This window comes from Brevibacterium sanguinis (assembly GCF_039528855.1).
In the GTDB taxonomy this organism is placed as follows: domain Bacteria; phylum Actinomycetota; class Actinomycetes; order Actinomycetales; family Brevibacteriaceae; genus Brevibacterium; species Brevibacterium sanguinis.
In genome coordinates, this window is the sequence record NZ_BAAAMB010000006.1 from 1 (window position 1) to 55,535 (window position 55,535).

General features: G+C 68.8%; 54 protein-coding genes and 1 pseudogene (1 of these 55 running past the window's edge). 30 read left to right on the forward strand and 25 right to left on the reverse strand.

The features are described from left to right. Positions 1–790: 790 nt before the first annotated feature. The 3 genes and pseudogenes from ABD154_RS06815 to ABD154_RS06825 form a co-directional block, all read right to left on the reverse strand. The gene (locus ABD154_RS06815; RefSeq protein WP_344250750.1) at positions 791–1,300 is read right to left on the reverse strand and encodes a helicase associated domain-containing protein; all 510 of its coding nucleotides are present in this window, start codon (positions 1,298–1,300) and stop codon (positions 791–793) included. A gap of 193 nt (positions 1,301–1,493) precedes the next feature. Then, positions 1,494–2,039 (reverse strand): annotated as a pseudogene (locus tag ABD154_RS06820) (transposase); the annotation flags it as partial. 290 nt (positions 2,040–2,329) lie between these two features. Then, positions 2,330–3,370 carry a DUF2891 family protein gene (locus tag ABD154_RS06825; protein ID WP_344250753.1) on the reverse strand — a complete coding sequence of 347 codons (1,041 nt, stop codon included), beginning with the start codon at positions 3,368–3,370 and terminating at the stop codon, positions 2,330–2,332. 224 nt (positions 3,371–3,594) lie between these two features. Between ABD154_RS06825 and ABD154_RS06830 the strand changes: the two genes are divergently transcribed. Genes ABD154_RS06830 through ABD154_RS06840 form a run of 3 tightly spaced genes read left to right on the forward strand, consistent with a single transcriptional unit; the run spans position 3,595 to position 5,496 of the window. Beyond that, complete coding sequence (locus ABD154_RS06830; protein ID WP_344250755.1) at positions 3,595–4,578, forward strand: cation diffusion facilitator family transporter; 984 nt, start codon at positions 3,595–3,597, stop codon at positions 4,576–4,578. Between the two features lie 55 nt (positions 4,579–4,633). Next, positions 4,634–5,104, forward strand: a complete 471-nt coding sequence (locus ABD154_RS06835) for a helix-turn-helix domain-containing protein (protein ID WP_344250757.1) — start codon at positions 4,634–4,636, stop codon at positions 5,102–5,104. Then, the gene (locus ABD154_RS06840) at positions 5,101–5,496 is read left to right on the forward strand and encodes a ribonuclease HepT family protein (RefSeq protein WP_344250759.1); all 396 of its coding nucleotides are present in this window, start codon (positions 5,101–5,103) and stop codon (positions 5,494–5,496) included. Before ABD154_RS06835 ends, ABD154_RS06840 begins: the two co-directional genes overlap by 4 nt. A gap of 27 nt (positions 5,497–5,523) precedes the next feature. On the opposite strand, the gene ABD154_RS06845 is transcribed toward ABD154_RS06840, so the two are convergent. From ABD154_RS06845 to ABD154_RS06855, 3 genes are read right to left on the reverse strand one after another with little or no spacing between them, the layout of a single operon-like run. Beyond that, positions 5,524–8,631, reverse strand: coding sequence for a DEAD/DEAH box helicase (locus ABD154_RS06845; protein ID WP_344250761.1), 3,108 nt, complete (start codon positions 8,629–8,631; stop codon positions 5,524–5,526). A gap of 42 nt (positions 8,632–8,673) precedes the next feature. Beyond that, the gene (locus ABD154_RS06850) at positions 8,674–8,958 is read right to left on the reverse strand and encodes a hypothetical protein (protein WP_344250763.1); all 285 of its coding nucleotides are present in this window, start codon (positions 8,956–8,958) and stop codon (positions 8,674–8,676) included. A gap of 19 nt (positions 8,959–8,977) precedes the next feature. Then, positions 8,978–9,787: a LuxR C-terminal-related transcriptional regulator gene (locus ABD154_RS06855; RefSeq protein ID WP_344250765.1), complete on the reverse strand. Its 810-nt coding sequence runs from the start codon at positions 9,785–9,787 to the stop codon at positions 8,978–8,980. A gap of 170 nt (positions 9,788–9,957) precedes the next feature. Here ABD154_RS06855 and ABD154_RS06860 point away from each other — a divergent pair, with 170 nt between their 5' ends. From ABD154_RS06860 to ABD154_RS06875, 4 genes are all read left to right on the forward strand, one after another. Continuing rightward, a complete protein-coding gene (locus ABD154_RS06860; protein ID WP_344250767.1) occupies positions 9,958–11,556 on the forward strand; it encodes an AMP-binding protein in 1,599 nt (532 codons plus the stop codon). 22 nt (positions 11,557–11,578) lie between these two features. Then, positions 11,579–12,247 carry a homing endonuclease associated repeat-containing protein gene (locus ABD154_RS06865; protein WP_344250769.1) on the forward strand — a complete coding sequence of 223 codons (669 nt, stop codon included), beginning with the start codon at positions 11,579–11,581 and terminating at the stop codon, positions 12,245–12,247. 291 nt (positions 12,248–12,538) lie between these two features. Next, positions 12,539–12,823 (forward strand): GlsB/YeaQ/YmgE family stress response membrane protein, encoded by a 285-nt coding sequence (locus ABD154_RS06870; RefSeq protein ID WP_198500289.1) that lies wholly within the window; start codon positions 12,539–12,541, stop codon positions 12,821–12,823. A gap of 53 nt (positions 12,824–12,876) precedes the next feature. Next, entirely contained in the window at positions 12,877–13,065 is a 189-nt protein-coding gene (locus tag ABD154_RS06875; RefSeq protein WP_137826597.1) for a CsbD family protein, read from the forward strand. A 181-nt stretch (positions 13,066–13,246) separates the two neighbouring features. On the opposite strand, the gene ABD154_RS06880 is transcribed toward ABD154_RS06875, so the two are convergent. Then, the gene (locus ABD154_RS06880) at positions 13,247–14,416 is read right to left on the reverse strand and encodes a pyridoxal phosphate-dependent aminotransferase (RefSeq protein ID WP_344250772.1); all 1,170 of its coding nucleotides are present in this window, start codon (positions 14,414–14,416) and stop codon (positions 13,247–13,249) included. A gap of 226 nt (positions 14,417–14,642) precedes the next feature. Continuing rightward, positions 14,643–16,094, reverse strand: coding sequence for an NAD(P)/FAD-dependent oxidoreductase (locus ABD154_RS06885; protein WP_344250774.1), 1,452 nt, complete (start codon positions 16,092–16,094; stop codon positions 14,643–14,645). A gap of 171 nt (positions 16,095–16,265) precedes the next feature. Here ABD154_RS06885 and ABD154_RS06890 point away from each other — a divergent pair, with 171 nt between their 5' ends. Beyond that, positions 16,266–16,658 carry a cupin domain-containing protein gene (locus tag ABD154_RS06890; RefSeq protein ID WP_344250776.1) on the forward strand — a complete coding sequence of 131 codons (393 nt, stop codon included), beginning with the start codon at positions 16,266–16,268 and terminating at the stop codon, positions 16,656–16,658. Positions 16,659–16,720: 62 nt separating this feature from the next. Here ABD154_RS06890 and ABD154_RS06895 read toward each other — a convergent pair whose 3' ends face one another. The 4 genes from ABD154_RS06895 to ABD154_RS06910 form a co-directional block, all read right to left on the reverse strand. Further along, positions 16,721–17,341 carry a TetR/AcrR family transcriptional regulator C-terminal domain-containing protein gene (locus tag ABD154_RS06895; protein WP_344250778.1) on the reverse strand — a complete coding sequence of 207 codons (621 nt, stop codon included), beginning with the start codon at positions 17,339–17,341 and terminating at the stop codon, positions 16,721–16,723. Between the two features lie 48 nt (positions 17,342–17,389). Beyond that, on the reverse strand, positions 17,390–18,484 hold the full coding sequence (locus ABD154_RS06900) for an alcohol dehydrogenase catalytic domain-containing protein (protein WP_344250780.1): 1,095 nt from the start codon (positions 18,482–18,484) through the stop codon (positions 17,390–17,392). Between the two features lie 62 nt (positions 18,485–18,546). After that, on the reverse strand, positions 18,547–20,001 hold the full coding sequence (locus ABD154_RS06905; protein ID WP_344250782.1) for a purine-cytosine permease family protein: 1,455 nt from the start codon (positions 19,999–20,001) through the stop codon (positions 18,547–18,549). Beyond that, complete coding sequence (locus tag ABD154_RS06910; RefSeq protein ID WP_198500296.1) at positions 19,998–20,207, reverse strand: hypothetical protein; 210 nt, start codon at positions 20,205–20,207, stop codon at positions 19,998–20,000. Before ABD154_RS06910 ends, ABD154_RS06905 begins: the two co-directional genes overlap by 4 nt. Positions 20,208–20,379: 172 nt before the next feature. On the opposite strand from ABD154_RS06910, the gene ABD154_RS06915 reads away from it, so the two are divergent. Continuing rightward, positions 20,380–21,240, forward strand: a complete 861-nt coding sequence (locus tag ABD154_RS06915; protein WP_344250785.1) for a carbon-nitrogen hydrolase family protein — start codon at positions 20,380–20,382, stop codon at positions 21,238–21,240. A 147-nt stretch (positions 21,241–21,387) separates the two neighbouring features. Continuing rightward, on the forward strand, positions 21,388–22,584 hold the full coding sequence (locus ABD154_RS06920) for a pyridoxal phosphate-dependent aminotransferase (RefSeq protein WP_198500298.1): 1,197 nt from the start codon (positions 21,388–21,390) through the stop codon (positions 22,582–22,584). Positions 22,585–22,600: 16 nt separating this feature from the next. Here ABD154_RS06920 and ABD154_RS06925 read toward each other — a convergent pair whose 3' ends face one another. Next, positions 22,601–23,143, reverse strand: a complete 543-nt coding sequence (locus ABD154_RS06925) for an AAA family ATPase (RefSeq protein ID WP_198500299.1) — start codon at positions 23,141–23,143, stop codon at positions 22,601–22,603. Positions 23,144–23,243: 100 nt separating this feature from the next. Continuing rightward, positions 23,244–24,275, reverse strand: coding sequence for an NAD-dependent epimerase/dehydratase family protein (locus ABD154_RS06930; RefSeq protein WP_344250788.1), 1,032 nt, complete (start codon positions 24,273–24,275; stop codon positions 23,244–23,246). Positions 24,276–24,356: 81 nt separating this feature from the next. Between ABD154_RS06930 and ABD154_RS06935 the strand changes: the two genes are divergently transcribed. Together ABD154_RS06935 and ABD154_RS06940 are read left to right on the forward strand one after the other, a co-directional pair. Continuing rightward, positions 24,357–24,959, forward strand: a complete 603-nt coding sequence (locus ABD154_RS06935; protein WP_198500301.1) for a TetR/AcrR family transcriptional regulator — start codon at positions 24,357–24,359, stop codon at positions 24,957–24,959. Positions 24,960–25,130: 171 nt separating this feature from the next. Continuing rightward, the gene (locus ABD154_RS06940; RefSeq protein ID WP_232623806.1) at positions 25,131–25,814 is read left to right on the forward strand and encodes a DUF1345 domain-containing protein; all 684 of its coding nucleotides are present in this window, start codon (positions 25,131–25,133) and stop codon (positions 25,812–25,814) included. Positions 25,815–25,857: 43 nt separating this feature from the next. Here the strand turns inward: ABD154_RS06940 and ABD154_RS06945 are convergent, their stop codons facing one another. Next, on the reverse strand, positions 25,858–27,279 hold the full coding sequence (locus ABD154_RS06945) for a lipase family protein (RefSeq protein WP_344250791.1): 1,422 nt from the start codon (positions 27,277–27,279) through the stop codon (positions 25,858–25,860). 413 nt (positions 27,280–27,692) lie between these two features. Between ABD154_RS06945 and ABD154_RS06950 the strand changes: the two genes are divergently transcribed. Beyond that, a complete protein-coding gene (locus tag ABD154_RS06950; RefSeq protein ID WP_198500303.1) occupies positions 27,693–28,787 on the forward strand; it encodes a zinc-binding dehydrogenase in 1,095 nt (364 codons plus the stop codon). Between the two features lie 70 nt (positions 28,788–28,857). Here ABD154_RS06950 and catA read toward each other — a convergent pair whose 3' ends face one another. The 4 genes from catA to ABD154_RS06970 all read right to left on the reverse strand — a co-directional run bounded on the left by catA (position 28,858) and on the right by ABD154_RS06970 (position 32,152). Beyond that, positions 28,858–29,727, reverse strand: coding sequence for a catechol 1,2-dioxygenase (gene catA / locus ABD154_RS06955; protein WP_198500304.1), 870 nt, complete (start codon positions 29,725–29,727; stop codon positions 28,858–28,860). Positions 29,728–29,760: 33 nt separating this feature from the next. Then, entirely contained in the window at positions 29,761–30,036 is a 276-nt protein-coding gene (catC, locus tag ABD154_RS06960) for a muconolactone Delta-isomerase (protein WP_198500305.1), read from the reverse strand. 83 nt (positions 30,037–30,119) lie between these two features. Then, on the reverse strand, positions 30,120–31,220 hold the full coding sequence (locus ABD154_RS06965) for a mandelate racemase/muconate lactonizing enzyme family protein (RefSeq protein ID WP_198500306.1): 1,101 nt from the start codon (positions 31,218–31,220) through the stop codon (positions 30,120–30,122). After that, positions 31,217–32,152, reverse strand: coding sequence for a LysR family transcriptional regulator (locus ABD154_RS06970; protein ID WP_198500307.1), 936 nt, complete (start codon positions 32,150–32,152; stop codon positions 31,217–31,219). The genes ABD154_RS06965 and ABD154_RS06970 overlap by 4 nt, the downstream gene beginning before the upstream one ends. Before the next feature lie 297 nt (positions 32,153–32,449). Here ABD154_RS06970 and ABD154_RS06975 point away from each other — a divergent pair, with 297 nt between their 5' ends. From ABD154_RS06975 to ABD154_RS07030, 12 genes are all read left to right on the forward strand, one after another. Continuing rightward, positions 32,450–32,872, forward strand: a complete 423-nt coding sequence (locus ABD154_RS06975) for a hypothetical protein (RefSeq protein ID WP_198500308.1) — start codon at positions 32,450–32,452, stop codon at positions 32,870–32,872. Then, a complete protein-coding gene (locus tag ABD154_RS06980) occupies positions 32,869–33,189 on the forward strand; it encodes a winged helix-turn-helix domain-containing protein (protein ID WP_198500309.1) in 321 nt (106 codons plus the stop codon). Before ABD154_RS06975 ends, ABD154_RS06980 begins: the two co-directional genes overlap by 4 nt. A gap of 65 nt (positions 33,190–33,254) precedes the next feature. Continuing rightward, positions 33,255–33,980, forward strand: a complete 726-nt coding sequence (locus tag ABD154_RS06985) for a type II CAAX endopeptidase family protein (protein ID WP_198500310.1) — start codon at positions 33,255–33,257, stop codon at positions 33,978–33,980. Positions 33,981–34,036: 56 nt separating this feature from the next. Beyond that, positions 34,037–34,534: a hypothetical protein gene (locus ABD154_RS06990; protein ID WP_198500311.1), complete on the forward strand. Its 498-nt coding sequence runs from the start codon at positions 34,037–34,039 to the stop codon at positions 34,532–34,534. Positions 34,535–34,730: 196 nt separating this feature from the next. Then, positions 34,731–36,488, forward strand: coding sequence for a urocanate hydratase (gene hutU, locus ABD154_RS06995; RefSeq protein ID WP_198500312.1), 1,758 nt, complete (start codon positions 34,731–34,733; stop codon positions 36,486–36,488). Beyond that, complete coding sequence (gene hutI / locus ABD154_RS07000) at positions 36,488–37,738, forward strand: imidazolonepropionase (protein WP_198500313.1); 1,251 nt, start codon at positions 36,488–36,490, stop codon at positions 37,736–37,738. Before hutU ends, hutI begins: the two co-directional genes overlap by 1 nt. A gap of 17 nt (positions 37,739–37,755) precedes the next feature. After that, positions 37,756–39,072: a YjiH family protein gene (locus ABD154_RS07005; RefSeq protein WP_198500314.1), complete on the forward strand. Its 1,317-nt coding sequence runs from the start codon at positions 37,756–37,758 to the stop codon at positions 39,070–39,072. Between the two features lie 78 nt (positions 39,073–39,150). Next, a complete protein-coding gene (gene hutH / locus ABD154_RS07010; RefSeq protein ID WP_344250799.1) occupies positions 39,151–40,836 on the forward strand; it encodes a histidine ammonia-lyase in 1,686 nt (561 codons plus the stop codon). 1 nt (position 40,837) lies between these two features. After that, positions 40,838–42,064, forward strand: coding sequence for an allantoate amidohydrolase (locus ABD154_RS07015; protein WP_198500316.1), 1,227 nt, complete (start codon positions 40,838–40,840; stop codon positions 42,062–42,064). Then, on the forward strand, positions 42,061–43,479 hold the full coding sequence (locus ABD154_RS07020) for a formimidoylglutamate deiminase (RefSeq protein ID WP_198500317.1): 1,419 nt from the start codon (positions 42,061–42,063) through the stop codon (positions 43,477–43,479). Before ABD154_RS07015 ends, ABD154_RS07020 begins: the two co-directional genes overlap by 4 nt. A 3-nt stretch (positions 43,480–43,482) precedes the next feature. Continuing rightward, a complete protein-coding gene (locus ABD154_RS07025; protein ID WP_198500318.1) occupies positions 43,483–44,259 on the forward strand; it encodes an IclR family transcriptional regulator in 777 nt (258 codons plus the stop codon). 203 nt (positions 44,260–44,462) lie between these two features. Then, on the forward strand, positions 44,463–46,163 hold the full coding sequence (locus tag ABD154_RS07030; RefSeq protein ID WP_198500319.1) for an ABC1 kinase family protein: 1,701 nt from the start codon (positions 44,463–44,465) through the stop codon (positions 46,161–46,163). Between the two features lie 30 nt (positions 46,164–46,193). On the opposite strand, the gene ABD154_RS07035 is transcribed toward ABD154_RS07030, so the two are convergent. Both ABD154_RS07035 and ABD154_RS07040 read right to left on the reverse strand, forming a co-directional pair. After that, positions 46,194–46,574 carry a VOC family protein gene (locus tag ABD154_RS07035; RefSeq protein WP_198500320.1) on the reverse strand — a complete coding sequence of 127 codons (381 nt, stop codon included), beginning with the start codon at positions 46,572–46,574 and terminating at the stop codon, positions 46,194–46,196. Positions 46,575–46,634: 60 nt separating this feature from the next. After that, positions 46,635–46,985 (reverse strand): hypothetical protein, encoded by a 351-nt coding sequence (locus ABD154_RS07040; RefSeq protein ID WP_198500321.1) that lies wholly within the window; start codon positions 46,983–46,985, stop codon positions 46,635–46,637. Positions 46,986–47,128: 143 nt separating this feature from the next. Here ABD154_RS07040 and ABD154_RS07045 point away from each other — a divergent pair, with 143 nt between their 5' ends. Together ABD154_RS07045 and ABD154_RS07050 are read left to right on the forward strand one after the other, a co-directional pair. Continuing rightward, complete coding sequence (locus tag ABD154_RS07045; RefSeq protein ID WP_198500322.1) at positions 47,129–47,434, forward strand: nucleotidyltransferase family protein; 306 nt, start codon at positions 47,129–47,131, stop codon at positions 47,432–47,434. Continuing rightward, positions 47,424–47,780, forward strand: coding sequence for a HepT-like ribonuclease domain-containing protein (locus tag ABD154_RS07050; protein ID WP_198500323.1), 357 nt, complete (start codon positions 47,424–47,426; stop codon positions 47,778–47,780). The genes ABD154_RS07045 and ABD154_RS07050 overlap by 11 nt, the downstream gene beginning before the upstream one ends. Here ABD154_RS07050 and ABD154_RS07055 read toward each other — a convergent pair. Both ABD154_RS07055 and ABD154_RS07060 read right to left on the reverse strand, forming a co-directional pair. Beyond that, on the reverse strand, positions 47,777–48,988 hold the full coding sequence (locus ABD154_RS07055) for a methyltransferase domain-containing protein (protein WP_232623807.1): 1,212 nt from the start codon (positions 48,986–48,988) through the stop codon (positions 47,777–47,779). The genes ABD154_RS07050 and ABD154_RS07055 overlap by 4 nt on opposite strands. A 48-nt stretch (positions 48,989–49,036) precedes the next feature. Continuing rightward, complete coding sequence (locus ABD154_RS07060; protein WP_198500325.1) at positions 49,037–50,485, reverse strand: cryptochrome/photolyase family protein; 1,449 nt, start codon at positions 50,483–50,485, stop codon at positions 49,037–49,039. A 159-nt stretch (positions 50,486–50,644) separates the two neighbouring features. Between ABD154_RS07060 and ABD154_RS07065 the strand changes: the two genes are divergently transcribed. The 3 genes from ABD154_RS07065 (at position 50,645) to ABD154_RS07075 (ending at position 53,932) form a co-directional block, all read left to right on the forward strand. Further along, the gene (locus tag ABD154_RS07065; protein ID WP_198500326.1) at positions 50,645–52,096 is read left to right on the forward strand and encodes an amidohydrolase family protein; all 1,452 of its coding nucleotides are present in this window, start codon (positions 50,645–50,647) and stop codon (positions 52,094–52,096) included. Continuing rightward, the gene (locus tag ABD154_RS07070) at positions 52,093–52,803 is read left to right on the forward strand and encodes a sulfite exporter TauE/SafE family protein (RefSeq protein ID WP_198500327.1); all 711 of its coding nucleotides are present in this window, start codon (positions 52,093–52,095) and stop codon (positions 52,801–52,803) included. Before ABD154_RS07065 ends, ABD154_RS07070 begins: the two co-directional genes overlap by 4 nt. A 67-nt stretch (positions 52,804–52,870) precedes the next feature. Then, the gene (locus tag ABD154_RS07075) at positions 52,871–53,932 is read left to right on the forward strand and encodes a LacI family DNA-binding transcriptional regulator (protein ID WP_198500328.1); all 1,062 of its coding nucleotides are present in this window, start codon (positions 52,871–52,873) and stop codon (positions 53,930–53,932) included. Between the two features lie 28 nt (positions 53,933–53,960). Here the strand turns inward: ABD154_RS07075 and ABD154_RS07080 are convergent, their stop codons facing one another. Together ABD154_RS07080 and ABD154_RS07085 are read right to left on the reverse strand one after the other, a co-directional pair. Next, the gene (locus ABD154_RS07080; RefSeq protein ID WP_198500329.1) at positions 53,961–55,346 is read right to left on the reverse strand and encodes a uracil-xanthine permease family protein; all 1,386 of its coding nucleotides are present in this window, start codon (positions 55,344–55,346) and stop codon (positions 53,961–53,963) included. A 169-nt stretch (positions 55,347–55,515) separates the two neighbouring features. Next, a protein-coding gene (locus tag ABD154_RS07085) for a hypothetical protein (protein ID WP_198500330.1) crosses the window boundary here: on the reverse strand, positions 55,516–55,535 show its end. It continues 490 nt past the right edge of the window; the window shows 20 of its 510 coding nt (coding positions 491–510); its start codon lies off the right edge, out of view; its stop codon occupies positions 55,516–55,518.

Consider the following 55,535-nt stretch of genomic DNA (forward strand, 5'->3'; position numbering starts at 1 on the left):
AACTTCGTAATGCTCGTATATCTAGTAGAACTAATAGAAATGAATCAGATGTGGCCACGCTCTGATCGCTGAGCGCGGTCGTACTCGCTTGAGCTAGTCCACTACGACGACCAGTACTCTAAGACCGACCAAGAGCGGCGCGATATTGACCAGCGCGACCGACCTCGAGACCCGGACGGACACCTCGGACAGATATGGGAGTTTGATCCTTTTGCGTGCCAGCAGCGCGGGCGCGGCCGTCGATTGCGGTTTACAAGACGGCCGTGTTGTAAAGCCGATGGAACCGCTTCCCAGGTTTGGTGTAGATCGAATGGAGGTACGCGAACAGCACGACGGTGAGCTTCCCTGGCCCCGTAACGTGGCCTAGACGCCTCATCTGCGGCCCAGTCGTCTCGTTTCTTGCAATGAAGATTCGGGACCGCTGAAGGTTTGGCTCGTCGCCGGCTCAACGTACTCTTCGCGATGGTCAAGACCGGGACTCTCTACGAGGTGAAGATTCCGACTGCTGCTTGACAATGAATGTAACGGGAGATCTCATCCACGGAGGCGGCGACCGTGTCAGTCCGTGGTTGGTGCTGGAGAGCTGCGACGGGGATTCGAACAACTGCGTTCTACGCACCTATGGGCCTGGTCGCTTCGGCGCTGCTGGTTGGCTTCAGGAACCGGGTCGTGATCGACCGGCCGTCGCTGCACACCGTGCGGCTCCACCATCCCAGTGACGGAGCTTCTGAGGCGGAGCCAGAGTTCCCAGCGCATCTGAGCATTCAGAATTCTGCGCACCGATTCGGGCTTACCCTTGATCAGCACGGGAAGGGATTCCAATGCCTTTACCGTGCAGGTTCCACCTGATGTTCATCTCATCCGCGACGCGGATCACTCGGTCTGAAAGTTCGCCGCGTCGGTAATGTCCTCGCAGGCGCGCGACCCATCGTCCCGCGCCGGGCCACCCATCGATCCCGTCGTGCTGCGGGATGTTGATGTGGCCGCGCTGAGCGTGGAAGGCTCTGAGCTGAGCTAGGCGTTGCAAGATTCTAGCCTCGCGGCGCTCGGCTCTCGTCGGGGCCTTCGGTCCCGGGTCGCGATACGGCCGTTCGAACTTAATTCCGATCGCTTCGGCCTCAGAGATCTGGTCGTCGCTCAGCTTGCCGGCGCGATATTTGGCCCTGAGCGCGTAGATCCACAGGTCGACGCGCCAGCCCAACCATTCCTCGCCCTTCTTGGGGTTGACGTGGCCATGGATCCGGGCATAGGTCGACAGGCGCGCGATCCCTCTGTCGAAGTCGACTCTGCCCCTCCCCATGTGTCGGAAGCATACCCACCGCGTCCAGGGAGCGGCTATACTCAGGACGCCTCGCGCGATGAACTGGTCTCGCTCCATCGAAGCTCATGGACTACAGAGGCCCACTATTATTCGCCGTAGTCGCGTCGGTCGGGCGCGCAGACCCCGCATCAGGTTGCCCTCTACGCGAGTCATGTCTTGGTCAAAATCCGGCTCATCGTAATTGAGAGTGTAGAACTTGTCTGAATCCTCCGGACTCGAGTACACATCTGGCGATGTAGTGGGTGAGGTTGCGGAACCACAGAGCAGATCCTCGCAGATGCACGAGCCTGACATTGATGGCCTCGGTCGGACCGTTCGATGTTCCCAGTTGGGTCAAGAACGCGAGCACATCAGTGGCGCGACGCTTCAGAGTCCGTCCCAAACGCTAGAGCTCGACGAGCTCGGACGGCAGATTCGTTGTCAGAGCGTCGATGACCACTTGCAGGAGCTTCTTGCCCTCTCCACGATCTATGGTTCGGTGGGCGGTCACGATGTCTTAATAGACAGCCCAGGTGACTTCGACTTCGGTGAAACTCGCGTCGGCGAAGAGGCTGGCGATCCTCTCCTGCTGTTTGGTCGTGAGTAGATCAACGCCGGGGTGCAGAGTCCTCCGCGCCCGATACAGTGGGTCCTTCGCCCGGCCACGATGCCCGGTGGTCTCCTGCTGAACACGGCGACGAACATCATCGAGGATATCACCGGCGAGCTTGACGACGTGGATGTCAACGACGCGTGAATAACGGTTCCTAGAGGTACTGCCCAGGGTGGTTAGTAAACCGACTGGTACCGGTCCGGTCAACGGTTATAGCCCGCGGCGCCATCATCATTGCCGGACTAATCAGCCTCGCCTTCTTCCCAAGCCACTTCGAATAATGCATCGGCCTGGCCCGCATAGCTATCGGTACCGGCGCGCCGGAGCATTCACCAAGGCGAGATTCCGGGAAGACGATGTGCTACGCCTGCATCCGCGTCGGCGCGAGCGGGTCCGACCCACTCGGTCGCTGAGCGTCATCGCCCTTGCAACACCAGGCTCTCCCATGCGAACGTCGCGACCCAGTGCGACGACATGTACTCATCGGACACGGCAGCCACAAGCCCCGGTGTCATAAGCGCATCGACACGGGTCAGCATGCCTTTGGCCAAAGAATCGAGGTCGGCCCTGTCGTGGCGCTGGGCGATCTCCTCGAGCTGAGGGACGAGCCGCATGACCGATGCCGCGACCGACAACCCCAAGCCATAGAGGTGGCTCTGCTGGCCGTCGGTGGGGTCGAGCACCTCGACCGGTGAGAGCGCAGGCGACTCGGGGGACAGCTCCGAGAGGAACGCCGGCAGCCACACGGCGAGCTCATCCTCGGTGAGGATCTCCGACATCAGGTCGGCCTCGCACAGTCCTGCCGAGAGGAAGTCCTGACCGCTGCGCTCCTGACTGAAGTTCCAGGCCTTGTCCTCGGCATAGAACCGGCGCGCCGCGCCCGCGATGACCTCGACGACGTCCCGACGACCCTGTGCGCGAGCGCCGAGGAGGATCCGCCGCAGACCGAACGCAGTGTTGGAATGCACCCCGTGCCGAACAGGCTCCGGAACCTTCGGCAGCCACGCGACTACGAGATCGAACACCGTGTTCGCGAGAAATTGCGCGCCGTCGGCCAAATCCCTCAGCTGCGGGTCCGAGCTGGTCCGCAGCGCCTCGACGAGTTCGACCGCCCACGCCCATCCGTACGGCCGTTCCCACCCCGGATGGTCACGCAGGAACGCGGCCTCCGCAGTGAGTTTCACGGCACTGAGGTGCAGCTGCAACAGCTCGATCGCCTCGTCGCGCCACGGCGCGTCCTGCGCCGCCTCGGTATCGAGGAGTGTGACGAGCAGATAGTGCATGTGAACGCTCGAGTGCCAGTCGAACGAGTTCGCGAACGCCGGGTGCTTCTCACTCGCTGGCACGATGTCGACGAGGCTGTTCGCCACGTGATGCGCCGCGTAGGGATAGTCCTGCGTGATGTTCGTCAGCGCGACCTGCGCGAACGGATGAACGAAATCGGCGGGTGCAGTCATGCGTGAGTCCTCTTCGGCTGGGGTAATCCAACAGTAGTCGAGTGAAGTCGGATGATCCGACCAGACTGGCAAGCGTCGTTGACGTGAAACAGCCCCTCCGCCGAGGCGGTCGGACGTAAGCTGGTCCCCAACGGTTCGACCGCCCACCGAGAGGACGCTGCCATGACGAGTTCGCCCGCAGGGAGCCCTGCTGTCCAGGCTGTGTCCCTCCTCGAGGTTCGGGCATGACCGCGAGCACGGGCGGCGTCGACACGGAGGCCCACAAGGCCGCCGGCGGCAGCTGGCTCACCGTCATCATCGCCTTCGCGGCGAACCTCGCCGTCGCGATCGCGAAGACGATCGCCGCCGGCATGACCGGGTCGGCAGCCCTCGTCGCCGAGGCGGCCCACTCGTGGGCCGATGCCGGCAACGAAGTGTTCCTCCTCATCGCCGAACGCAAATCCTCCCGCCCCGCCGATGCCAAACATCCCCTCGGCTTCGGGCGCGAGGCTTACGTGTGGTCGATGTTCGCGGCATTCGGCATCTTCACGGTCGGCTCCGCCGTCTCGATCTGGCACGGGTTCCAGTCGCTGTTCTCCCACGAGTCCAATGACAGCAACTACCTCGTCGGGTACATCGTGCTCGCGATCTCGTTCGTCCTCGAAGGATTCTCGTTCCTGCAGTCGGTGCGCCAGGCCAGAGGCCGGGCGGCGGAGCTGCGGCAGCCGGTCCTCCGCTATGTGCTCAAGGGCTCGAACCCGACGCTGCGGGCGGTCTTCGCCGAGGATGCCGCGGCCCTCATCGGACTCGTCATCGCGTTCCTCGCCATGTTCCTCCACCAGATCACCGGCATCGCCGCCTTCGACGCGATCGGTTCGATCCTCGTCGGCATCCTCCTCGGCATCGTCGCGATCGTCCTCATCGACCGCAACCGCCGCTACCTCGTCGGCGAGAACGTTACCCCGCGCATCCGCGACATGATCCTCCGCGCCCTCCTCGAGGACAAGGACATCGTCGAGGTCACCTACCTCCACGTCGAATTCGTCGGCTCGGGCAAGGTCTACGTCGTCGCCGCCGTCGACCTCGTCGGCGATGCGAAGGAGAGCCAGCTCGCGGTGCGCCTGCGCACCGTCGAACGCCACCTCGAGGAGAACCCCATGGTCCAGGAAGTCGTCCTCACTCCGTCGGCTCCCGGGGAGAAGCCGCTCGTGCCGCTGACGGCTGACTGAGCGCATCTCCCAGAACGGCTGGAATTGCCATATAGCATGTAGCTATATTTGATTCATGGGACGGTTTGACTCCGACGATGCACGCGATCTCGTCCGGACCGCACGGCTCGATGCTGGGTTGACGCAGACCGAGCTCGCCGAGCGCGCCGGTATGCGTCAGCCGACGATTGCCCAGATCGAATCGGGCAGTCGGAAGATCTCTTCGGAGATGCTGGAACGGATCCTGCAGGCAGCCGACTATCGACCGGCGCTCGCCCTCGAACGAGTCGTCAGTCAGGTGCGGGACATCGCATCGGAACTCGGTCTGCGCAACGTCAGGGTGTTCGGGTCGGTGGCACGCAACGAAGACGGCTATGACAGCGATATCGACCTCGTCGTCTCCGCCCACGATGGGGTGGACCTGTTCGATCTGGCGTATTTCGGTGAGCGGGTCCGCCAGATCACCGGATTCCCCGTCGATGTCGTCGTCGACAACGGGCCGGTGCCACCGGGCTGGGACGTGCTGCGTGAGGCGGTTCCGGTATGACCGGCTCCGACTCGTCCAGGGACGATTACTCGGCCGGGCGGCGCCGCAGTCGACGGAACAGCCCGAACTTCGACCGCGAGAACATTCGGGAGGAGCTGACTCGAATTCTCCAACGCGCACAGGCCGTCGCGTCGACCCCGCGCGATGACTTCGTCGCTGGCGCGCCGTCCTACGATGTCGCGAGTATGGTGATCATTCGTTTGGCCTCGTTGACTGAACGTGCAGAATTCGCTCCGTGGCTTGACGAGTTGACCCCGATGGAGGTGACCGCGATCAGGGCGACCCGGAACATTGCCGCCCACGCCGGGTATGCGGCAATGAACAACGAGGTCTTCTGGAACGCTGTGACAGTTCGTGTTCCGGAGATCATCGGCCGTCTGCTCAAGCGCTGAAGTTCGACCGATGTTCCCGCCTGACCCTCACCCGTCGAAGAGATCCCGGATGTCGTCTGCGGTGATCTCCCTGCTGAACGCCTGACCGTCGCCGCCCGACGGCCCGCCTAGCAACGCCGTCGGCCCACCTGACGCCCCCGACCCCGTCGCCGGCCCAGGCGCCACCTCGTCGCCTTCACTCATCAGCGAGTCGAAGAGCTCCGCCTTCTTCCGCTGCAGCCCGAGCACCTTCTCCTCGATCGTGCCCTCGGTGACATAGCGGTAGACGATGACGTGCTTCGTCTGCCCGATCCGATACGCACGGTCGATCGCCTGATTCTCCGCCGCCGGATTCCACCACGGATCCATGAGGAAGACGTAGTCCGCCTCGGTGAGGGTGAGACCGAACCCGCCGGCCTTGAGACTGATGAGGAACACCGGCGCCGTCCCCGCCCGGAACGACTCGACGACCTCGGCGCGATTGCGGGTCGACCCATCGAGCATGACGGAGGTGACACCGCGACGATCGAGCTCCTCGGCGACATGATCGAGGAACGACGTGAACTGACTGAACACGATCGACCGATGCCCTTCGGCAATGACCTCGTCGAGGTGCTCGAGGAGCGCAGTGAGCTTGCTCGAGGGAACCTCGGCGTGCTCGGCATCGACGATGCGCGGATCGAGCGCGAGCATCCGCAGCAGGGTCAGCGACCGGAAGACGATGAACCGCTGCCGGTCGTAGTCGGATTCGATGAAGCCGAGGATCTTCTTCCGCTCCTTCTGCAGGATCCGATCGTAGAGCTTCCGGTGCGCGGCCGAGAGCTCGACGGTGATGACCTGCTCCTGCTTCTCCGGCAGATCGGCGGCGACGAGGTCCTTCGTCCGGCGCATCATGAACGGCCGGATCCGTCGCTGCAGACGCTGCATCCGCCCCGGATTCTCCCCGCCTTCGATCGGCCGCACGTACTCCTCCTCGAACCGGTGCGGCGAGGGGAAGAGACCAGGTGCGGTGATCGCGAGCAGCGACCAGACGTCGCGCAGCGAATTCTCCAACGGCGTGCCCGTGAGCGCGAGGCGGAACGGCGCCCGCACCGCCTTCGCCGCCTGGTGGACCTGCGAGGACGCGTTCTTGACGAACTGCGCCTCATCGAGGACGAGGCCCGCCCACTCCAGGCCGGCGATCTCGTCCTCATCGAGGCGGAGGATCGCGTACGAGACGACGATGACATCGGCACCGGCGGCCACCTCGGCGACGGACGTGCCCCGCTTCTTCGTCGACTCCCGGACGACGCGCACATCGAGGTCAGGGGTGCGCATCCCGGCCTCCTGGGCCCAGACCGGGACCACCGAGGTGGGGGCGACGACGAGGAACGGCGGCTCGGTGCCGGCGGCCTGACGTCGCGCATGGGCGATGAGCGCGAGCGTCTGCAGGGTCTTGCCGAGCCCCATGTCGTCGGCGAGGATCCCGCCGAGGCGGCACCGGTGCAGCAGCGCGAGCCAGCGGAACCCCTGCACCTGGTATGTCCGGAGGGTGACCCCGTTCAGGTGCGGCACCGGGGTGGCGGGAAGCCGGTCGAGCTCGGTCAGGGCCTGCGCGGACTCCCGCCAGGTCGCGGCGGGTTCGGCCTCGTCGGCGAGGTCCTCGAACTCCGACCACAGACCGACGTGGAGGCGACTGATCTTCGGGGCGCCCGGTTCCCATTCGGGGATGAGCTCCGCCTCGGCGAGGAGGGCCTTGATCCGGTCGAAGACGGGCCGGTCGAGGGTGAGGAAGGTGTCGTCGACGACCTTGATCTTCTTCGCCCCCTTCGCGAGTGCGGTGAAGAGCGTGGCGAAGGGGATCGGCTTGCCGCCCACGGTGATCTGGAAGCCGAGGTCGAACCAGTCGTTCTTCTCCGACTCGACCGACGTGATCCTCACGCTCGGATCGCCCCCGAGCTCACGGTACGGCTGCCGCCTGCCGCGGGTGATGACCGTGACATGGTCGATCTCCTCGAGGCAGGGGAGGATGTTCGCGACGAAATCCGCGGTGTCGGCGTCGTCGAGGTCGATATCGGTCGGGGTCGTGGGGAACTCGGCCCCAGGGTCGGTCAGCGCGAAACGGGCGAGGTGGGTGCTCACCTCGGCAAGGACCGCGGCTTCGTGCTCGTGGTCCCGACGCCCGTCGCCGAGGCGGTTGTCGCCGAGGCGGTCGACCGGCCGGACCGGGAGCCTGCGACGCGGCCCCGAGTACTCCCAGTACCAGCGCACGCTCAGTCGGTCCGCGGTCCCGAAGGTGAGGAAGAGAACGAGACGGGGGTCCCTGAAGTGCGGAAACGTCACGGAATCATCGGAGCTCACGACCTGCGCGGAGGTGCGCAGCAGCGGGTAGTACTCCGCGAAGAACTCCTCGGACTCGGCGGCGGGAATCGTGATCGGGCCGGGGGAGGAGAAGACCGGCAGCGCCGAGGCGGTCGTCGGCGCCGTGGACGGCGCGAGGGTGACGGTGAAGCCGGTGCGGGTGTCGACGCCGAAGAATCCGTGCGTCCAGATCGGCTTGGCCAACCCCGTGGCGAATTCGCGTTCATCGATCGTCACCTGCGGTTGGACGCGAAGGCGACCGGGCACCCGGGCGACGTCGATGAGGGCGTTGGCGCTCCGCCCGATGCGGACGTCCATGCCCTGGTTGACGCCGACGAATGCGATCCCGAGTTCGGCCCCGTGGTCGAAGATGTCCCAGATCAACGGGGTGTGGAAATCGCCGAGGTGGTACGGCGCACCGTCGGGCGTGAAGTCGGTCTTGTCGCGGGTGCGCAGGCCCGCGAGCTGGGAGAACCACTCCTGGTGGCGCGGGTCGACCCCGAACTGCGTGGTCATCCGGTCGATCGTGCGCCACGTCAGCGACTTCTTCACCCAGTTCCCGGACTCGCTGAGGACGAGCGGACGGATCGCCAAGGTCGGGTTCGTCCGCGGACTCACGGCAGTCCGCGTCAGCAGCACCGAGCGCTGCGGTTCGTACCACGTGCGGGGCACGACCTCGATGAGCTCGAAGCCGAGGGCCACGGGGGTGTGATCCTGCGGCGTCACCTCGGCGAAGGAGGCGAACGTTGTGCGCCAATCGGTGTGGACGCTCTCAGACCGCCGAGGCTGCGGCGAGGTCGGACGATCGGTAGGCACGAGCCCATCCTCTCACCCCGGCCTGACACGGGGCAGGCTCGCCTACGTGCGCAGCTGGCCCCACCCGAAGGAGGACTCGGCGATGAAGTCCTGGAGTTCTCCGGCGACCAGCTCAGCCTGCTGGTCGACGGTGACCTCGGCCCCGGGGGTGCGGAGATAGATCCCGATCTCGTCCTCGCCGGCACGAACGTGGACGAGAACGTGACCGTCCGGCCGCTCTTCGAGCTCCACGCTGTCGAGCTCGCCGTCGCGGAACAGCCGGTCGATCGCCGGTCGGACGACGACGTCCATGAGCTCGTCGTTCGTCAGGTCGCTCACCATGGTCATGGGGCGACTCTAGCCGCATCTACGGCAGCAGGCCCGTCTCCTGCGCCTCGATGACCGCGGCGTACCGGGTGCGGGCATTGAGCTTCGCCATGAGCGCCTTCATATACGCCTTGACGGTGAGCACGGTGAGACCGAGCGCCTCGGCGACCTCCCGGTTCGTCATGCCCGTCGCCACGAGCGCGAGGACATCGGTCTCCCGCTCGGTCAGCGACACCGGCACCGTCGGCTCACGCTTCTCCGGCAGCGCGAGGCCCTCGGCGATCTCGCGCAGCTCCCGGCGCAGGCGACCGTCGGTGACCGCGGCACTGAGTGCCCGCAGCTCCCCATGGACGGCGCGGATCCGGGTGAGCAGAGCGCGGGCCGCCTCGGCGTCGCTCTCGAGCCGCTGCGCACGGGCGACGATGAGCGCGTGCTCGAGTTCGCGGGCTTCGTCGGTCAGGGTCGAGAGGATGCGGTCGGCGATGACGGCGTCGCTGCGGAACGCGGCATAGAGAACGACGGTGGTCTTACGGTCGACGACGACCGGGGCCGCAGCGATCGCCCGCAGGCGCTCAGCCCGGATCACCCCGTCGTAGTGGTGGGAGATCGCCTCCGAGGCGACATAGTCGGCCACGGCCAGAGGCCGCCGCAGGGCGACCGTGCGACCGCCGAGCCCCGCATCGTAGGACAGCGTGACACCCGGAAGCGCACCGACGGTGGGCCCGAAGAAATGGGAGAGGAGCAGACCGCGGGAGTCGTCGACCACCCCACCGAAGGCGAGGTCGACACCGGTGCCGGTGCGCACGCGATCGAGGGACCGTCGAATGCGCTCGTCGTGCTCCGTGCCCATCGCCGCCCCGTCCTCGCCTCATCGCCTCGGCAGCAGCCACTGCCCACTTCGGAGGGTAGTCAACGATGCGCGCCTTGCCTAGTCTCGCTTCAAACGTCTCGCTTCACCGGCGCACGGGACCACGGTGCCGTCGAGACAGGACGATGACGACCGAGACTGAGGAGAGCGCAATGAACGAGGCAATGACGACCAGGCAGGTGGACGAGGACGTCGCGGTGGCGCCCGCCCCGTGGCAGGACCATCCTGACATCGTGGCCGAGGTCGAGGAGCTGCGCCGCCGATTCTCGGTGGCCGATCTCTGCCTCGCCGAGGTGCTCTGTGACAGTCGCCCGGCAGCCGACACCGCGTTCGTCTGCGTCGACGAGCGGCTCGACCCCTACCGCCTCACGTTCGGGGAACTCGCCGATCGCTCCCAGCGCCTTGCCGCACTGCTCCGCGAACTCGGCGTCGGACGCGGATCGCGAGTCGGCGTCCTCATGGAGAAGACGCGGCAGCTGCCGATCGTCCTCATGGCACTCTGGCGCCTCGGCGCGGTCGAAGTCCCCCTGTTCACCGCCTTCGCCGGACCGGCGATCGCAACCCGAGTGACCGGGGCCGATGCCGTGCTCATCGTCGCCGACGCCGCCCAGCAGCCCAAACTCGAGGGCATCGATGTTCCCGTCCTCGGGACGGGTGCCGACCTCGACCGGGCGATCACTGCACGTCAACCGCTCGAGTCCGCCGAGGCGATCGGCGGGGACGGTCTGTTCCTCCAGCTCTACACCTCCGGCACCACGGGCACCCCCAAGGCCGTGGGGGTCCCGGGCTCCGCGCTCGCCGCGTTCGTCGCCTACATGCGCTACGGTCTCGGCGTCGCCGAGGACGATGTGTTCTGGAACGCGGCCGACCCCGGCTGGGCCTACGGCCTCTACTACGGCATCGTCGGACCGCTCGCGATCGGTGTGCCCAACATCCTCTTCGCCGGCGGCTTCGATCCCGCGACGACCGGGCGTCTCCTCGACGAGCTGCAGGTGTCCAACCTCGCGGCCGCGCCCACCATCTACCGGGCACTGAAGAAGACGGGCGTCACCGCTGCCGCACCCCTGCGCGCAGCCTCCTCGGCGGGAGAGCCGCTGACCGCGGACGTCGTCGACTGGGCACCGGGTGCGCTCGGGGTGACGGTGCGCGACCACTGGGGACAGACCGAGCAGGGCATGGCCATCGGCAACGCGTGGGACGAACGTCTGCGCTCCACGGTCGCCGACCGGTCGATGGGGCAGGCGCTGCCCGGGTTCGTCGCCGGCACGACCGGCGGGTCGATCACCCTCTCGGTCGAGGACAGCCCGCTGATGTGGTTCACCGGCTACGTCGACGCCCCGCGCCAGACGGCGGAGCGCTTCACGCCCGACCGCCGGTGGTACTTCACCGGGGATATTGGCCGCGCGGAGGGACCGGACTTCTTCTTCGCCTCCCGTGACGACGACATCATCCTGGCCGCCGGCTACCGAATCGCCCCGTTCGACATCGAGAGCATCCTCATCACCGACGACGCCGTCGTCGAGGCGGCCGTCGTCGGGCGCCCGGACGAGGTCCGCGGCGAGGTCATCGAGGCATTCGTCGTCCTCGGGGAGTCCGCGGGCACCGACGATCTCGTCACGCGGCTGCAGAACGCCGTGCGCACCACGTACGGCGCACACGCGTATCCGCGCCGGGTCCACATCGTCGACGAGCTGCCGAAGACGCCGAGCGGGAAGATCCAGCGATTCGTCCTCCGAGATCTCGAAGTCTGAGCCGCCCCGTAGGATGGTAGGGATGACGGATGCAGCGCGCGACAGATCCCACACCCCCACTCCTGCGGTGCTCGGGGCCCTGCTGCTCGCGACCGCGCGCACGACCGACACGCCACCGGCCGACACCGGACCGGCGGGCGCGGCGCTGCCCAACGCAACCGGAGGGCTCGAGGCGCCGGATGAGACGATCCTCGCCGAGGTGGAGGCGACGCTGTCCGCCCAGTTCCCCGACGACGCGGCACTCGTCACTCGCACCGTCACCGAGGTGGCCGAGGCGATCGGCTCCATCCGCCGTCGTGACGCGAAGCCCGGCCTGACCGCGGCACGCTACGACGCCGAGCGCACCGCCCTGCTGCGCCACCTCGGGATCGGCTCGGGCAAGGGCGCGAGCCTCTGGCCGCCGACGAGTCAGACCGCCGTGCAGCGGTTCGGATCGTGGAACGATGCGCTCACGGCGGCGGGACTGGCGACGAGCAGCACGGGCCGGGCGAAGGGGCAGCTGCGCTTCGACGCCGCTGCCTACGATCGGGCGATCGCCGCGTTCGTCGCCGACTGCGAATCCCGCGGCGTCGGCGCCACGTACAAGGCGTACGGGGAGTACGCGACGGCGCACAAGGGCGAGGTGCCCTCGGCCGCCGCGGTGCGGAAGTTCTACGGAAGCTGGAACGCAGCGCTCGCCTCGGCGACCTGACCCGATCGCGGAACCGCCGCCGCAGCGGGATCGACAACATCGATTTCTGCCCGATCTGACGGCGTCGACGGCCTGACCTCGACGGCCGCCTGCCCCGTGATCGCGGGGCACGCGCCGGGAAACGCCCGACCGCGTGATCCGACACGGCAAGTTCACCTGGGTGAAACTCCGGGAAAAATCCTTGAAAAATGTGCGTGAGGTTTGTAGTGTCACTGCGTCTGTACAGGTGGAATGGAACCAAGCAGGCCTGCCGGTCTGCAGGCTCCGTTCCCTAGAGAGAAGGATGGAAACATGGTTGTCATCGGCTGGATCATCGTCGGACTGCTCGCGGGAGCGCTCGCGAAGCTCATTCTGCCCGGCAAGCAGGGTGGTGGCTGGATCAGCACCATCATCCTCGGTGTCATCGGCGCCTTCGTCGGTGGACTTCTCTTCGGCCTCTTCGGCGGCAAGGGAATCGGCGCAGTCTTCTCGGATCCCTGGTCGTGGGGTTCGTTCTTCATCGCCGTCATCGGCGCGATCGTGTTCTCGTTCATCTGGGGACTGATCATCAAGAACCGCAGCAAGAACGCTGCCTGACCACGATCCGGTCTCTTCCGGATCACCTGTTGGAACAACGAAAGGAAATCGCCATGAGTGCGAAGGACAAGTTCGACAACAAGGCCCAGGAGCTCAAGGGCAAGGCCAAGGACGCCACCGGCAAGCTCATCAACAACGAGCAGATGCAGGCCGAGGGCAAGGCCGACCAGGCCGCCGCCGGCACCAAGCAGGCCGGTGAGAAGCTCAAGGACACCGCGAAGGACGTCACCGACCGTCGCTGAATGACGGGCGCTGATCTCTGATCAGCGCGTCCTGGCTCCGGTGATCGCACACCGGGCACCGACACGGTCGCGCCGCGTCATCCGCGGCGGTCCGGGCAGCGCAGGGGCGAGTGCACTTAAGTGCACTCGCCCCTGTCGCGTTCTCAGCCGGTTGAAGTCACAGTGCCACTGCGCCACCACGTCACCGCGTCGCGGCGAAGTCCGCGAGGCGTCGGCACGCCTCCCTGATCGTCTCCGGGGACACGGCGAACGTCAGCCGCAGATAGCCCTCACCGGCGGGGCCGAACGCCGACCCGGGAATCGTGGCGAGCCCGTGGTGCCTCAGCAGCTCGAGCGCGACGTCCCACGAGCTCAGACTCCAGTCCTTGATGTTGGCGAACGCGTAGAACGTCGCCTCGGGGCGCAGCACGCTCATTCCGTCGATGGCGTTGACCTGATCGACGATGAGGTCTCGGCGCTGCGCATACGACTCGACCATCTCTCCCACCACCGACTGAGGGCCGGTGAGCGCAGCGATCGCCGCTTCCTGGACGAAGCCCGGCAGACTCGAGGTCAGCCCCTCCTGGAGCAGCGGCATCGGGGCGATGAGATCGGCAGGGGCGATGACGAACCCGCACCGCCACCCCGTCATCGCGTAGGTCTTCGAGAAGCTGCCGATGACGAGGTGCCGATCGAACTCGGGCCGCACCTCGGCGATCGAGGTGAACGTCGCATCGTCGAAGACGATCTCGTCGTAGACCTCATCGGAGATGATCGTGAACCCGAACTCCTCGGCGAGGTCGACGATCCCCTCGAGATCGGCCCGATCGATGACCGAGCCGAGCGGATTCGACGGGGAGTTGAGGATGATCGCCGCGGTCCGCTCGGTGACGGCGGCCCGGACATCCTCGGCGCGGACCTTGAAGCCGCTGTCCTCACGCACGGGCACGGGCACGGCAACCGCGCCGAGGCGGTGGATCTGACCGCGGTAGTTCGGGAAGCTCGGATCGGCGATGATGACCTCCTGCCCGGGCGAGACCGTGGCATCGAGGGAGAGGGTGAGCGCCTCCATCGCCCCGAAGGTGACCATGACGTTCTCGACGCCGACCGGCCGACCCCAGCGGGCCGCGTACTTCTCCGCGATCGCCTCGCGCAGCCCCGGGATCCCGGCATTGGCGACGTAGCGGGTCTCATTGTTCTCGATCGCCCGGATGCCGGCGGCCTTGATGTGCTCCGGCGTGGGGAAGTCCGGTTCGCCGACGGTGAGCTTGACGGCGTCGGGGTGATCGAGCGCGAGGTTGAACATCCTGCGGATGTCCGAGGCCGGATACGTCTGCGCCATCGGCGAGATGCGCTGGTCCGGGGTCGTCATGGTCGCACTCCTTCATCGTCGCTGCCCTCACGCTGAGTCTGGCAGATCTCACCCCGGCGGTGTGACAGCCGTACGGCCCGCGCCGCCGTTTCCCGGACGCAGAGTGTCGATGATCGAGTCCGAAATCGACACTCTGCGTCCGCGACTTCGGCAGAGGTGCACCGCAGACCTCAATCCGCCGCCGGATTCTCTGCCTGGAATGACCTGAAGTCGGGGAGAGCCCGCCCTATTCCGCGAGTCCGGCGAGCCGCGCGCCGAAGCGGGCGAGGAGACTCGTCTTCTGCGCGTCGGTGATGCGCTCCCACTCATCGGCGAGGTTGAAGATCTTGTACATCGACCGGATGCCGAGCCACCGGATCGGCTCGGGCTCCCACTGCCCCGAGACGTGATCGTTCCACGGCAGGGCGGTCAGCGGCGTCGGCGTGCCGGCCGCCCGGTCGAGGAGCGTCTTCGCCGCCAGATGCGTCGCCGTCACCCCGTGACCGGCATACCCGCGCGCCACGCCGATGCGCTGTGCGGGGTCGAAGAAGATCCCGGCGCACCAGTCGCGCGTCACCCCGAGCGCACCCCGCCACGCGTGGGCGACCTCGACGTCGAGCGTAGGGAAGAGCGAGGACAGGCGCGTGCGGAGCAGGTCGACCACCTCGGCGGGAACCCGTCCGTCACCGGGCAGGCCCGAGCCGAAGGCATACGGCGCACCCCGGCCGCCGAGGGCGATCCGATTATCGGCGGTGCGCTGGGCGTAGATGAAGGTGTGCGCGGCATCGCCGAGGCACTCCCGGCCCGCCCAGCCGATCTGCTCCCACGCCTCGGCCGGCAGCGGCTCGGTGGCGATCATCGAGGAGAACACGGGAATGACCTGGCGGCCCTCGAGGCCGGGCAGGTCACCGGCGACAGTGTCCGAATACCCTTCGAGGCAGACGAAGATCGTCTCCCCGCTGACCGGGCCGCGCTCGGTCGACACGAGGCCGGTGCCGATGTGCCGGGCCCGCGTGCCCTCGCAGATCGTCACGCCGCGCTCGCGGAGGACGCGGGCGAGTCCTTCGGTGAGGAGCGCCGGGTCGATGCGCGCGGTGCCGGGCACGAAGACGCTGCCCTGCGCGTTGTCGACGTTGATCCTCGCCCGCGTCTCGGCGGCGTCGAGGACCTGCATGTCCGCAGGCCCGTACCCGAACCGGCGGTTGCCCTCGACGAGGTCGTGGAGGCGGGCCATCCCGGCCGCGGACTGGGCGACGTCGATGTGCCCGCCGCGCACAGCCTCGGCGTCGATGCCCTCGGTCTCGAGCACGTCGAGGACCTCGTCGATCGAGTCGAAGAGCGCGGACTGGAAGGCCCGGACGCTCTCGACGCCGGTCCGTCGGGCCGAGCCGACCGGACCGTCCGGGTCGTCGATGACGGCACGGTCGACCGCCTCGGCGAAGCGGGCCCGGTTGCCGGGCATGAGCGTCGAGAGCCACCCGCCGTTGCGGCCCGAGGCGCCGTAGCCGACCGTCTTCGCTTCGATGACCGTGATCGCCCAGTCGGGGTGGGCCTGGCGAGCGCAGTAGGCCGACCACAGCCCGGTCATGCCGCCGCCGACGATGACGAGGTCCTGCTTGGCAGAGGGGAGTGGGGTGGGGATGGGCGCGGCCGGCGACTGCGCCAGCCAGAACGACGCCTCACCGTTGAGGTAGGTCAATGGAGCTCTCCTGATCGAGTGCGCCCGCCCGCTGCGAGCGTACGGATTCAGTTCTATCCCATGGCTAGTCGTGCTGTAAACAGCAGTTGGAGGTCGTATTGGCATATGAAATCGCCGAGGCGGCTCCGGATTCCGTGCTCGTGTTCCGGTTCCGCTCGCTACACTGGGCGCATGAGCGCAACGGAGCCGATCGACACGACCACCTACCCCCTCGACCACGAGCCGATCGAGGAGTGGCAGCGCCTCGACCCCGCTGGGGCTGACGCGCCCGGCGAGGCTGGGGCGTCCGCCGCGACGACGACGGCGTTCGCCGAACTCGGGACGATCGGCGACGTCGACTACGGACTGTGGGAGATGAGCGCCGGCGCGATGCGCGATGTCGAGGGCGACGAGGTCTTCCTCGTCATCTCCGGTGCCGGTCGCATCGAATTCGACGACCCCGCCCAGGAGCCGGTCGTGCTGGCACCCGGCTCTCTCGTCCGCCTGACCGCCGGGATGAAGACGCGGTGGTACATCGACGAGTTCCCGCTGCGGAAGCTCTTCATCTCCCCGAACGAGGGGTGACACCGCCGCTCGCCAGCAGATGAAGCTGACGCCGACCCTCAGGCTGCAGACGACACCGAGCCTCAGGCCGCCTCGGCGATGAGGGATTCGATCGCGGCGACGGCACCGGTGATCGCGAGCTCGAGACCCCTGGCCGAACGGTCGTCGTCATCCCCGAACGGCGCCGCACGCTGCAGGTGCGGGACCGCATGGTCGCCCGGCTGCCACATCGGCACCGGGGCGCCGCGATCGAGCGCCGATCCGAGGACGACCGCGTCGAGCATCGAGACGACGTCGACCTGGTCCTCGGCGGGGATGCCGATCTCGTCGAGGATCGCGAACGCGACCTCGTAGATCCGCAGCGTCGGCAGGTCGTCGACCGGGGAGCCGACGAGCAGCGGCATCGCGGCGGGCAGCTTCGCCATGTTCGCCCGGTAGCTGCGGATCCACGCCCGCAGCCGGTCCTGCCACGGCGTGCCCTCCTCTGTCGCCGCACGCAGGTCGATGCGACCGTAGAGCGCCTCGCGCATGAGGTTGATGATCTCGTCACGACCGCCCCGGACGTGGTGGTAGAGCGATGACGGGTTGACCCCGAGCTCCTTCGCGATCCCGGGAATCGTGAAATCGTGATCGCGCTCGACCAACGTCAGGGCCGCCTCGGCGATGATGCTGGGGGAGAGGATGTTCTTGCTCGGTCGCGCCATGGCGTCATTCTCTCAGAGCGTCGCGCATCCCCTCCCGTCAGGAGGCGGTCAGTGGACGATGACCGTCCGGCCCTGCGCCCCCGCGCGCATCGCGTCGAAGGCCGCATTGACCTCGTCGAGGCCGACCCGATCGGTGATGAGGCGGTCGATCGGCAGCTTCCCCGCGCGGTAGAGCTCGGCGAGCAGCGGGAAGTCGCGGCCGGGAACCGTCGACCCGTAGTTCGAGCCGACGAGCCGCTTGCCCTCCTCGGCCAGGAGCAGAGCGTCGACGGAGACCGGATCGTCCTCCGGGGGCAGCCCGACGACGACGGCGGTGCCGCCGGGCATCAGGCACTCAGGCATCTGCTCGATCGTCTGGCGCCGGCCGATCGCCTCGAACGCGTAGTCGACGCCGGTCCCGGTGAGCGCGGCGACCTCGGTGGCGAGGTCGGGACCCGACGTCAGCGTGTGCGTGGCGCCGAACGATGACGCGAGCGCGAGCGCCTCGTCGGAGATGTCGGCGGCGATGATCGGGTTCGCCCCGGCCAGGGCGAGGGACATGATGATGCTCAGTCCCACTCCGCCGGCGCCGATGACGAGCGCCGAGCGGCCGGGTTCGACGGCGGCGTCGTTGACGACGGCGCCGAAGCCGGTCGCGATCGAGCAGCCGATGAGGGCGGCGACGTCGAAGGGGACGTCGTCGGGGATCTTCACCGCCGCCTGCTGCGCGACGACGGTGTACTCGCTCATCGACCCGACGGCGAGGTACGGGTAGACGGGGGCATCATCCTGCGCGAACCCCGTCGTCCCGTCGGGCAGGAGCCCGGCCGAGGCGCCGCTGCCCGTGCACACCCACATGCGGCCGGCGCGGCAGGCCGCGCAGTGCAGGCACGGGTAGAACCAGCTGAGGACGACGTGATCGCCGACGTCGAGATCGGTCACGCCCTCCCCGGTGGCGACGACGGTGCCGGCCCCCTCGTGGCCCATGACGGTGGGGCTCGGCAGGTTCCAGTCGCCGTCGAGGACGTGCCGGTCGGAGCCGCACACCCCCGAGGCGCCGAGCTTGACGAGGACCTGGCCGGGGCCGGGGTCGCGAACGACCACCTCGGCGATGGTGAGGTCGGGTCCGGCGGTGTGGATGGCGGCACGTGAAGCGGTGGGCATGTCTCTCCTTGGTGATGGTGCGCGGTGCGGTGGGCTGGAAGGCTCGCCGAGGCGGTCGGTCCTCAGCGGGCCGGATGCCGGGAGGCGTAGGCGACCCGGAAGATGAGGAGGTAGATGAGGCCGGCGACGAACGCAGCGGGCAGGGCGGCGGTGATGACCGAGAACGCCGGTGCGGTCTCGAGCGTGACGGGGTTGTAGAGCCAGACGTAGAACGCGGCGCCGGCGATCACGGCGACGATGCCCGCCCAGTTGACCCCGCCCGTGTACGCGTAGAGCCGGCCGTGCCCGCCGAGGTGGAGCTCGCGCAGGTCGATGTGCTGGCGGCGGAGGACGAAGTAGTCGGCGAGTGCGACGCCGCAGATCGCGGTGAGGAAAGCGCCGGAGAACGACACGAACACCATGAACTGCTCGTACATGAACTGGGGGAAGAACGTCATGATCGCGGGCAGGACGAAGAAGGCCGCCGTGAGCGCCTTCCACGGCACCCGTCTCAGCGCGTGACCGGCGGACTGGCGGATCGCGAGGATCGTCGAATAGACGATCGAGGACATCGACGTGATGTTGGCGAACCCGATGAACGCGAGCACGGCGACCCCGAGGACAGGACCGCCCAGCGGCACCATCCAGTACGTCGGATCGGAGTCCCCGATCGTCAGGGCCGCGGCCATCCCGACGACCTGGGCGATGAGGGTGGCGAAGAACAGGGCGCCGAAGGCGGGCCAGACGGCTGCCCGGCGGCTCTTCGTCATCCGCGCGAGCGAGCCCATGACCGGGTACCACGAGACCCCGACGCCGACGTTGAACTCGACGGCGACCATGAAGTTGAGCGTCGGATCGTCGAACGGCGCCAGCGGGGACGCGTCCCGCAGCGTGTCCCACGAGGTGGTCGCCACGAGGACGATCATCATGACGACGGTGATGATCGCCAGCCCCGGGGCGACGAACTTGTTGAACTTCCCGATCGTCACCGGGCCGCGGGAGAGGACGAACCACGCGATGCCGATGGCGACGAGGCCGCCGATCGTCACGAGCGGCCCGTACTGATCGAACTCCGCTCCGACGAGCGTGCCCGCGACCTGGCTCGTCGCGCGCCCGGCCATGACCGCGAGCAGCGAGGACCAGCCCATCTCCGTGACGAGGATGATCGTGAAGACGATGAGGCCGACCCCGACGACGCCGAACGCGCCGCGCAGCAGTGTGTACTGCTCGGAGCCGTAGCGCTGGGAGGCCGGCACGGAGGCGAGCACCATGAAGCACAGGCCGATCGCGTTGCCGATGATCATCGCCGCCACACCGTCGGCGAACCCGACGAGCAGGGCGGTCGAGCCGCCGACGAGGAACGCCCACGTGGCGATCGCGAGTGCTGTGTTCACCCACGTGAAGTCCCAGCCCGACCAGGTCCGCTCGGATTTCAGCAGCGGGAATGTGCCGTAGATGCGCTCCTGCTGCAGTTCGCGGCTGACCGGGTCCTCGGCGGCCGTCGCGGACCCGGCCGTGTGATCCGGTGCCCCGTTCACAGCGCCACCACCAGCAGGCCGATGAGGCAGGCGGCGACGGCCGACCCGGTGTAGACGGTGAGCTCTGTCGCCGACAGCGGCAGACGCGAGGGATCGGCCGCCTCGGTGGATTCGACGATCGCGATTCTGCGCTCGATCTCCTCGGCGACGGCGGGTGAAGTGCCGTTCGCGGCCATGGTGGACGCGAACTCGCTGTGCGGTGTCATCGGTGACTCCTCGGGCTCTCGGTGGTCGGGTCGAGGGCAGCGGCTGCGATGCGCTCGACGAACCGGACGGCCAATAAACCAAATCCGATTTGGTTTACAATTGTCACTGACCGGCGAAGGCGCCGTCAATGGTGTCGGGAGGAAAACTTCCGCGCGGAGGAGGAGACGCTCCATGAGCGAACAGCGCACACCGGAACGTGTGGCCAGTGCGAGCCCGGCCAGCGAGCGTCCGGCGGTGGCGATCGGGATCGTCCAGGCGGCCGCCCACATCGACGACATCGAGGGCAACCTGCGGACATTGCGGCGCGGAGTCGCGGAGGCACGGGATGTCGGCGCCGAGGTGGTGGTCACGCCCGAGCTCTTCGCCACCGGCTACGATCCGGCTCGGGCCTGGACCCATGATGGGGCGCGGGTGCGGGAGAGTCTCGCCGCCATCGCCGGTGACCTCGGGGTCGCGCTCGTCGCCTCGAGCGTCGACGAGGTCGGTGCCCGCCGGTTCATCGCGGCCTCGTTCTTCGACGACTCCGGCACCGAGCTAGCCCGGGTCCACAAGCGTCACCTCTTCGACATCGAACGCGACTTCTTCACGCCGGCCGCCCGCTGCGGCGACCTCGTCGACTGGCGGGGCATGCGCTTCGGCATGGGCATCTGCTACGACGTCGAGTACCCGGAGTTCGCCCGCGCACTCGCCGAGGCGGGCGCCGAGGTGCTGCTCGTGCCGACCGCCGTGCCCGCATCCTCCGGTGACGAGCCCCGCGACCCGGCTCTCGCGTTCTCGCCGACGCAGACCTCGACGCTGCTCGTGCCCGCGCGGGCCCTCGAGAACGGTCTCGCGATCGCCTATGCCAATCACAGCGGCGAGGGCTTCACCGCCCACAGCTGCCTCGTCAACCCCAACGGCCGCATCGTCGATCTCCTCGATCGCGGCGCCGGCGTCGCCGTCACCGTGATCAGCGCCGCGGGGATCGCCGAGGCGCGAGCCCGCAACCCCTACCTCGCCGACCTCAGGCGACTGCGCGGCGTCACAGAGTGAGCCGGAGCAGGACCCCTTGACGCGGTCGTCTATCGTGTGAGGAAGGCGCCGCCCACCGCTCCGCGCGGAAAGCGGCGCCTCCCACCAGCTGCACCACCGTTCCCTGCGGCACCGCTGCCGGGGAGCGGGCGTTCGAAGGAGCCGCCGATGAAGACTGCCCAGCGACTGAATGACCTCGGCACGGAAACCGCTTTCCGCGTCGCCCAGGCCGCCGCCGATTGGAAGGCTCAGGGGAATCGGGTCTATCCGTTCCACCTCGGCGATCTCGATTTTCCGATGGCCCCGCACATCGTCGAGGCGATGAACCGGGCGATCACGGACGGCAAGACCGGGTACTGTCCGGGACCGGGGATCCCCGAGTTGAGGGCGGCGCTCGCTGAGGACATCGGGTCTCGGCGCGGTCTCGACATCGATCCCGCCGAGGTGGTCGTCACCACCGGGGGCAAGCCGGTCATCACGAAGTTCCTCCAGGCGGTGATGGATCCCGGTCAGTCCGTGCTCTACCCGAATCCCGGGTTCCCGATCTATGAGTCGCAGATCGAATACCTCGGTGGGCGGGCGCTGCCGTACCGGTACGTGCCGACCGCCGACGGGTTCGCCATCGACCTCGACCATCTGCGGGCCTCGATCGACGAGACGACGGTGGCGATCATCTACAACGATCTGCAGAATCCCATCTCCGCGGAGTCGACGCCGGGGGAGCGGGAGGCGATCGCGCAGATCGCCGCCGAGCACGACCTCTGGGTGCTCTCCGACGAGGCGTACTTCGAGATGCGCTACGGCGGTGAGTCCGCGTCGATCGCCGCCCTGCCGGGGATGCGCGAGCGCACCGTCATCCTCTACACGTTCTCGAAGAAGTTCGCGATGACCGGGTCGCGGCTCGGGTGTGCGGTGGCCCCGAAGGAGGTCGCCGAGGCGATCTCGACGATGAACACGAACGACGAATCGTGCACGACCCACTACGTCCAGTGGGCGGGGATCTCGGCGCTGCAGGGACCGCAGGAGCCGGTCGCGGAGATGCTCGACGTGCTCCGCGCCCGCCGCGACGCCGCATGCTCGCTCATCAACGCGATCCCCGGCATGGAGGTCGCCGTGCCGGAATCGACGTTCTACATCTTCCCCGACGTCACCGAGGCGATGGCGAGCAAGGGGATCGCGACCCTCTCCGACTTCTCCACCCAGGCCCTCCATGACACCGGGGTCTCGTTCTGCACCCGCGAGCACTTCGGTCGCCCGCAGCCGGGGGAGGAGCAGAAGTACATCCGGCTCGCGTACTCGGGCATCGGCGAGGACGACATCGTCGAGGGGCTGACGAAGCTCAGGGAGTGGGTCGAGGCCGGGTGAGCCAGGGGCGGCGTCGTCACCGCAGGCGGAACGTCGCCGTCCCCACGGCATCGCGGACAGCGGCGAGCGTCTGCTCCGAGGTCTGAATGCTGCTGTCGATGACGTGGTCCTCCAGGTCGCCGAGGTGGCTGAACTGATCCCACATCGTCGTGAGCGGCTCCTCGTCGGTGAGGTCGTCGGGACCGGTGCGCGCGGTGGCGCGGTCGAGCGCGACCTCTCGGCTCGGCCGAAGGATGAGGTAGTGGACCGGCAGAGGATCAGGGTGCCGGGTGAGCACACGGAAGTGATCGAGCATCCATGGTCCGACGATCCCATCGACGATGACGGTGTAGTCGCCCCGCGCGTAGATCGCGGCAGCGTGGACGACGACCTCCATGACCGTGTGGTTCTGCGCCTCGGACTCCGGCAGGTAGGGCGGGATGGCACCGGAGGCGATGAAATGCCAGAAGTCGTCGGTGTGCAGGTGGACGGACCGTGGGAAATCGTGCGCCAGGGCGCGGGCTGTCGTCGACTTCCCGGCTCCCGGAGGTCCGGCGAGGATGATGACGTCGGCGCTCATGGTCGTCAGTGTACGGTCCGCGCATCGGACCACCAGGCTTCCTTATAGCTCTACCGACCGATGCAGCTCTGCCGACCGATGAATCCGGAGCGATGAGCGGTCACCGGCGCCGAGGCGGTCGCACCGCTGCGCGCCCGGCATCGGTGAGCAGACCGACGGTGCGCAGCCAGGCGATGGTCTCGGCGAGCATCGTCGTCAGCGAGGTGCGTCCCAGTCCGAGGGTCGTGCGGGCCAGGGAATCGTCGACGAGGAGGTTGCCCGTCGCCCGCCGATACTTCGCCAGGCTGAGTTCGGGCTCGGTTCGCGTCAGGGCGGCTTTGGCCTGACTTACGGCGAAGAGTGCGGCCATCACCGAGGCGGGAGTGGCGCGGGTGGGCGCAGGTCTGCCGAGCAGCCAGGCGATCGTCTGCACGACCTCGAGGAAGCCGGCTTCGACTCCGCCGAGGATGATGTTGCCGCCCTCGACCGGGGCGTCGACGGCCGCGAGGTGGGCGGCGACGACATCGTGCACAGAGATCCACGTCGCCGTCCCCGGTGGGACGACCCGCAGGCGATCGGAGGCGAGCGGCAGGATGAGCTGCCGGGACCAGTTCGCGGCATCGTAGCTGCCGATGATGTTGACGGGGTTGAGGATGACGGTCGACAGCCGTCCGTCACGGTCAGCCGCCGTGATGAGCTCTTCGGCGGCCCGTTTGCTCTTCCCGTAGTTGTCGCCCTTGACGGCGACGTTCGACGCCGAGGACTCGACGAGGCGGACGCCGGGCTGATACCCGTAGGCGGAGATCGACGAGGTCGCCACGAGCCGTCTGGCCCCGGCGCGCTCGGCGGCGGCGAGGAGCTCGCGGGTGCCGTCGACGTTGTCGCGAAACTGTGCCTGCGCGTGACGGGACCACGTCGTGGTGTTGCAGGCGAGGTGGAAGACGACCGGGTGTCGCAGACCGGTGAGCGCGGCCTGCAGCGACGATGGGTCGAGGAGGTTGCCGAGACGGACGTCGACTCCCGGCGGCAGCAGGTCGGATCGGTCCTCGGGGCGGCAGAAGGCGGTGACGGACCATCCGTCGTCGACGAGGCGCTCGACGAGCTGGCGGCCGAGGAAACCGGCGGCGCCGGTGACGAAGGCGTGCGCTGACATGATGCGTGTCCGTTCTCCCGAGTTCGATACCGTGAGTATTGCATACCGAGGGTATCCAATACCAGTGGTACTGTCGAGGGCATGGCGAAGACCACTCCCTCGACCGCGCGGCAGCGACAGCGCCCGACCCGCGAGCAGACCCGCACCCGGGTGCTCACCGCAGCCGCCGACGTCTTCTCCGCCCGGGGCTTCACGCAGGCTTCGGTCGATGAGGTCGCACGGGCGGCCGGGCTGACCAAGGGCGCGGTCTACTCGAGCTTCGGCAGCAAGGACCAGCTGTTCTTCGAGGTGCTCAAGGCGCGGACGGCCGAGCGGATCGCCTCGATCGTCACTGCCGCCCGCGCGGCAGGGGAGCCGGACTCTCCGGATTTCGCCCGCGGACTCGCGACGCGGCTGGCGCGCTTCACCACCGACGACCCGACCTGGCACCGGGCGTTCCTCGAGTTCTGGGCCTCGGCGATGCGCGAGGGCGGCACCGGTGCCGCCGACCTCGAGGCGAGCAGGCGTCAGCTGCGCGAGGCGATCGCCGCGGAACTGAGCGCCGCCGGCATCGCTGAGGCCGAGCAGCTTGCGGTCGTCATCCTCGCCCTCTCGAACGGCCTCGCAGTCGAGGGCGCGATCGACCCCGACGCCACCGTCGGAATCTACGAATTCGCCCTGCAGCGTCTCCTCGCCACTGCCTGATGCCCTGCGTTCGGACGCGACCCAGGGTACTCGCCTGACGGAACCACCGGGCGCCGGTCGACTAGGGTGAGGTGACCAGCCCGCATCGAGTGAACCGGAGCCGTCCTGCGCCTGCGACCCCGCCACAGCCAGATCATCACGATCTCCGATGACACGCGCTCATCGGTGAGCATGATCCCCGCACTGCTCGTCGGGGTCGTCGTCATCGTCGGACTCGGATTCTCCCCTTTCGGCGCCGATTCGGCCGGTTTCGTCGATGCGACGCAGCGACTCATCGCCGTCTTCCTCGTCGCGTGGCCGGTGTACGCGCTGGTCTACCTCCTCTGGACCCATGTCGGACTGCAGGACCTCACGGAGACGGAGCTCACCGTCCACTCGCGCTGGGCCATCGCCCGCAGGCGCCGCTGGACGTCGATCCTCTTCGGCGGCGGTGGTGCCGTGTCGTGGACGCTCGTCGCCGCCTTCGTCGCCATCATGCTCAACGTCTACCTCGTCACCCTCGGATCGAGCGAGGAGACCGTCATCGCCGGTGCCCTCGGCGTCGCCAACGTCATCGCCTCGTGGGCGGTCATGGTCTACTCGTTCGCCCTCGACTACATGCGCCTCGACCTTCGGGACGGCGGCAGCCAGGCGGCACGCCACCTCGAGTTCGACATGGAGGAGGACCGGGCCTTCAGCGACTACCTGACGTTCTCCGTGCTCACCTCGACGATGACGGCGGCGCTGCCGGGCCGAGCCATCACCCGCGCCGGGTGGAGACTCGTGCGGACCAACGTCATCGTCGCGTTCGCCTTCAACTCCGTCGTCGTCGCCACCCTCGTGTCGATGATCCTCTCCTACGTCATGGAGGCGTAGCCGAGCCTCCCGCCGGCTCGGATGCTCGGCTAAGCCCGCGGGATCAGAGCCGCCAGCAGCTGTTGAGCGGAGACTGACCGGCGAAGGTCGTCGACGTGAACGCCTCGACGCGCGGCAGCGAGGCGAGGTACCCGCCGATGTGCGTGGGCGCGAGATTGTCGGCGAAAGTCACCGACCTGCCCGCATCGCACCAGGCCGCGGCCAGCCCCCGACCCTGCGCGAAGGGCACGACGTCGTCGAGGCGGCTGTGGTTGACGAGGACGGGAATGTCCGGGATCGCCGCCGTGCCCAACCGCTGCTCGTCGAGGACTGCGGTGAACTCCTCCTCGACGAGCTGCTGGAAGTCCCCGCCGTTCTTCGTCAGTGTGCTCGTGTCGACGAAGGCGTTGGTGAGAACGGCTTCGATCGTGCACTGGCCGGCGGCGCGCTCGACCGTCTCCTGGCCCTTCTCGTTGAGGTGCTCGCTGAGGTCGATGCCTGCCTGCTCCGCGAACGAATCCGCCCCGAAGAGGAGGAAGCCGGTGTAGACGCCCGAGAGGCTGCCGACGGCGTCGTTGAGGTCGGTCGGAGCGGCCCCCGCCGAGGCGGAGGTGAGGTTGAGCTCGGGAGCCCACTCCGTGGCGAGTTCGAGGGCCGCCGCCGTCGCCTGCCCGCCCTGGGAGTAGCCGCGCAGCTGCAGCTGCGTCTCCGCATCGATGCCGCTTCCCTCGACCAGTTGGACGGCGCGGGCGGCGTCGAGCACGGCACGGCCCTCTTCGACGCGGTTGAGGTAGCGGTGCGGACCCTCGGTGCCGAGGCCGATGTAGTCGACGACGATGACCGGACGGTCGGCGGCCAGCGCCGAGGTCACCCCGATGCCCTCGTACTCCGTGCCCATGCTCAGCTGTCGGCTGGGAGCGCACTTGTCGGCAGTGCCCTGCGTGCCCGGGGCGATGACGACGGCGTCCTGCGCCGGGCCGTCGGAGTTCGCCGGGCTGAGCAGGGTGGCGGTGGCGGCACGGGCAGTGCCGCGTTCGTCGGTGGTGCGGTACATGAACGTCGTCGTCTTCGCGTCGTGCCTGATGAGCCGGACGGGGTCGAGGTAGAAGTCGGATTCGGCCTGCCTGACGACTGCGCCGTTCTCCTCCGGCAGCGTGGCGGGAGTCTCGTAGAAGTCCGCGGGGACACCGGATGCCGGGAGGTCCTCGACGGCGGCTGCGTATTCGACATCGGCGACGGTGATCTCGTCGGAGGATTCGACGACCGACTGTGCCTGTTCGACGCTCACTCCGGCGGGAACGCTGCTGCGATCGAGTTCGGAGGGATCCTCGGCGGCCCGCTCGTCGTTGAGGCGTTCGGCTTCGGCGTCCGTCGTCGGGACGGGGTCGGCGGCGTGGGCCGGGGTCGCGATCGTGCCCACCGCCAGCGCGAGGCCGGCGATCGCTGCGGTGCCCACCGTGGTCAGTCGTCGCAGGGGCGGAGTCATTGTCGGTCGACGTGTGCTCATAGGTCTGCATTCCTGTTCTGTCGTGGATCTCGGCGTTGAGAGTGCGCGAACAGCCGACCGCCCGGGCTTCGGTGGAGCCGCGGGGGTCGACCAGGACGGGGTGCCCGGATGGTGACCGGCGCCACACATCCTACCGAACAGAACGACTGATCGGTAGTTAGTCCTCGGTCGGCCCGGCCAGCCCATCGCCCCGCGGCAGAGGCCGCGCACCGACTGATCACCGCCTCGACCCGCGGAATTCATCGACACCGACCCTGATCGGGCGTACGCTCAAAATCGGGTGCCGACCGTTGTGTCACTGCTCTGCCTGCGTGATCGTCGGCTGGTCACCGCGAACCGGCGGACGTCATCGCCACCGGTTCGATCACCGCCACGATTGCAAAGGAGCAACCATGCGAGCATCTGTGTCCGAGGGAGTCGGCTCACCGTTCACCACGCGGGACGTCGACATCGACGAACCGCGCGAGCGCGAGGTCCTCATCGATGTCAGGGCCTCGGGTCTCTGCCATTCCGACCTCCACATCGTCGAGAGCGGCTACGGCTTTCCATTTCCCGCCGTGTTCGGCCATGAGATCGCCGGCGTCGTCGAGGCGGTCGGCTCCGAGGTCACGACGATCGAAGTCGGCGACCACGTCGTCGGATGCCTCATCCAGTTCTGCGGAGTGTGCACGACGTGCCTGTCCGGGCGCACCTACGAGTGCCCGAACCCGCAGGCGACGGTGCGCGGACCGGACGAGCCGTCGCGCCTGAGCGCCGAGGACGGCACGGCGATCGCCTCGGGGTGGGGTCTCGGCGGCTTTGCCTCCCAGGCGCTCGTCCACGAGAACCAGCTCGCCGTCGTCCGCGACGATCTCCCGTTCCCGCAGGCGGCGATCATCGGGTGCGCGGTCGTCACCGGGGCCGGATCGGCGATCAACACCGCCGGTGTGCGCGTCGGCGATTCCGTGGCCGTCATCGGCACCGGCGGGGTGGGGCTCAACGTCATCTCCGGTGCGCTCCTGGCCGGAGCCACGCACGTCATCGCCATCGACATCATCGACGCGAAGCTCGAGGTCGCGAAGAGCTTCGGCGCCACCGAGGTCATCAACTCCTCACAGGTCGACGCCGTCGAGACCGTCAGGGAGCTCACCGGGGGAGGGGTCGACCACGCGTTCGAGGTCATCGGACTGCCGGCCACCCAGGAGCAGGCGATCGCGCTGCGCCGCGTCGGCGGGCACGCCTACCTCATCGGCATCGCCAAGCCCGACGCCACGGTCACCCTCGACACCTCGCTCGCCGCCCTCGTCAGCCATGCCAGCGTGCAGGGCGTGAGCATGGGATCGACGAACCTCAAACGCGACATCCCGATGTACGCCGACCTCTACATGCAGGGGCGGCTCAACCTCGACGGGCTCATCAGCCAGGAGATCTCCATCGACGACGTCGACGAGGCCTACGACAAGCTGAGGAAGGGCGAGGTCATCCGCTCGATCATCACGCGCTTCTAGACGCTGACGGCCGGCCGCCTCGGCGATATTCCCCACCGAGGCGACCGTCAGCTCAGCGTGCGAGGAGTCCTCAGGCGGGATCGAGGACGAAGTCGTAGACGGTGACCTCTCCCTCGCCGTCGGGGTTCGGCTGCGGATCGAGGAGGAGCTCGGGTTTGACCGCCGAGGCGATGTCGTCGTCGTTGTGCGGATCGCCGGGGAAGTAGAGCTGCGAGGTGATGAGCTGGTGGTCCGGCGCGTGCACCTTGAAATGCAGGTGAGCCGGCCGCCACGCATGCCACCCGGCGGCCGCGATGAGCTGGCCGCAGGCCCCGTCGGTGGGGATCTGATAGGGCGCGGGCCGGATCGTGTGGATCTCGTACTCGCCGTTGTCGTTGGCCGTGAACGTCCCCCGCAGGTTCCACTCCGGCAGTCCCGGCGCGAACTGCGAATAGAAGCCGAGGTTGTCGGCATGCCAGAGCTCGAGCTTCGCCCCCGGCAGCGGAGTGCCGTCGACCGCGGTGACCTGGCCCTTGAAGACGAACGGTGTGCCCGGTTCGTCGTCGCGCATCGGGATCGTGCCGTTCCACTCCAGCTCCGGTGAGCCGCCGAGGTAGTACGGCCCTTCGATCGTCCCCTTCGACCCCTCCCGGTCGGCATTGGCGACCTCTTCGACGGAGTGCTCGAGCCAGACGTCGAGGAAGAGCGGCCATTCGCCGTCCTCCCCGACCTTGATGAGCCACGCCTTGAACGCGTTGTACTCCTCGTAGCTCAGCTGCTCCTCGATGACGAGGTCGTTGAGCGCCTTGATCGCCTTGCCGGCGAGCAGGGCGACGCGATCCTGGTCGACGGCGGCGGTGCTGCCGCCCTGCGCCTGCCTTTCGCGGAAGCGGGCCGAGGCGTTGGCGCCGGATTCGGCGGCCTTCGCCGTGACTTCGGACTGGAAGCTGTTCTCGGACATTGTCTCTCTCCTTCGGGTGATGTGAGTGCGGTGTCAGATGTGGGAGGGGTGGGTGGCCAGGGGCGTGACGTGGATGCGCATGTGCGGGAAGAGCGGCAGGCCGCTGAGCAGCTCATGGAGTTCGTCGTTGTCGGTCACGTCGAAGACCGAGTAGTTCGCGTACTCCCCGACGATGCGCCAGATCTCCTTCCACCGGCCGTCGCGCTGCAGCTCCTGGGAGTAGGCCTTCTCGCGGGCGAGCAGCGCTGTCGTCTCGGCCGCGGAGAGGTCGGTGGGAAGGGTGACGTCCATTCTCACGAGGTACAGCATGGGAGGCTCCTTCGGTTGTCGACGCTGTGTCTCTGGTTGTCGACTCTGCGTCGTCGTCGGGCGGGACAGCGGAGTCGGGCGGGTCAGTCGATGCGGTAGTGGGCGAGCTTGTCCTCATCGACGACCGTGCCGACCCCCGGGTCGGTGGGGGCGGCGACACGACCGTCGACGATGCGCAGCGGTTCGGCGGCGAGATCGTCGGCCATGTCGAGGAAGTTCGAGAGCTCCGCGGGGTAGCGCGAGGAGTGCTCGAAGGCGGCACCGAAGGTCACGGTGGCGATGCTGCCGAGCTGCGTGTCGATCTGGTTGCCCATGAGGACGTCGAGGCCGAGCGCCTCGGCGAAGCCGAGGATCTTGCCCGACTCCGTGAACCCGGTGCGCGCGGTCTTGATCGACAGGGCGCTCGCCCCGCCCGTGTGGATCTCCCGGGCCGCCGCGCCGAGATCGGGTGCCGACTCGTCGGCGACGATTGGGATCGGGGAGGAGGCGACGAGTCGCCGGCGGCCGAGCACCTCGGCGGCGTCGTCGGGCTCCTCGAAGAACCGCAGATCCGCCTCGGTCGTGGCCGCGAGCATCTGCGCGGCCTCGGTGGCCGTCCACCCGCGGTTGGCGTCGAGGTAGAGGAGGACGTCGGGGCCCACGGCCTCCCGCAGCGCGGTGACGAGGTCGACGTCGACGCCGACCGGGCGCCTGCCGACCTTGATCTTGAACGACCGCACCCCGTGTGTGTCGATGAACGCGAGCGCCTCGTCGACGACCGCCTCGGTGGGGGCGAACCCGAGCATGTGGGTCACGGCGAGCGACTCGCAGTACCCGCCGAGGAGCCGGTGCACGGACACCCCGGCCGCCTGCCCGACGAGGTCCCAGAGGGCGACGTCGATGCCGCCCTTCGCGGTCTGGTTGCCGACGGTGCGGCGCAGCCGGGCGTGGATTCCGGCCCGGTCGAGGGGATCGGCGCCGAGGAGCGCCTCGGCGAAGACGCCGTCGATGACGGCGATGACGGACGCCAGGGTCTCCCCGTACGTGTAGGGCCGGGGTGGGATGTCGGCGCAGCCGGTCAGCCCCTCGTCGGTGTGCAGGCGCAGCAGGACGTGCTCGATGTGGTCGACGGCGCCGCTGGCGAACGCGAGCGGCTTGCGCATGGGGATGCGGTAGGGCACGGTCTCGACGGCGGTGATCCTCATGACGCGTCCTCCTCGGCGATCGCCGCTGCGACAGGGGGCTCGGCGATGGCCGCGGCGACGACCTCGGTGATGATCGCCGTCATCCGCTCCGTCGCCCGGGAGTCGTCATCGGCCCGCCGGGCCAGGGCGAGCTCGGTGCGCGGGGCGTCGACGATGGTGCGGAATTCGACGCCGGGGATGGCCAGCGCCGAGGCGGTGCCCGGGACGATCGCCATGCCCAGTCCCGCGGCGATGAGGGACATGAGCGTCGAGGTCTGCGACGCGCGGATCGCGTAGTCCGGGGTCCGGTGGTGAGCGCCGAGGAAGTTCGCCGTCGTCGTCGACATCACCGAGGTCTCCGGGTAGCCGACGAGGACGCGGCCGCTGATGTCGGCGGCCGTGATCGCCTCGGCCTCGACGAGGTCCGAATCCGAGGGGAGTGCGGCGATGCAGGGTTCGGAGCCGATGGTCTGGCACTCAAGTCCCGTCGCCGGGGTGGTGCCGCGCAGCAGGGCGATGTCGACGGTGCGGTCGAGCAGCTGGGTGACGAGCTGCGGGGTGATCATCTCGCCGCTCACGCTCAGCTGGAGGCGGGGTGCCAGCGCCGCGGTGCGGCGCACCACCTGCGGCATCACCCCGTACGTCGTCGAGCCGGTGAAGCCGAGGCGCAGCGGGCCCTGGAGTCCGGAGCCGATGAGTCCGACCTCGGTGCCGAGGGTGTCGAGTTCGGCGAGCACCCGCTCAGCCTCCTCGAGCAGGTGGGCGCCGGCCGGGGTGACGGTGACCGAGCGCGTCGTGCGGTGGAGCAGGGTCGTGCCGAGCTGGCGTTCGAGTTTGCGGATCTGCTGCGAGAGGTAGGGCTGGGCGAGGCCGAGGCGCTCGGCGGCCCGTCCGAAATGGCGTTCGCGGGCGACCATCGCGAAGTTCTGCAGCTGGCGGGTCTCGAGCATCATGCCCGCACGGGGGTGAGCGGGCCGCGGGTCGGCGCGGCGGGCGTGGGCGGGATGAACATCGTTGTTCCTCTTCCAGTGATCTCGAGGGTGTCCTGTCAGACTATGCGCGGGGCCAGGACTTTTAAAGAACCGATTTCGTCTTGATTGAGACGCCCTAGGCATGAATAGCGCTCGCCGAGTCGTCTGTGTCGCCACTGAAGCAATTCACCGTTGTGAATGCACTTTAGTGGTATTAAAGTGAATGAGTGCGGAGCAGCTCGTGCTCCGCCGACGCTGCGATGAGGAGGTGCGACCGTGATGATCGAGGAGAACGACCCGCGCGAGATGCTCGCCCGGGCCGAGCGGGTCAGCGACGACGTCCGGCGAAGGGGTGCCTGGTATCCGCCGATGATGGTCGGCTTCGGCCTCGTGACGATCGTCATCATCGGCGCCCTGCCCGCGGTGCGCGGCACCTGGGACGGCCTCCTCTTCACCCTCGCCGTGGTCGTCGGGGCTGGACTCCTCTACCGCTGGAAGTCCCGCCAGGAGATCCGTCCGGCGAGCAGGGCGCACACGTGGAGATGGGTCGCGGCCTGGGCGATCCTCTATGCGGTCGCCGTCGTCTGGGTCGGGCCCGTCGTCCTCGGAGACCGGATCGATCTGTGGCTGCTCATGGGAATCGTCGTCGCGCTGCCGGCCTTCGCCGAGGCGGCCCGGGCGGGGAGGAGGAATCGCCGATGAGCCATCCGCGTCACTCCCTCGATCCGCGCATCCACGCCCCGGTGCGGTTCTCACTCATGGCGGCGCTCGCCGCGACGGGAGAAGCCGACTTCAAGGCTCTGCGCGAGACCCTCGAGGTCAGCGAATCGCTGCTCTCCCAGCACATGCGGGTCCTCGAGGAGGCCGGTTACGTCGACATCCGCAAGGGATTCGTCGGCAAGCGCGCCCGCACCTGGCTGTCTCTGACGCCCGAGGGCCAGGCGGCTTTCGCCGCGCACTGGGAGACGCTCAGCGCTATCGCCGCGAACCCGATCGCTGCTCCCTCCACCACTGATTGACCCCTTTTCGCCACTGACTGAGTCGGCCGCCCTGCGTGGGCATCGCGGCCGGTGAGGAGATCACCATGTCCACTGTCCCTACCCCGTCGCGCCCGAATCCGTCCTCACAGGCGGCACTGCAGGGGCGCCGGCCCGGGTGGATCGAGCTCGGCGTCGGCTTCGCCGTCTTCGTCATCCTCACCCTTGGGCTGACGATCCTCCTCAAGCCCGTCGTCAGTCCCGAGGCGTTCAGCATCTTCCTCATGGGTCTGTCGTTCATCGCCGGCACCGGCGGATTCGCCGCCGCGGTGGCCGTGCGCCTCCGGTCGGCCTCCGCCTTCGGACTGCGTCCTGCCGCCGGAAAGTGGCTGCTCCTCGGTGTCGTCGGCGGTCTCATCGCCTTCGCACTGAAGTTCCCGGCCACCTGGGTCTATGTCGCCGTGACCGGGGATTCGGGCAATGCGCAGAGCGACTGGTCGCAGACCGCGGCGACCGGACTCGTTCCCCTGCTGCTCGGACTCGTGCTCCTCGGGGTGCTCACCCCGATCGGGGAGGAGCTGTTCTTCCGCGGCGTCGTCACCACCGTGCTGCTGCGGTACGGTGCGATCGTCGGCGTCGTCGGCAGCGCCCTGCTCTTCACGATCCTCCACGGCGTTCCGCAGACGATGCTCTCGGCCTTCATCGTCGGCCTCATCACCGGCGAACTCCGGCGACGCAGCGGCTCGGTGTGGCCGGGCATCATCGCGCACATCATCTTCAACGTCCTCAGCACCGGGCTCGCGTTCCTCGTCGCGCCTGCCCTCGGCGGCTGACCGCCACCCCAACCACCCAGTCGCCACCCCGACCACCCGTCTGACCAGGAGGAACCATGACCACGCTGACACTGCACTCCCGCCGCACCGGCTTCCCGGCCCGCTATGAGATCACGGGGTCCGGATTCCCGACGACGCGGATCGGCTCGCGGGCCCTGCGCCGAGGCGGTGAGATCGTCATCGACGGCGCTCGCTTCGAACTGACCAGCGGGTCCTTCGGCACCGCATACACCCTGCGGCCGGTGGCGCGCGCCTCCGCACCCGACGGGCCGGCGAATCCAGTGGCAGCTGCCGAACGCGCCGGAACCACCGGGTGGACCATCGCGGCGGGAGACCGCGAGTACCGCCTCGCACCGGCCCCGGACTCGCGTGACCTCGAGCTGCGCGACGGCGACGGCGCGCTCTGCGGCCGGATCGGCCGGACCGGCTGGTCGAGCCGCGGCATCGACGCGGAGTTCGACGGTCTCGACGGGCCTCTCGCCGTCTTCGTCCTCTGCCTCGGCCTCGCGACCGGTCAGCGACGCCGCCGCACCGTCACGGTCGCCGGCGGATAGTGTCCGAAATATCGGACAGAACTTGAGCCAGACCACTTCCGTCCGCGCTCCCAGCGGACACAATGGAAGGGTAGTCAAAGACGATTCGGCCCCCACGGTCTCTCGCCGTCGGGCCGCGATCGGGAATCCACTCCGTCGGACACACCGGTCGAACTGAGCTCAGGTCCCCCTGCGGGACCCCACGAAAGGGAATCCCATGACCGCCACGTCCGAAACCGACGCCGCGACCACCTCGGCGACCACACCGTCGTTCACCCAGCACGACCCCACCCGGGTCATCCGCGCCGACCGCGGACCTGAGATCACCGCGAAGAGCTGGCAGACCGAAGCCGCGAAGCGGATGCTCATGAACAACCTCGACCCCGAGGTCGCCGAACGCCCCGAAGACCTCGTCGTCTACGGCGGCACCGGCCGTGCCGCCCGCTCGTGGGAGGCCTACGACGCGATCGTGCGGACGCTGGACGACCTCGAAGACGATGAGACGCTGCTCGTCCAGTCCGGCAAGCCCGTCGGCGTGCTGCGGACCAACGAATGGGCACCGCGCGTGCTCATCGCGAACTCCAACCTCGTCGGCGACTGGGCGAACTGGGAGCACTTCCGCGCGCTCGAAGCCGAAGGCCTGATGATGTACGGCCAGATGACCGCGGGCTCCTGGATCTACATCGCCACCCAGGGCATCCTCCAGGGCACGTACGAGACCTTCGGGGCCATCGCCCGCAAGCGCTTCGACGGGACGCTGGCCGGTACCCTCACCGTCACCGCCGGCTGCGGCGGCATGGGCGGTGCCCAGCCGCTGGCCGTCACCCTCAACGGCGGGGCCTGCCTCATCATCGACGTCGACCGGACCCGCCTCGACCGCCGCCAGGCCAAGCGCTACCTCGACGAGGTCGAGACCGACCTCGACACCGCGCTCGCCAAGGTCATCGAGGCGAAGAAGAACGGGCAGGCGCTCTCCGTCGGACTCGTCGGCAACGCCGCCGAGATCCTCCCGCTCATCCTCGACCGTCCCGAAGCCGCCGAGGTCGACATCGTCACCGACCAGACCTCGGCCCACGACCCGCTGTCCTATCTGCCCCTCGGCGTCAGCCTCGACGACTGGCAGACCGAGGCCGAGCAGGACGCGGAGAAGTTCACGCTCCGCGCCGAACAGGCGATGGCCGCCCACGTCAAGGCCATGGTCGAGTTCCAGGACCGCGGCGCCGAGGTGTTCGACTACGGCAACTCGATCCGCGACGAAGCGCGCAAGGCCGGCTACGACCGCGCGTTCGCGTTCCCCGGCTTCGTCCCCGCCTACATCCGGCCCCTCTTCTGCGAGGGTCTCGGACCGTTCCGCTGGGTCGCGCTCTCCGGTGACCCGAAGGACATCGAGGTCACCGACGCCGCCCTCAAGGAGCTCTTCCCGGAGAACGAGTCCCTGCACCGCTGGCTCGACGCCGCCGCCGAATACGTCGAGTTCGAGGGACTGCCGGCTCGCATCTGCTGGCTCGGCTACAAGGAGCGCCACCAGGCCGGTCTGCTCTTCAACCAGCTCGTCGCCGAGGGCAAGGTCTCGGCCCCGATCGTCATCGGCCGCGACCACCTCGACTCCGGGTCCGTCGCCAGCCCCTACCGGGAAACCGAGTCGATGCTCGACGGTACGGACGCCGTCGCCGACTGGCCGCTGCTCAACGCGCTCGTCAACACCTCCTCGGGAGCGACGTGGGTCTCGATCCACCACGGCGGCGGCGTCGGCATCGGCCGGTCCATCCACGCCGGACAGGTGTCCGTGGCCGACGGCACGGAGCTCGCGGCGAAGAAGCTCGCCCGCCTGCTCACCAACGACCCCGGCATGGGCGTCATCCGGCACGTCGACGCCGGCTACGACCGCGCCGTCGAGGTCGCCGAGGAGCGCGGCATGCGCATCCCGATGATCCCCGAACTCGACGTCCGCGACGAGGAATCGGCAGCCCAGTGATGAAGCTCCTCACCGGCATCAGCGAACTCGTCACGAACTCGGACCCCACCGAGCTCATGGCCCGCCCCAGCCTCGGTGCGGGGGATCTCTTCTCCCTGACCGACGCCGCGGTGATCATCGACGGTGAGACCATCGCCTGGTCCGGTCCCGCCGCCGAGGCGGACGCCGCCCTGGCAGCGCTCCTGCTCACCGCCCCCGACGCCGAGGTCGAGACCGTCGACCTCGGCGGGCGGGCGGTCCTTCCCGGCTTCGTCGACAGCCACAACCACCTGATCTTCGCCGGTGACCGCTCGGCGGAGTTCGCCGCCCGGATGGCGGGGGAGAAGTACTCCGCCGGGGGCATCGCGACGACGGTCGCGGCGACCCGCGCGGCCAGCGACGAGGAGCTCGAGGCCAACCTCGTCCACCTCCTCGACCAGGCCACCCGGTCCGGCACGACGACGTTCGAGATCAAGTCCGGCTACGGGCTCGACCTCGCCGACGAGATCCGGGCGCTGGAGATCATCGGCCGCCACACCCCGGAGTCCACGCTCATGGCAGCCCATGTCGTGCCGCCGGAGCACAAGGACGACCCGGAGGCCTACGTCAGCCTCATCATCGACGAGATCATCCCCGCCGCGTCCGGCCTGGCGAAGTGGATCGACGTGTTCTGCGAAGAGGGCGCGTTCGACGAGGACCAGACCCGGCGGATCATCGAAGCCGGCGTCGCCGCGGGAATGCGGCCTCGCCTCCACGCGAACCAGCTCACCGCCGGTGGGGCGCTCCAGCTCGGGGCCGAACTCGGCTGCGTCTCCGTCGACCATGCGACCTTCGCCTCCGATGAGGACCTCGCCGTCCTCGCCGCCGCGGGCACCGTCGTCACCCTGCTGCCCGGCGTCGAATTCTCGACCCGTCAGCCCTACCCCGACGTCCGCCGCTACCTCGAGGCCGGGGTGAACATCGCGATCGCCACCGACTGCAATCCCGGGTCGTGCTTCACCAACAGCATGCCCTTCTGCATCGCCGTGGCCGTGCGCGACATGCACTTCACCGTCGACCAGGCTGTGTGGGCGGCGACCGCCGGCGGCGCCCACGCCCTCGATCGCACCGACATCGGCCACCTCGGTGCCGGGGCCCGGGCCGACCTCACGGTCCTCGACGCCCCCAGCTACCGGCACCTGGCCTACCGGCCCGGCGTCCAGCTCGTCGACCGCGTGTACCGCGGCGGTGAGCTCGTCGCCGACAACCGTCCGACCACCTCGGCGGACTGAGGATTCGAAGGAGAATCATGACCACCCCGACCACGCCGTCCCGGACGAGGCCCGCCGGCACCTGGCGGTTCTTCGCCTACAGTGCCATCGGGATCGTCATGTTCTTCGTTCCCGTCACGATCGCCGGGGTCTCGACGATCCCGCTCGACCACATCGTCACCGCCATCCGCACCTTCGCGGGCCCGGTCGTGCCGTTCATCGTCCTCGCCCTCATCCTCCTCGGCGCCGTTCGCCCCTTCGTCACCGGCACGTGGAAGTCGTCGGTGACGAAGGGGATCTTCGCGGTCCTCGGCGTCGTCGGCCTCGTCGTCGCCGTCCTCATTCTCACGGTCCCGCCCGCCTGGCTCGCCGCGGAGGACATCGGTCCGTTCCTCTGGGACAAACTCGTCATCCCCGTCGGCCTCATCGTCCCCGTCGGCGCGATCTTCCTCGCCCTCCTCGTCGGCTACGGGCTCATGGAGTTCATCGGCGTCCTCGTCCAGCCGATCATGCGCCCGGTGTTCAGGACGCCGGGCCGCTCGGCCATCGACGCCGTCGCCTCGTTCGTCGGCAGCTACTCCCTCGGTCTGCTCATCACCAACCGGGTCTACAAGGAGGGCAAGTACACGGCGCGGGAGGCCGCGATCATCGCGACCGGGTTCTCGACCGTGTCGGCGACGTTCATGATCGTCGTCGCCAAGACGCTCGACCTCATGGACCACTGGCTCCTCTACTTCTTCTTCACCCTCGTCGTCACGTTCGTCGTCACGGCCATCACCGTCCACCTGCCGCCGCTGCGATCGATCCCCGACACGTACTATCCGGGGGCGACCCCGCAGCCGGAGGAGAAGGTGACGAAGCACCGCTTCCGCGTCGCGTGGCGGGAGGCGAAGGCGACGCTCGCCGAGACGCCGAGCCTCGGCCGCAACCTCTGGCTCAACTTCCGCGACGGTCTGCTCATGGCCGCCTCGATCCTGCCCTCGATCCTCTCCGTCGGGCTCATCGGCCTGCTCCTGGCGAAGTACACGCCGATCTTCGACTGGCTCGGGTGGATCTTCGTGCCCTTCACGTGGGTCACGCAGCTGTCCGATCCCGTGCTCGCCGGCAAGGCCTCGGCGCTCGGCCTCGTCGAGATGTTCCTGCCGGCCACCCAGGTCGCCGGTTCCGACGACCTCGTCCTGCGCTTCACGATCGCCGTCGTCTCCGTCGCCGCGATCATCTTCTTCTCCGCGATGGTGCCCTCGATCCTCGCCACGGAGATCCCGATCTCCGTCGGCGCGCTCGTCATCATCTGGTTCGAACGCGTCGTCCTCACCATCCTCATCGCCGCCCCGCTCGCCCACCTGCTGCTCTGAGAGCGACTACGCTGTGAGCGCCCGCCCCACCGACCATCCATCCGCCATCTGTTTCCCGCCCCGACGAAAGGCCCCTAGATGTCCGCTGTCATCGATCTCGATCCCGATACCCTCACCTTCGCCGACGTCGTCGACGTCGCCCGCCACGATGCGAAGGTGGCCCTGAGCGAGACGACCCTGGCTCGCGTCGGGAAGTACCGGGAGGCGATCGATGCGCTCGCGGCGGCGCCGAAGCCCGTCTACGGCGTCTCGACCGGGTTCGGGGCGCTCGCCCAGCGGCACATCCCCGCCGAGCTGCGCACCCAGCTGCAGAAGTCGCTCATCCGCTCCCATGCCGCCGGTGTCGGCGCACCCGTCGAACGCGAGGTCGTGCGGGCGCTGATGCTCCTGCGCGCCCGGACGCTGGCGACCGGGCGCACCGGTGTCCGCGCCGAGGTGCTCCAGACCTACGTCGATCTCCTCAATGCCGGGATCACCCCCGTCGTCCACGAATACGGGTCCCTCGGGTGCTCCGGTGACCTCGCGCCGCTGTCGGCGTGTGCGCTCGTCGTCATGGGCGAGGGCGTCGCCGAAGGTCCCGACGGCGTCGCCGGGCCTGCCGATGAGATCCTCGCGCAGGCCGGGATCACGCCGGTCACGCTCGCCGAGAAGGAGGGGCTCGCGCTCGTCAACGGCACCGACGGCATGCTCGGCATGCTCATCATGGCGCTCACCGACCTCGAGAGCCTGCTCACCGCTGTCGACGTGTCCGCGGCGATGAGCATCGAAGGGCTCTTCGGCACCGACGCCGTCTTCGCCCCCGAACTCCACTACCCGCTGCGCCCCCACGACGGGCAGGCCGCCTCGGCGGCCAACATGCTCGCCGCCCTCCACGGGTCGGGCATCACCGCGAGCCACCGGGACTCGACCCACCTCGTCCAGGACGCGTACTCGATGCGCTGCGCCCCGCAGGTCAACGGCGCCGCCCGGGACGCCGTCGCCTTCGCCACCCAGGTCGCCGAACGCGAGCTGCGGGCCGCGATCGACAATCCCGTCGTGCTCACCAACGGCATGGTCTCCTCGAACGGCAACTTCCACGGCGCCCCGCTGGCCCACGCGCTCGACTTCCTCGCGATCGTCGCCGCCGATGTCGCCTCGATGGCCGAACGCCGCACCGACCGCCTCATGGACGTCGCCCGCAACCAGGGGCTGACCCCGTTCCTCGCCGACGACGCCGGAGTCGACTCCGGTCTGATGATCGCCCACTACACGCAGGCGGCCATGGTCTCCGAGGCCAAGCGCAATGCCGCCCCCGCCTCGGTCGACTCGATCCCGTCCTCGGCGATGCAGGAGGACCACGTGTCGATGGGCTGGTCGGCGGCGCGCAAGCTGCGCACGGTCGTCGACAACCTCGCCAGCGTCATCGGCATCGAGCTCTACGCGGCGTCCCGCGCCTGCGACATGCGCGAGGCTGATCCGGCCCCGGTCACCGGCGCCGTCATCGCCGCAATCCGGGAGACCGTGCCCGGTCCCGGCCCCGACCGGTTCCTCTCCCCCGAGCTCGCCGAGACCATCGCGAAGGTCAAGGACGGGTCCCTCGTCGCCGCCGCCGAGGCGGTCACCCCGCTCACCCACACCGTCACCGCGGCCGCCGGCACCTGGCAGCCCGTGGGCGGCGGCCCGGCCGTCAACGATTCCGACTTCACCGCGCTCGGCAACCTCGAGGCCGCCGCGGAGGCCTCGGGCACGGCCGCGGCGACGACCGAGTACCACGAGGACAAGTGAGATGAGCGACGTCGTCTCCCTCCTCGCCCAGATCGCCGACACCGGTCGGGATCCGCGCGGACCCGGTTACCAGCGGCCCGGGTTCTCCGCCACGGAACGGGAGCTGCGCACGTGGTTCCTCGCCGAGGCGGACCGCCGCGGTCTCGACACCGAGATCGACGCGAACGGCATCACCTGGGCGTGGGCGACCGAACCGGGCGACGACGCCGTCGTCACCGGCTCCCACCTCGACTCCGTCCCCGGCGGCGGGGCGTTCGACGGGCCGCTCGGGGTCGCCTCGGCGCTCGCGGCCTTCGATGACCTCAAGGCCTCCGGGGCGCTCGACGCGGCCGGCCGACCACTCGCGCTCGCCGTCTTCCCCGAGGAGGAGGGGTCGCGGTTCGGGGTGGCATGCCTGGGCTCGCGGCTCATCACCGGTGCGATCGACTCCGACCGGGCCCTCGGCCTCCGGGACGCGAACGGCGACACCTTCGCCGATGTCGCGCGCGGCTACGGCCTCGACCCCGCGCGCATGGGCGCGGACCCTCAGCGGCTGCAGGGCATCGGCTCGTTCATCGAACTCCACGTCGAACAGGGCATCGGGCTGGCCGGCACTGATCAGGCTGTGGCCATCGGCTCCTCCATCATCGGACACGGTCGGTGGCACTTCGCGTTCGCCGGTCAGGGCAACCACGCGGGGACGACCCCGATGAACCACCGCGCCGACCCCGTGGTCGCGGCCTCCCGCGTGATCGGCGACATCCCGACCCTAGCGGCCGCCACTGACGCGACAGCCGTCGCCACCGTCGGGCGCACCCTCATCCACCCGGGCGGGACGAACGTCATCGCCTCGGGCATGAGCTTCTGGCTCGACATCCGCCACGAGGACGATGCCGTCGTCGAACAGGTGCTCGAGGCGATCACCGCCCGCGCCCGGGACCACGCTGCGGACACCGGTGTGAGGGTCGAGGTCTCGCAGGAGTCGTACTCTCCGACGACGCGCTTCACCGCCGCGCTCAACGACCGGCTGCGCGCGGTGCTCCCCACCGCCCCGATGCTGCCCTCGGGGGCCGGTCACGACGCGGGCATCCTCGCCCCGCACGTGCCCTCGGCGATGCTCTACGTCCGCAATCCGACCGGCGTCTCGCACGCGCCGGAAGAGGCGTGTGAGGACGATGATGCGCGGGCGGGCGTCGACGCCCTCGTCGCCGTCCTCGAGAGCGAACTCGGCGTCGGCGGTGACCGATGAGTACCGCATTCTGGTGCGAGTCGGCCTGGGTCGATGGCGCGGTCGCCACCGGCGTCCTCCTCACCGTCGATGACACGGGCACGCTCACCGCGGTCGACACCGGCATCGCCGTCGCGCCGGAGGGCGCCGAGGTGGTCCCCGGCCTCGTCCTGCCCGGCGGAGTCAACGCCCACTCCCATGCGTTCCACCGGATGCTGCGCGGCCGCACCCACGGTGACGGCGGCACGTTCTGGACGTGGCGGGAGGTCATGTACTCGATCGCCGGCCGACTGACCCCGGAGAACTACGAAACCGTGGCCCGGGCCGTCTTCGCGGAGATGCTCGCCGGCGGATACACCTCGGTCGGCGAGTTCCACTACGTCCACCACGCCCCCGACGGCACCCCCTACGGCAGGGATGCCGGCTCATCCCCGCACGCGATGGAGCGGGCGCTGGCCCGGGCGGCCGCCTCGGCGGGCATCCGTCTCCGCCTCCTCGACACCGCCTACCTCACCGGCGGCATCGGCGCCGATCTCACCGCCGAGCAGGCGCGCTTCGGCGATGGGACGATCGCCGGCTACCTCGAGCGTCATGCGCGGCTCGGCGAATATCTCGCCGCCGAGTTCCCCGTCGGTGCGCCCGGGGAGAGCTTCGTCCACCTCGGTGCCGCGATCCATTCGGTGCGTGCGGTGGCCGCCGCGGATCTGCCGCGCTTCACCGAACTGTCCGGACCGCTGCACGTCCACCTCTCCGAGCAGCCCGCGGAGAACGAGGCGTCGGTCGCGGCGTACGGGACGACGCCGACGCAGGTCCTCGCCCGGGCCGGAGTCGTGAGCGAGAGACTCTCACCCGTCCATGCGACGCATCTGTCCGACGCGGACGTCGCGACCCTCGGGCAGAGTGGGACGACGATCGTCATGTGCCCGTGCACGGAGGCCGACCTCGCCGACGGGATCGGTCCGGCCCGGGAGCTCGCCGAGGCGGGGGCGACGATTGCGCTCGGCTCCGACCAGCACGTCGTCCTCGATGCCCTGCGGGAGACGCAGGGACTCGAGGCCGGGGAGCGGCTGCGCAGCGGCCAGCGCGGCCGGTTCTCTCCGGCCGAGCTCATCGCGGCTCTGACGACCGGGGGTGCGCGCAGCCTCGATCTGCCCGTCGGCGAACTCGTCCCCGGGGCGGCGTGCGACTTCATCGCCGTGGCCACCGACAGCATGCGGACGATGGGGTCACTCGGCGAGCAGATCGTCCTCACCGCCACCGCCGAGGACATCCGCATGACGGTGAGCGGCGGCATCGTCCGCATCCGCGACGGCGTCCACACCGAGCTCGGTCCGATCGCCGATCTCTACGCCGCGGCGTTCGCTGCCCTGGGAATGACGACGGCTGTATCCGGGACGCGTGTGTCCGGGACGCATGCGTCCGGGACGGCTGGCTGAGTCGTGGCTGAGGTTCCCGCGCTGCGCCGCTCGGTGGCGATCCTGCGGCACCTGGCGGCGTCGAACCGGGCGATCTCCGCGGGTGCCCTCGTGCGCGCCCTCGACCTGCCGCGCTCGAGCGTCTACGAGCTCCTCGCGGTCCTCGAGGAGCTCGGCCTCGTCGTCCGCACCGAACCGGGGTTCGTCCTCGGGCCCGGGGTTCACGAGCTCGGCAGCTCGTACCTGCGGATGAATCCGCTGCAGCGGCTCGCCCAGCCCGTCGTGCGGCAGCTCGCCGAGGACACGGCGGCGACGGCCCAGCTCGCCGTCATCCGCGGGTGGGAGACGGTCTACGTGCTCAAGGAGCAGTCGCTGAAGTCCGTCGCCGTCGTCACCGCGACCGGGGTGCGGATGCCGAGCTATCTCACGGCCACCGGGCGGGCGATCCTCGCCCAGTTGCCGAAGTCCGAGGTGCTCGCGATGTTCCAGTCCGAGTCCGCCTTCGTCACCCGCACGGGCCAGGGGCCGACCTCGGTGCGGCAGCTCGGCGCCCTGCTCGCGCAGACCAGGCGTGCCGGGTGGGCGATCGAACACGGGGAGGTGACGCCGGGCATCTCGACGCTCGCCGCCCCCGTCTACGATGTGCTCTCCCGCCCGATCGCCGCGATCGGCCTCTCCGTGCCCGCGCCCGAAGCGCCGGCCCCCGGAGCCGGTGAGGCCCCCGCGACGCCCGCAGTGCCCGACGATCTCGTCGCCCAGGTCCTCACCGCCGCCGCCGAGGTCACCGCGAAGCTGCGCTGACCGCGAACCTGCGCTGACCGGGAACCTGCGCTGACCGCGTTCGCCGCGCACCGCCTCGGCGATTGTCCTTGCTGACATCAGACACCGATGCTGACATCCGGCACCGATGCTGACATCCGGCACCGATGGGCGGCGGTTACACTGTGCCCACCCCAGACCGCAGCGGAGCCGATGGAGGGTTCGCGCGAGACCCAGGAGCAGGCATGGAATCCCCACATCTGACAATGTTCGGCAGCGACGCCGGACGCGCTCGGGAGATCCTCGAGGTGCTCGCGCGCTACGGCATCGCCGAACGATCCGCGCGCACGCTCGCCGCCGCGGACGGCAGCACGAACCTCGCGACGCGGTTCGCCGATCCCGACCTCGTCAAACTCGCGCCCGGTGCACGGCTGACCGCGGCCTTCACCGAACTCGGGACGACGTGGATCAAACTCGGCCAGTCGCTGAGCATGCGCGGCGACCTCGTCGGCGCCGATATCGCCGAGGCGCTGTCCGGGCTCCAAGCCGAAGTGCCCGCCGATCCGCCGGGCAGGGCGAAGGAGCGGGTCGAAGCCGACCTCGGTGCCCCGGTGAGCGAGCTCTTCACCTCCTTCGACGTCGAGCCCTTCGCCTCGGGATCGGTGGCGCAGGCGCATCACGCGGTGCTCACCGACGGCACCCCGGCCGTCGTCAAGGTCCTCCACTCCGGTGCCGAGGAGAAGGTCCGCGGCGACCTCGACCTCATGAAGAAGGTCGCGCGGTTCGTCGAATCCGCGGACCCGGAGCTCGCGCGCTTCAACCCGGCGCAGATGGTCGACGAGTTCGCCGAGATGATGAGCCAGGCGATGGACCTGACCAACGAGCTCCGGGCGATGCAGCGTTTCGCACGGGAACTCGACGAACTCGACTGGCTGCTCGTGCCCACGCCCTACCCGGAGCTCAGCGCGACAGGGGTGCTGACGATGGAGCAGATGCCGGGCGTTCAGACGAAGACCAGCGCGGATGTCACGGGCGCCGGGTGGAGTGTCGACGATCTCACGAAGCACGTGACGAACGCGTGGATGACGATGATCTTCGACAACGGCCTCTATCACGCCGACCCGCACCCGGGGAACTTCCTCATCCCCGATGCCGAGCACGTCGTGCTCCTCGACTACGGGGACGTCGGCTACCTCGCCGGCCCACGGCGCAACGACGTCATCCGCCTCCTCACGGCCGTCGTCGGACGTGACGTCTCCGACCTCACCGACATCCTCCTCATCGTCTGCAACGCCCCCGCCTCGACGGACGTCAAAGACCTCGAGATGGCCGTCGACAAGTGGATGGCGCAGTACCTGCCCGAGGACACGGCGTCGACGGACATCGACCTCAACGCCGCGATGACCGCGTGCATGCAGCTGCTCCACGACAAGGAGTTGAGCTTCCCGAGCGACCTGGCGATGCTCGTGCGCGTCATGGGGCGGCTCGAGGGATTCGGCATCCAGCTCGGCAGCACCGTGACGATGGAGGAGTACCTCGGGCCGTACCTGCGTGAGCACATGATCAGGGAGAACAGTCCGAAGAAGATGCTCGAGCGGCTCGTGCGGTCGACGACGAGCTGGACCCGGATGGCCCGTGAGCTGCCCCGCGACATCGAGATCCTCGTTCAGCAACTGCGCAAGGGCGAGACGCGGTTGGAGATCAACCTGCGCGACCCCGAGGAGCTCACTGACAAGCTCATCGACGGCCTCATGGCGTCGTCGTCGTTGCTCGCCGCCTCCCAGCTGCTGGCGAACCGGACGGGACCGACGGTCAAGGGGGTCTCGATCGCCGGTCTCGCCGCGGCCGGGGTCTCCGTGGTGACGTGGCGGAACCTCACGGTCCGGCGCAACAGTCACATCACCGTCACCGAGGAGCTCATGAAACTGGCCCGCCGCGTGCGGTGAGACCGCCAAGGCTGCTTCGCGCCGCGCCGCTCAGAGATAGGGCCGCGTGATGAGCTCGAGGTAGTGGCCGGCCGGGTCGAGGAAGTAAACGCCGCGACCGCCGTGTTCGGTGTTCGTCTCCAGCGGGCGCGTCCGCTGCGGATCGGCCCAGAACTCGAGGCCGCGCTCCCGCAGCAACGCCATGGCACGGTCGAATTCGTCGTCGGTGCAGAGGAACGCCATATGCACGGGCGAGATCTCAGACGGCGGCGGGGGAGCGGCGAACTGGAGCATCACTCCGCCCGTGAGCATGATGTTGGAGAAGACGCCCCACGACTGGGTGTGCTCCGCGCCGAGGATGTCGACGTAGAACTGTGCGGACTCGACCGGGTCCGTGGCGGCGATGATGGTGTGGTTGAACGTGGCTGACATGTGGGAATGACCTGACTCTGTGATGTGCGTGGGGCGACTCAGCCGTGGGATCTCAGGCCGTCACCGGCCGTCGTCGATGAGGGTGAGCAGCTCTTTCGCCGCCTTCTCGATCTCGCCGTGCTTGTACTCCCCGGCGCGCGATTCAGCGGCGATGACACCGGCCCGGTGGACGACGACGAAGTCGCCGTACGGGAACGAGTAGGCCTTCTTCGTGCGCGGGTCAGCCGATTCGTCGATGCCGAGGTGCCACTTCGCGTAGGCGTCCCACCCGTTGTCGGAGATGAAGACGTCCTCGTCTTCGGCGCTGGGGCGATCCTTCGACCAGTCACCGCGATCGTTGCGATCGACCTTGCCGTCTCGGATGAGGGTGCGCGCCTGTTCGACGCCCTGGGTGTTCACTGCGATCGACATGCGGGTACTCTAACGCGCCCACCGGGCACTGACCACCCTGCAAGCTGTGGCTGGGGTCCATTGAACTGTCGGTCCGGTCAAGGCGTCTCCCGCCGATGAGAGTTGTCTGGCGGCGCGTGCCAAGGGGTGAGAGAATTGACGACGTGAGCGGTGACCTGCCTTTCGACGAAGTTGCCATCGCACGTGTGTGCGAGCAATTCGGTGTCGCACGTCTGAGCGCATTCGGCTCGGTGCTCCGAGACGACTTCGATTCTGAGACCAGCGACGTCGACTTTCTTGTCGAGTACAAGCCGGACGCAGACCTGACGTTCTCGTCCTACTTGGCATTGCGCGCAGAGCTGGAGGCAATCGTCGGTCGACCAGTGGATCTCGTGGATGTCCGCACGCTCCGAAATCCCTACTTCACCCGAAATGCACTGTCGACATCGCGCGAAGTCTATGCCGCCTGAGACCGGGGCATATCTGTGGGACGCCCTCGAAGCCGCTGAGTTCGCGCAGTCAATCGCAGAGAAATCCTCCCGCCGTGAGTTCTCCGACGATTGGATTCTCCAAGCGGCCGCAGAACGCAAGTTGGAGATCCTCGGCGAAGCGCTCAACCGGATTCGCCAGACCGATCTTCCGACTGCTCTGCGCATCCCATCGGTCAACGAGATCATCGCCACCAGACACGTCATCGCTCACGGCTATGCGACTGTCGACTCCGAACGGGTCTGGAGGATGATTCGGGACGACCTTCCCCAGCTGATCGTCTCACTGAGGAATCTCCTGGAGGAGTTCGGACCCCCGCCGCGCTAGACCGCTCCCGCCCGGCGGCGCAGGAGGACTGCGACCTCGAGGTGCTTCGTGTGCGGGAACATGTCGAAGACGCGGGCGCGGGTGACTTCGTAGCTCGGCATCCGGTCGAGATCCTTCGCCAGGGTGAGCGGATTGCAGCTCGAATAGACGATGTGCTCGACCCCGGAGGTCTCGAGCGCGGTCGACAGCCGCGACCCGATCCCTCGCCGAGGCGGGTTGACGATGATCGCGTCCGGGCGCTCCCCGGCACCGAGGCGGGCCTCCGCGACCTCGGTGGCATCCCCGGCGATGAACTCCGTGATGTCGTCGACGCCGAGTTCGACGGCACTGAGCTTCGCCGACTCGATCGCCTGGTCGCTGATCTCGATGCCGGTGATGCGCCTCGGCGCCAGCCTGCCATCGTCGCTGCCGGCCGCACTCCACAGGGCGAAGCCGCCGACCCCGCAGTAGAGGTCCCACAGTGCGGCCGGTGCGATCTCGTCGACCCAGTCCGCGACCTGATCGCAGAGCGCGGTGGCGACCCCGGTGTTCGTCTGGAAGAAGCTCTGCGGCCGCAGGTGGAGGTCGACGCGCTCGAGGTTCATCCACAGCGACTCACCGACGAGCATGACCTCGCGGCTGCCCTCAAGTGCGGCCTTGTGCTCGGGGAGGAGGTTGACGGAGACGACGGACGCCTGCGGGATCGCCGCGCGCAGCGTCGCGGTCCGGGAGGCGATGACCTCGAGCCCGAACTGCGAGCGGACGACGAAGCGGACCATGAGCTCCCCCGAGGGCGCCGCGGTGACGTGGACGAACTTCAGCTCGCCTCGGCGGGCGGAGACATCGTAGGGGTCGAGGCCGGTCGCGTCGAGGAAATCGGCGAGCACGGGGATGACGGCGCGGATCGTCGGCACCTGGATCCCGCAGTCGCGCAGGTCGACGCCGTGGAAGTCCCCGTCGAGGATGCCGAGCGTCACCGCACCCGCGACCCCTCCGACGGCGAGCTTCGCCCGGTTGCGGAAGTCGTGGTCGGGACCCGAGGCCGCCGGCAGCCACGCGGCGGGGGCGTGGGCGGCGAGGACCTCCCGGCACCAGGCCTCCTTGTCCGTGATCTGCTCGTCGTGCGGGGTGCCGAGCAGCGCGCACGACCGACACCGGTCGGCCTCGAAGTAATGGCAGACCAGGCGTCCGTCCACGGTCGTGGCAGGAGCGAGCGGCAGCGTGGTCATGCCTGCCATTTTACGCGGCACCATCGCCGGCACCCGGCGGGAGTGGGCTCAGTCCTCCGCGGTCGCGCTCTTCATCGCATCGTAGGCGGCGAGCGCGGCATGACGGGACTCGCCGAGGTCGACGAGCGGGTCGCCCGCGTCCCCCGACGCACCGAGCCATCGCCTCACGTACACCCCGTCGGGGTCGAAGCGGATCCGCTGCCGTTCGGGATTGAAGACCCGGAAGAAGGGGGAGGCGTCGGCACCGCACCCGGCGACCCACTGCCAGGACACGGGATTGTTCGCCTCATCGGCGTCGACGAGGGTGTCCCAGAACCACTGTTCCCCGGACTGCCAGGCCAGCAGCAGGTTCTTCGTCAGCAGGCTCGCCGTGACCATCCGGACCCGGTTGTGCATCCACCCGGTCTCCCACAGCTGCCGCATCCCCGCGTCGACGAGGGCGATCCCCGTCCGGCCCGCCTGCCATGCGTGCAGCGCCTCGTCATCGTCCTCGTAGGGGAAGTGCGCGAACTCCGGCCGCATCGGCCGCCAGTCGAGGTCGGGCACATGGTGGGTGAGGTGCCACGCGAACTCCCGCCAGTACAGCTGCCGCACCCACGCCTGCCGATCCGCCGCCCCGACATCGGTGAGGTCCGCGACGGCGGTGAGGAGCTGCCGCGGCGAGACCTCACCGAAGCGCAGGCGCGGCGACAGCGCCGACGTCCCCTGAGGATCACCGGGGACGTCCCGGTCCTCGGCGTAGCCGTCGATGCGCTCGCCGAGGCGGTCGAGCGCCTCCGCGGCAGCGACGACCCCCGGTGTCCAGTGGGCGGCCACGGTGTCCGTCCACCACGGAAACCCGTCCTGGTCGCCGGAGGCCGGATCACCGGCCACGGCGTCGAGCAGGCGAAGGTCGGCGACGCCGGTGAGGAGGTGGGGACTGTCCTGCCGGACGCGGGCGAGACGCTCGGCGGTCGCAGCGCTCGGCGACTGCGCCTCGATGACCGGCAGCGGCGGGTCGACGGGGATCTCCCGGGCGGCGTTCCAGAACGGGGTGAAGACCTTGTAGTGCTCACTCGCCGAGGACGGCGTGACCTCCCACGGTTCGACGAGGAGGGCGCCACGCGAGCCCTCCGCCGCGATGCCGCGAGCGCTCAGCGTCCCGGCGACGACCTCGTCGAGGGCGCGGGAGGCCGGGGCGTACCGGCGTGACCAGCGCACCGTCGTCGACCCGAGGCCCTCGGCGACGTCGGGAATGATGTCGGCGGCATTCCCCGCGGCGAGGAGCAGCGGGATGCCGAGCGACTCGAGTTCCCCCTCGAGGACCCGGAGGGATTCATGGGCCCACCAGCGCGCTGCCGCCCCGAGCGGCCGCGGCCCGCGGCCCTCGGCATCCCGGGTCTCGCGGATCCAGATCGCCACGACGTCGCCGGCTTCACGGGCGGCGGTGAGCGCTTCGTGGTCGGCGACGCGCAGATCATCGCGGAACCAGACGAGGGTGAGAGGGTGGGAGGCCATGACAGGGATTATTGCACTGTCACCGTCATGGTGAGTGCCGTTGACCGACGCGATTCGGAGGCCTACAATTGAATGAACCAAATCGATTTGGCCACGATCGTACGGCACCCCGAGATCCCGCGATGCTGCGGGTCGGACCGCCAGAGCCCGAAGGACGATATGAATCCCCTGCGCACCCTCGACGACACTGCGACGCTCCTCGTCCCCGAACAGCTGCTGCTGCCGACCGGACCGCAGCGGGATCACGCCGTGCTCATCGAGAACGGCCTCATCGCCGCGGCCGGTCCGACCGCCGAGCTCGCAGCGACCGCCGCCGGTCGCACGGCTCGGCGGATCGAGCTTCCCGGCCGCCTCCTCATGCCCGGCTTCGTCGATGCACACCATCACCTCTCGCAGTCCTTCGGCAAATCCCTCGTCTTCGGCGAACCCTCGGAGATCTTCTCCCGCGTGTGGGTGCCGATGGAGGGGCAGATGGATGCCGAGGCCCTCGACGTCGCCACCCGGTTGGCCGCATGGGAGTCCCTGCGCGGCGGCTTCACCACGGTCGTCGACGCCGGAACCCGGGCCGCCGCCGACGTCGGAGCGATCGCCGAGGCGACCGTCGAGGTCGGGATGCGCTGCGTGCTGGGACTCATCGGCAACGACCTCGGCGGCGGGGTGCGCACCGCGTCCGTGCCCGAGGTGACGGCAGCGGCTGCCCACCATCTGAGTCGCTGGGAGTCGATAGAGCTCGTCCACCCGTCCCTGGCGGTCTCGATCCCCGAGGTCGCCTCCGATGAGGCGCTCATCGCCTTGGCGGGGCTCGCCGGTGAGGCCGGCGCCGTCCTCCAGACCCACCTCAACGAGCACCTGGCGGCAGTCGAGCGCTCCCTCGTCGCCGGTGGCGAGCGACCGCTGGAACGTCTCGCGCGCCTCGGCGTGCTCGGTCCGCAGCTCCTCGCCGCCCATGCGACGCTCCTGACTCCGCGAGAGATCCGCCTGCTCGCCGACACCGGCGCGGCGATCGCCTACAACCCGGTGGCGAGCTCGTGGAAGGGCAATGCCGTGGCGCCCGCCCTCCTCCTCCACGAACTCGGGGCCCGGCTGGGGCTCGGCACGGACGGCACCCGCTCCGATGCCTTCCGCCTCCTCGACGCCGCCGAGACAGCCCAGCGCCTGACCGCCGGCCTCGCCGCGGGAGATTCATCGACCGGCGGCGGGTGGACCTGGCTCGAGCTGGGCCTGCGCGGGGGAGCCGACGCCGTGGGCCTCGCCGGGCGAGTCGGCGAGATCACCCCGGGGGCCTACGCGGACCTCCTCGTCGTCGACCTCGAGACGCCGGAGTTCGCGCCCTCGTGGGACCTGCCGTGGGAGCTCGTGCGCCTGGGCAATCGCGACCAGATCGAGGCTGTCATCGTCGGCGGTCGTCTGCGCCTCGAGCGCGGATGGCCGGTCGACTGGGACGGACGTGCTCTGCTCGGACGGGTGCGGGAGATCGCCCAGCGGGTCGTCGAGACCTCGCCGATCACCCGCGTCGACCCGCTCTCGGCCGACCATCGCGCTGCGTGGGTGAGAGAGCATGCCGCCGACGCGGCGCGGGCCACCGCGCACCCTGTCGAGGTCGCACAGTGACGCTCCTCGCCCTCGGCATCATCGCGGGCACCGTCCTCGTCTCGGCGTTCGTGCAGGGCTCGACGGGCATGGGGTTCGCGATGATCGTCGCCCCGGTCGTCAGCTTCATCGACCCGAGCCTCATCCCCGTCATGCTCCTCGTCCTCATGATCCCCTTGAATCTCTACGTCGCCGCGCGCGAGCGCAGCGCCATCGACTGGCACGGCGTCAAGTGGATCAGCGTGGGGCGCTTCGCCGGGACCTTCGCGGGATTGTGGATCCTCCTCATCGTCAACCTCCAGCAGCTCTCGCTGCTCATCGGCTGGTCGACCCTCGTCGCCGCCGTCATCGCCCTCCTCGCTCCGAAGTTCACCCCCAACCGCACGGTGCTGGCCTCCGTCGGCCTCGTCACCGGGGTCACCGAGACCTCGACCGGCGTCGGCGGACCGCCGTATGCTCTGGCCTACCAGCACAGTCCCGGTCCGGAGCTGCGGTCGACGGTGGCTGTGTGCTTCCTCGTCGGCGAGGTCATCTCCCTCGTCGTCCTCGCCATCAGCGGTCAGGTCACGGGCGCCACGCTGCAGACGACGCTCATCATGCTGCCCTTCCTCGCCATCGGCTCGTTCATCAGCCGCTACGTCCACCATCGCCTCGACGGCCCGGTGCTGCGCTACATGGTCCTCGGCTTCGCGATCATCTCCGGTGCCATCGTCATCATCCAGGCGTGAGAGCCGACGGCGCTCGGCCGGGACCATCCGCTCCGGGCTGCGCGACCCCGTCCAGTACGCTGAACCCATGTCAGCACCCACCCGGCGGCCCCGCGCCACGATCGCCGATGTGGCCCGTGAGGCCGGCGTCTCCCGGACGACCGTCTCCCATGCGCTCAACGGCCTCGGGAAGGTCAACCCGCAGACCCGCGAGCGGGTCCGGGCCGTCGCAGAGGCCCTCGACTACCGTCCGAGCGTGCGCGCCCAGGGCCTGCGCAAAGGCCGGTCTCGCGCGGTGGCCCTCCTCTCGTCGATGCCCGCAGCCGTGTCGGCTGGGCCCTCCCAGCTCGGCTTCTTCACCGAACTCGCGATGAGCTGCGCCCGCACGGCCCTGCTCAGCGGCTATGTCTTCGTGCTCGCCCCACCGGCGGACGGCGACAGCCCCGTCGACCGGCTCGACATCGACGGAGCGATCCTCCTCGAACCGGAGGCCGACGATCCGATCGCCGCGGCGCTGACCGCTCGCGGCATCCCCTTCGTCACGATCGACGGACCGGAAGCGGTCGACAGCCCCCAGGCACGCGCCTCGGTCGATCTGCATCACACGCAGACCGCGACGCTGCTCATCGATCACCTCATCGCCCAAGGGGCGCAGGCGCCTGCGCTCATCGTCGGCACGAGCGATCGCGGGGCGCAGGTCGCCGCCCGCGACGTCTATCTCTCCGCGGCGGCCGCCCACGGCTTCACCCCGATCATCGCCGAGGCGGATGAGGCCGACGGCGAGGACGGCGGAGCCCGGGCCGCCGCCGAGGTGCTGGCCGACCATCCGCGCATCGATGCCCTGCTCGTGCCCATCGACACATTCGCCGCCGGAGCGGTGCGGGCGGCCGCCGAGGCGGGACGCCGGGTCGGCAGCGACCTGCTCATCGCCACGCGCTATGACGGTCTGCGGGCACGCACGAGCACGCCGCCCCTCACTGCGGTGCATCTCGGACTCGATGCCGTCGCTCAGAGTGCCGTGGAGTCGCTGCTGTCCGTCCTCGACGCCGAACCCGAGGAGGCGAGCGAGCCTGCCACGGCGGAGCCGCCGGCACCGACCCTCATCCCGCGGGCCTCGACGGCCGGCGGGATGAGCGCCGGCGGGGCATGAAGGCCGGTCAGCCGCCTCGGCGCAGGAATCAGATCCGATAGTCGCCCGGTCGCTGTTCGAGCGCGCTCGGGTCGTCAATGGGGGTGCGCGCCTTGGGATGGCGATTGCGCTTGCCCGTGTGATGGAAGAGGAGATTGAGGAGGACGGAGACGAAGGCGGCCATCGCCACGCCGCTGCCGAGCAGTGAGGCGACGTTCGGCGGGAACTGGGAGTACATGCCGGGGATGAGGACGGGCAGCAGTCCCGCGGCGAGACCGACGGTCGCGGTGATGAGGCTGCCGGTCTGAGTGAAGTCGACCCGGGCGAGCATCTGGATGCCGAGCACCGCGATGATCGCGAAGACGACGACGGCGGTGCCGCCGACGACGGCCGGCGGGATCCCGTTGAGGATGCGGGCGAGCGGGCTGAGGCCGATGAGGATGAGGAGGATGCCGGCGAACGCGGTGACGTAGCGGCTGCGGACCCCGGAGGCGCGGACGATGCCGACGTTCTCGCCGCTGGTGACCATCGTCGGAGTGCCGAAGAGGCCGCCGGCGAGTGTGACGAGGCCATCGGCGCGGATGAGGCGGGGGACGTCGCGGCTCGGCTCGACCTTCTTCTCGACGATCTCGCCGTTGATGATCGTCTGTCCGGTGGCCTCGGCCATCGAGGCCAGCGCCCACAGGAGCATGGGGATCGCCGCGATGAGGTCGAAGGTCGGAGGACCGAAGGGGAAGAGCGTGGGCACGGCGACGACAGGACCGTCGAGCTGGCTCCCGAACGTCGTCATTCCCATGAACCCGCCGACGACGGTCCCGCCGACGAGGCCGATGGCGATCGAGAGCCGGCCGGCCATGCCGCGGAGGAAGCGGAAGGCGAGCACGGTGATGAGGATCGTGATGAAGCCGAGGAAGAGGTTGCGCGGGTCGCCGAACGAGTCGCTGCCGGGTTCGCCGACCATGAGTCCGCCGGTGACCTGGATGAGGTTGATGCCGATGACGACGACCATGATCCCGATGACCAGCGGAGGGAAGAATTTGAGGAGTTTGACGAAGAGCGTCACGGCGACGATGTAGAAGACGCCGGTGATGAGGACGGCGCCGACGGCGGTGGAGGGGTCGGTGTCCTGGCTGATGGTGATGAAGAGGATCGTCGCGGCCCCGCCGGGAAGCATGACGAAGGGCAGGCGCACCCCGATCTTCCAGACGCCCACGGACTGGAGGATCGAGCCGAGTCCGGAGAAGACGAAGACCGCGGAGAGGATCGCCGAGGTGGTCCCCGCCGGCAGCGACAGCGCTGAGGCGATGAGGAACACCGAGGAGATCGGTGTGGCGACCATGACGAGCACATGCTGGATCGCGAACGGCAGGAGGCTGTGCACCGGGCGCAGCCTGTCGACGGGGTGGATCTCTGAGGCAGTGGTGTCGGCGGACATCGAATCAGTTCTCCTTCGCTCGTGGCTTCGTCGTCGAAGCCCATCGCGTCCAGCGCCGAGGCGCACGAGTGGCCTGTTCACTGCTGCGGCCAAATCGATTTGTTCAATCGTGCACGGGCAGCGGAGAACTGTCAAGGAGAATTCTTCAGGCGGACGTCCGCCCGCCGGCTCACAGGAGGGCGAAGCTGA

Excerpts from the sequence above, each read along its gene's own strand:
- ABD154_RS06895 (WP_344250778.1), bottom strand. The coding sequence starts at position 17,341 with ATGGCGCGACCGAGCAAGAACATCCTCTCCCCCAGCATCATCGCCGAG.
- ABD154_RS07055 (WP_232623807.1), bottom strand. The coding sequence starts at position 48,988 with ATGACCACGCTGCCGCTCGCTCCTGCCACGACCGTGGACGGACGCCTG.
- ABD154_RS06985 (WP_198500310.1), top strand. The coding sequence starts at position 33,255 with ATGTCCACTGTCCCTACCCCGTCGCGCCCGAATCCGTCCTCACAGGCG.
- ABD154_RS07050 (WP_198500323.1), top strand. The coding sequence starts at position 47,424 with ATGCCGCCTGAGACCGGGGCATATCTGTGGGACGCCCTCGAAGCCGCT.
- ABD154_RS06990 (WP_198500311.1), top strand. The coding sequence starts at position 34,037 with ATGACCACGCTGACACTGCACTCCCGCCGCACCGGCTTCCCGGCCCGC.
- ABD154_RS07005 (WP_198500314.1), top strand. The coding sequence starts at position 37,756 with ATGACCACCCCGACCACGCCGTCCCGGACGAGGCCCGCCGGCACCTGG.
- ABD154_RS06830 (WP_344250755.1), top strand. The coding sequence starts at position 3,595 with ATGACCGCGAGCACGGGCGGCGTCGACACGGAGGCCCACAAGGCCGCC.
- ABD154_RS06925 (WP_198500299.1), bottom strand. The coding sequence starts at position 23,143 with ATGAGCGCCGACGTCATCATCCTCGCCGGACCTCCGGGAGCCGGGAAG.
- hutI (WP_198500313.1), top strand. The coding sequence starts at position 36,488 with ATGAAGCTCCTCACCGGCATCAGCGAACTCGTCACGAACTCGGACCCC.
- ABD154_RS06855 (WP_344250765.1), bottom strand. The coding sequence starts at position 9,787 with ATGGGCACGGAGCACGACGAGCGCATTCGACGGTCCCTCGATCGCGTG.
- ABD154_RS07020 (WP_198500317.1), top strand. The coding sequence starts at position 42,061 with ATGAGTACCGCATTCTGGTGCGAGTCGGCCTGGGTCGATGGCGCGGTC.
- ABD154_RS06880 (WP_344250772.1), bottom strand. The coding sequence starts at position 14,416 with ATGACGACCCCGGACCAGCGCATCTCGCCGATGGCGCAGACGTATCCG.
- ABD154_RS06875 (WP_137826597.1), top strand. The coding sequence starts at position 12,877 with ATGAGTGCGAAGGACAAGTTCGACAACAAGGCCCAGGAGCTCAAGGGC.
- ABD154_RS06945 (WP_344250791.1), bottom strand. The coding sequence starts at position 27,279 with ATGACTCCGCCCCTGCGACGACTGACCACGGTGGGCACCGCAGCGATC.
- ABD154_RS06935 (WP_198500301.1), top strand. The coding sequence starts at position 24,357 with ATGGCGAAGACCACTCCCTCGACCGCGCGGCAGCGACAGCGCCCGACC.
- ABD154_RS06915 (WP_344250785.1), top strand. The coding sequence starts at position 20,380 with ATGAGCGAACAGCGCACACCGGAACGTGTGGCCAGTGCGAGCCCGGCC.
- ABD154_RS07040 (WP_198500321.1), bottom strand. The coding sequence starts at position 46,985 with ATGTCGATCGCAGTGAACACCCAGGGCGTCGAACAGGCGCGCACCCTC.
- ABD154_RS06865 (WP_344250769.1), top strand. The coding sequence starts at position 11,579 with ATGACGGATGCAGCGCGCGACAGATCCCACACCCCCACTCCTGCGGTG.
- ABD154_RS06840 (WP_344250759.1), top strand. The coding sequence starts at position 5,101 with ATGACCGGCTCCGACTCGTCCAGGGACGATTACTCGGCCGGGCGGCGC.
- ABD154_RS06835 (WP_344250757.1), top strand. The coding sequence starts at position 4,634 with ATGGGACGGTTTGACTCCGACGATGCACGCGATCTCGTCCGGACCGCA.
- ABD154_RS07060 (WP_198500325.1), bottom strand. The coding sequence starts at position 50,485 with ATGGCCTCCCACCCTCTCACCCTCGTCTGGTTCCGCGATGATCTGCGC.
- ABD154_RS07075 (WP_198500328.1), top strand. The coding sequence starts at position 52,871 with ATGTCAGCACCCACCCGGCGGCCCCGCGCCACGATCGCCGATGTGGCC.
- ABD154_RS06950 (WP_198500303.1), top strand. The coding sequence starts at position 27,693 with ATGCGAGCATCTGTGTCCGAGGGAGTCGGCTCACCGTTCACCACGCGG.
- ABD154_RS06870 (WP_198500289.1), top strand. The coding sequence starts at position 12,539 with ATGGTTGTCATCGGCTGGATCATCGTCGGACTGCTCGCGGGAGCGCTC.
- ABD154_RS06970 (WP_198500307.1), bottom strand. The coding sequence starts at position 32,152 with ATGATGCTCGAGACCCGCCAGCTGCAGAACTTCGCGATGGTCGCCCGC.
- ABD154_RS07065 (WP_198500326.1), top strand. The coding sequence starts at position 50,645 with ATGAATCCCCTGCGCACCCTCGACGACACTGCGACGCTCCTCGTCCCC.
- ABD154_RS06910 (WP_198500296.1), bottom strand. The coding sequence starts at position 20,207 with ATGACACCGCACAGCGAGTTCGCGTCCACCATGGCCGCGAACGGCACT.
- ABD154_RS07035 (WP_198500320.1), bottom strand. The coding sequence starts at position 46,574 with ATGTCAGCCACGTTCAACCACACCATCATCGCCGCCACGGACCCGGTC.
- ABD154_RS06815 (WP_344250750.1), bottom strand. The coding sequence starts at position 1,300 with ATGGGGAGGGGCAGAGTCGACTTCGACAGAGGGATCGCGCGCCTGTCG.
- ABD154_RS07015 (WP_198500316.1), top strand. The coding sequence starts at position 40,838 with ATGAGCGACGTCGTCTCCCTCCTCGCCCAGATCGCCGACACCGGTCGG.
- ABD154_RS06860 (WP_344250767.1), top strand. The coding sequence starts at position 9,958 with ATGAACGAGGCAATGACGACCAGGCAGGTGGACGAGGACGTCGCGGTG.
- ABD154_RS06930 (WP_344250788.1), bottom strand. The coding sequence starts at position 24,275 with ATGTCAGCGCACGCCTTCGTCACCGGCGCCGCCGGTTTCCTCGGCCGC.
- catA (WP_198500304.1), bottom strand. The coding sequence starts at position 29,727 with ATGTCCGAGAACAGCTTCCAGTCCGAAGTCACGGCGAAGGCCGCCGAA.
- hutH (WP_344250799.1), top strand. The coding sequence starts at position 39,151 with ATGTCCGCTGTCATCGATCTCGATCCCGATACCCTCACCTTCGCCGAC.
- ABD154_RS06900 (WP_344250780.1), bottom strand. The coding sequence starts at position 18,484 with ATGCCCACCGCTTCACGTGCCGCCATCCACACCGCCGGACCCGACCTC.
- ABD154_RS06920 (WP_198500298.1), top strand. The coding sequence starts at position 21,388 with ATGAAGACTGCCCAGCGACTGAATGACCTCGGCACGGAAACCGCTTTC.
- ABD154_RS06890 (WP_344250776.1), top strand. The coding sequence starts at position 16,266 with ATGAGCGCAACGGAGCCGATCGACACGACCACCTACCCCCTCGACCAC.
- ABD154_RS06975 (WP_198500308.1), top strand. The coding sequence starts at position 32,450 with ATGATCGAGGAGAACGACCCGCGCGAGATGCTCGCCCGGGCCGAGCGG.
- ABD154_RS06965 (WP_198500306.1), bottom strand. The coding sequence starts at position 31,220 with ATGAGGATCACCGCCGTCGAGACCGTGCCCTACCGCATCCCCATGCGC.
- hutU (WP_198500312.1), top strand. The coding sequence starts at position 34,731 with ATGACCGCCACGTCCGAAACCGACGCCGCGACCACCTCGGCGACCACA.
- ABD154_RS06980 (WP_198500309.1), top strand. The coding sequence starts at position 32,869 with ATGAGCCATCCGCGTCACTCCCTCGATCCGCGCATCCACGCCCCGGTG.
- ABD154_RS06940 (WP_232623806.1), top strand. The coding sequence starts at position 25,131 with ATGATCCCCGCACTGCTCGTCGGGGTCGTCGTCATCGTCGGACTCGGA.
- ABD154_RS06825 (WP_344250753.1), bottom strand. The coding sequence starts at position 3,370 with ATGACTGCACCCGCCGATTTCGTTCATCCGTTCGCGCAGGTCGCGCTG.
- ABD154_RS07030 (WP_198500319.1), top strand. The coding sequence starts at position 44,463 with ATGGAATCCCCACATCTGACAATGTTCGGCAGCGACGCCGGACGCGCT.
- catC (WP_198500305.1), bottom strand. The coding sequence starts at position 30,036 with ATGCTGTACCTCGTGAGAATGGACGTCACCCTTCCCACCGACCTCTCC.
- ABD154_RS06850 (WP_344250763.1), bottom strand. The coding sequence starts at position 8,958 with ATGACCATGGTGAGCGACCTGACGAACGACGAGCTCATGGACGTCGTC.
- ABD154_RS07080 (WP_198500329.1), bottom strand. The coding sequence starts at position 55,346 with ATGTCCGCCGACACCACTGCCTCAGAGATCCACCCCGTCGACAGGCTG.